Source organism: Bradyrhizobium oligotrophicum S58 (genome assembly GCF_000344805.1).
GTDB lineage: Bacteria > Pseudomonadota > Alphaproteobacteria > Rhizobiales > Xanthobacteraceae > Bradyrhizobium > Bradyrhizobium oligotrophicum.
On the sequence record NC_020453.1, the window covers coordinates 6,183,837 to 6,240,047 of the forward strand.

At 65.9% G+C, this 56,211-nt stretch carries 56 protein-coding genes, 1 tRNA gene and 2 pseudogenes (1 of these 59 cut by a window edge); 32 read left to right on the forward strand and 27 right to left on the reverse strand.

Annotation, left to right across the window (positions count from 1 at the left end):
* Window positions 1–92: 92 nt before the first annotated feature.
* Both S58_RS26655 and S58_RS26660 read right to left on the reverse strand, forming a co-directional pair.
* Complete coding sequence (locus tag S58_RS26655) at window positions 93–842, reverse strand: DUF899 domain-containing protein (RefSeq protein WP_015668506.1); 750 nt, start codon at window positions 840–842, stop codon at window positions 93–95.
* A gap of 103 nt (window positions 843–945) precedes the next feature.
* Window positions 946–1,644, reverse strand: coding sequence for a GntR family transcriptional regulator (locus S58_RS26660; RefSeq protein ID WP_015668507.1), 699 nt, complete (start codon window positions 1,642–1,644; stop codon window positions 946–948).
* 123 nt (window positions 1,645–1,767) lie between these two features.
* Here S58_RS26660 and S58_RS26665 point away from each other — a divergent pair.
* The 5 genes and pseudogenes from S58_RS26665 to S58_RS26685 form a co-directional block, all read left to right on the forward strand.
* Window positions 1,768–1,911, forward strand: a pseudogene (locus tag S58_RS26665) (TRAP transporter substrate-binding protein DctP); the annotation flags it as partial.
* Between the two features lie 47 nt (window positions 1,912–1,958).
* On the forward strand, window positions 1,959–2,516 hold the full coding sequence (locus S58_RS26670) for a TRAP transporter small permease (protein ID WP_015668509.1): 558 nt from the start codon (window positions 1,959–1,961) through the stop codon (window positions 2,514–2,516).
* Window positions 2,513–3,868: a TRAP transporter large permease gene (locus S58_RS26675; RefSeq protein WP_042340237.1), complete on the forward strand. Its 1,356-nt coding sequence runs from the start codon at window positions 2,513–2,515 to the stop codon at window positions 3,866–3,868. Before S58_RS26670 ends, S58_RS26675 begins: the two co-directional genes overlap by 4 nt.
* Window positions 3,869–3,886: 18 nt before the next feature.
* Window positions 3,887–5,296: a malonyl-CoA decarboxylase gene (locus S58_RS26680; protein ID WP_015668511.1), complete on the forward strand. Its 1,410-nt coding sequence runs from the start codon at window positions 3,887–3,889 to the stop codon at window positions 5,294–5,296.
* On the forward strand, window positions 5,293–6,813 hold the full coding sequence (locus S58_RS26685; protein ID WP_015668512.1) for a malonate--CoA ligase: 1,521 nt from the start codon (window positions 5,293–5,295) through the stop codon (window positions 6,811–6,813). The genes S58_RS26680 and S58_RS26685 overlap by 4 nt, the downstream gene beginning before the upstream one ends.
* 106 nt (window positions 6,814–6,919) lie before the next feature.
* Here the strand turns inward: S58_RS26685 and S58_RS26690 are convergent, their stop codons facing one another.
* The 4 genes from S58_RS26690 to S58_RS26705 all read right to left on the reverse strand — a co-directional run bounded on the left by S58_RS26690 (window position 6,920) and on the right by S58_RS26705 (window position 12,039).
* Window positions 6,920–7,390, reverse strand: a complete 471-nt coding sequence (locus S58_RS26690; protein WP_015668513.1) for a DoxX family protein — start codon at window positions 7,388–7,390, stop codon at window positions 6,920–6,922.
* A gap of 160 nt (window positions 7,391–7,550) precedes the next feature.
* Complete coding sequence (locus S58_RS26695; RefSeq protein ID WP_015668514.1) at window positions 7,551–9,248, reverse strand: response regulator; 1,698 nt, start codon at window positions 9,246–9,248, stop codon at window positions 7,551–7,553.
* A complete protein-coding gene (locus S58_RS26700; protein ID WP_015668515.1) occupies window positions 9,238–10,764 on the reverse strand; it encodes an ATPase domain-containing protein in 1,527 nt (508 codons plus the stop codon). Before S58_RS26700 ends, S58_RS26695 begins: the two co-directional genes overlap by 11 nt.
* Before the next feature lie 210 nt (window positions 10,765–10,974).
* Window positions 10,975–12,039, reverse strand: coding sequence for a YihY/virulence factor BrkB family protein (locus S58_RS26705; RefSeq protein WP_042340951.1), 1,065 nt, complete (start codon window positions 12,037–12,039; stop codon window positions 10,975–10,977).
* A gap of 355 nt (window positions 12,040–12,394) precedes the next feature.
* Here S58_RS26705 and S58_RS26710 point away from each other — a divergent pair, with 355 nt between their 5' ends.
* The 3 genes from S58_RS26710 (at window position 12,395) to S58_RS26720 (ending at window position 13,908) form a co-directional block, all read left to right on the forward strand.
* The gene (locus S58_RS26710) at window positions 12,395–12,640 is read left to right on the forward strand and encodes a DUF3551 domain-containing protein (RefSeq protein ID WP_015668517.1); all 246 of its coding nucleotides are present in this window, start codon (window positions 12,395–12,397) and stop codon (window positions 12,638–12,640) included.
* A 179-nt stretch (window positions 12,641–12,819) separates the two neighbouring features.
* Complete coding sequence (locus S58_RS37815; RefSeq protein ID WP_015668518.1) at window positions 12,820–13,008, forward strand: hypothetical protein; 189 nt, start codon at window positions 12,820–12,822, stop codon at window positions 13,006–13,008.
* 9 nt (window positions 13,009–13,017) lie between these two features.
* Complete coding sequence (locus S58_RS26720) at window positions 13,018–13,908, forward strand: hypothetical protein (RefSeq protein WP_015668519.1); 891 nt, start codon at window positions 13,018–13,020, stop codon at window positions 13,906–13,908.
* A 74-nt stretch (window positions 13,909–13,982) separates the two neighbouring features.
* Here the strand turns inward: S58_RS26720 and S58_RS26725 are convergent, their stop codons facing one another.
* The 3 genes and pseudogenes from S58_RS26725 to S58_RS39130 form a co-directional block, all read right to left on the reverse strand.
* Window positions 13,983–14,462, reverse strand: coding sequence for a GNAT family N-acetyltransferase (locus S58_RS26725; RefSeq protein WP_015668520.1), 480 nt, complete (start codon window positions 14,460–14,462; stop codon window positions 13,983–13,985).
* 83 nt (window positions 14,463–14,545) lie between these two features.
* A complete protein-coding gene (locus S58_RS26730) occupies window positions 14,546–14,818 on the reverse strand; it encodes a hypothetical protein (protein ID WP_042340952.1) in 273 nt (90 codons plus the stop codon).
* A 160-nt stretch (window positions 14,819–14,978) separates the two neighbouring features.
* Window positions 14,979–15,065: pseudogene (locus tag S58_RS39130) on the reverse strand (SDR family NAD(P)-dependent oxidoreductase); the annotation flags it as partial.
* Window positions 15,066–15,077: 12 nt separating this feature from the next.
* Between S58_RS39130 and S58_RS26735 the strand changes: the two are divergent.
* The 4 genes from S58_RS26735 to S58_RS39140 are packed head-to-tail and all read left to right on the forward strand — an operon-like array spanning window position 15,078 to window position 15,873.
* Entirely contained in the window at window positions 15,078–15,371 is a 294-nt protein-coding gene (locus tag S58_RS26735) for a glycosyltransferase family protein (RefSeq protein ID WP_244440644.1), read from the forward strand.
* Window positions 15,368–15,583 (forward strand): NAD-dependent epimerase/dehydratase family protein, encoded by a 216-nt coding sequence (locus S58_RS39135; RefSeq protein ID WP_244440645.1) that lies wholly within the window; start codon window positions 15,368–15,370, stop codon window positions 15,581–15,583. Before S58_RS26735 ends, S58_RS39135 begins: the two co-directional genes overlap by 4 nt.
* Complete coding sequence (locus S58_RS39380) at window positions 15,541–15,672, forward strand: putative sugar-nucleotide epimerase/dehydratase (protein ID WP_015668523.1); 132 nt, start codon at window positions 15,541–15,543, stop codon at window positions 15,670–15,672. The genes S58_RS39135 and S58_RS39380 overlap by 43 nt, the downstream gene beginning before the upstream one ends.
* Before the next feature lie 12 nt (window positions 15,673–15,684).
* A complete protein-coding gene (locus tag S58_RS39140; protein WP_015668524.1) occupies window positions 15,685–15,873 on the forward strand; it encodes a putative sugar-nucleotide epimerase/dehydratase in 189 nt (62 codons plus the stop codon).
* A gap of 55 nt (window positions 15,874–15,928) precedes the next feature.
* Here S58_RS39140 and S58_RS26745 read toward each other — a convergent pair whose 3' ends face one another.
* The 7 genes from S58_RS26745 to S58_RS26775 all read right to left on the reverse strand — a co-directional run bounded on the left by S58_RS26745 (window position 15,929) and on the right by S58_RS26775 (window position 23,700).
* Complete coding sequence (locus S58_RS26745; RefSeq protein ID WP_052351223.1) at window positions 15,929–16,459, reverse strand: DUF4142 domain-containing protein; 531 nt, start codon at window positions 16,457–16,459, stop codon at window positions 15,929–15,931.
* 160 nt (window positions 16,460–16,619) lie between these two features.
* On the reverse strand, window positions 16,620–18,353 hold the full coding sequence (locus tag S58_RS26750; protein ID WP_015668527.1) for a methyl-accepting chemotaxis protein: 1,734 nt from the start codon (window positions 18,351–18,353) through the stop codon (window positions 16,620–16,622).
* A gap of 184 nt (window positions 18,354–18,537) precedes the next feature.
* Window positions 18,538–19,935, reverse strand: a complete 1,398-nt coding sequence (locus S58_RS26755; RefSeq protein WP_015668528.1) for a serine hydrolase domain-containing protein — start codon at window positions 19,933–19,935, stop codon at window positions 18,538–18,540.
* A gap of 89 nt (window positions 19,936–20,024) precedes the next feature.
* Complete coding sequence (locus tag S58_RS26760) at window positions 20,025–21,149, reverse strand: AraC family transcriptional regulator (RefSeq protein WP_015668529.1); 1,125 nt, start codon at window positions 21,147–21,149, stop codon at window positions 20,025–20,027.
* A 152-nt stretch (window positions 21,150–21,301) separates the two neighbouring features.
* Window positions 21,302–22,972: an FAD-dependent oxidoreductase gene (locus S58_RS26765; RefSeq protein WP_015668530.1), complete on the reverse strand. Its 1,671-nt coding sequence runs from the start codon at window positions 22,970–22,972 to the stop codon at window positions 21,302–21,304.
* A 64-nt stretch (window positions 22,973–23,036) separates the two neighbouring features.
* A complete protein-coding gene (locus S58_RS26770; protein WP_042340239.1) occupies window positions 23,037–23,531 on the reverse strand; it encodes a MarR family winged helix-turn-helix transcriptional regulator in 495 nt (164 codons plus the stop codon).
* Window positions 23,532–23,623: 92 nt separating this feature from the next.
* Window positions 23,624–23,700, reverse strand: a tRNA-Pro gene (locus S58_RS26775).
* 230 nt (window positions 23,701–23,930) lie between these two features.
* Between S58_RS26775 and S58_RS26780 the strand changes: the two genes are divergently transcribed.
* From S58_RS26780 to S58_RS26795, 4 genes are read left to right on the forward strand one after another with little or no spacing between them, the layout of a single operon-like run.
* The gene (locus tag S58_RS26780; protein ID WP_015668533.1) at window positions 23,931–24,932 is read left to right on the forward strand and encodes an L-threonylcarbamoyladenylate synthase; all 1,002 of its coding nucleotides are present in this window, start codon (window positions 23,931–23,933) and stop codon (window positions 24,930–24,932) included.
* An 18-nt stretch (window positions 24,933–24,950) separates the two neighbouring features.
* The gene (locus S58_RS26785; RefSeq protein ID WP_015668534.1) at window positions 24,951–26,378 is read left to right on the forward strand and encodes an FAD-binding oxidoreductase; all 1,428 of its coding nucleotides are present in this window, start codon (window positions 24,951–24,953) and stop codon (window positions 26,376–26,378) included.
* Between the two features lie 15 nt (window positions 26,379–26,393).
* Window positions 26,394–26,849: a GNAT family acetyltransferase gene (locus S58_RS26790; RefSeq protein WP_015668535.1), complete on the forward strand. Its 456-nt coding sequence runs from the start codon at window positions 26,394–26,396 to the stop codon at window positions 26,847–26,849.
* A 9-nt stretch (window positions 26,850–26,858) separates the two neighbouring features.
* Complete coding sequence (locus S58_RS26795; RefSeq protein WP_015668536.1) at window positions 26,859–27,440, forward strand: NUDIX domain-containing protein; 582 nt, start codon at window positions 26,859–26,861, stop codon at window positions 27,438–27,440.
* Between the two features lie 160 nt (window positions 27,441–27,600).
* Here the strand turns inward: S58_RS26795 and S58_RS26800 are convergent, their stop codons facing one another.
* Window positions 27,601–28,368, reverse strand: a complete 768-nt coding sequence (locus tag S58_RS26800; RefSeq protein WP_015668537.1) for an SOS response-associated peptidase — start codon at window positions 28,366–28,368, stop codon at window positions 27,601–27,603.
* 86 nt (window positions 28,369–28,454) lie between these two features.
* On the opposite strand from S58_RS26800, the gene S58_RS26805 reads away from it, so the two are divergent.
* From S58_RS26805 to S58_RS26820, 4 genes are all read left to right on the forward strand, one after another.
* A complete protein-coding gene (locus S58_RS26805; RefSeq protein WP_083938832.1) occupies window positions 28,455–28,976 on the forward strand; it encodes a hypothetical protein in 522 nt (173 codons plus the stop codon).
* 73 nt (window positions 28,977–29,049) lie between these two features.
* Window positions 29,050–29,481: an NUDIX hydrolase gene (locus S58_RS26810; RefSeq protein WP_015668539.1), complete on the forward strand. Its 432-nt coding sequence runs from the start codon at window positions 29,050–29,052 to the stop codon at window positions 29,479–29,481.
* A gap of 51 nt (window positions 29,482–29,532) precedes the next feature.
* A complete protein-coding gene (locus S58_RS26815; protein WP_015668540.1) occupies window positions 29,533–29,913 on the forward strand; it encodes a TIGR02301 family protein in 381 nt (126 codons plus the stop codon).
* Between the two features lie 154 nt (window positions 29,914–30,067).
* On the forward strand, window positions 30,068–30,334 hold the full coding sequence (locus S58_RS26820) for a hypothetical protein (protein WP_015668541.1): 267 nt from the start codon (window positions 30,068–30,070) through the stop codon (window positions 30,332–30,334).
* 1,389 nt (window positions 30,335–31,723) lie between these two features.
* Here S58_RS26820 and S58_RS26825 read toward each other — a convergent pair.
* Window positions 31,724–32,854: a sterol desaturase family protein gene (locus S58_RS26825; RefSeq protein ID WP_015668542.1), complete on the reverse strand. Its 1,131-nt coding sequence runs from the start codon at window positions 32,852–32,854 to the stop codon at window positions 31,724–31,726.
* Window positions 32,855–33,020: 166 nt separating this feature from the next.
* Window positions 33,021–34,016 (reverse strand): AraC family transcriptional regulator, encoded by a 996-nt coding sequence (locus tag S58_RS26830; RefSeq protein WP_144058397.1) that lies wholly within the window; start codon window positions 34,014–34,016, stop codon window positions 33,021–33,023.
* A gap of 177 nt (window positions 34,017–34,193) precedes the next feature.
* Here S58_RS26830 and S58_RS26835 point away from each other — a divergent pair, with 177 nt between their 5' ends.
* Together S58_RS26835 and S58_RS26840 are read left to right on the forward strand one after the other, a co-directional pair.
* Entirely contained in the window at window positions 34,194–34,964 is a 771-nt protein-coding gene (locus tag S58_RS26835; protein ID WP_015668544.1) for an alpha/beta fold hydrolase, read from the forward strand.
* 135 nt (window positions 34,965–35,099) lie between these two features.
* Window positions 35,100–35,624: a hypothetical protein gene (locus tag S58_RS26840; RefSeq protein WP_015668545.1), complete on the forward strand. Its 525-nt coding sequence runs from the start codon at window positions 35,100–35,102 to the stop codon at window positions 35,622–35,624.
* Window positions 35,625–35,774: 150 nt separating this feature from the next.
* Here S58_RS26840 and S58_RS26845 read toward each other — a convergent pair whose 3' ends face one another.
* Window positions 35,775–36,218, reverse strand: coding sequence for a CBS domain-containing protein (locus tag S58_RS26845; RefSeq protein WP_015668546.1), 444 nt, complete (start codon window positions 36,216–36,218; stop codon window positions 35,775–35,777).
* Between the two features lie 415 nt (window positions 36,219–36,633).
* Window positions 36,634–37,968, reverse strand: a complete 1,335-nt coding sequence (locus tag S58_RS26850) for a dihydroorotase (protein WP_042340956.1) — start codon at window positions 37,966–37,968, stop codon at window positions 36,634–36,636.
* Between the two features lie 198 nt (window positions 37,969–38,166).
* Here S58_RS26850 and ygfZ point away from each other — a divergent pair, with 198 nt between their 5' ends.
* The 7 genes from ygfZ (at window position 38,167) to S58_RS26885 (ending at window position 44,269) form a co-directional block, all read left to right on the forward strand.
* The gene (gene ygfZ, locus S58_RS26855; protein ID WP_015668548.1) at window positions 38,167–39,051 is read left to right on the forward strand and encodes a CAF17-like 4Fe-4S cluster assembly/insertion protein YgfZ; all 885 of its coding nucleotides are present in this window, start codon (window positions 38,167–38,169) and stop codon (window positions 39,049–39,051) included.
* A gap of 10 nt (window positions 39,052–39,061) precedes the next feature.
* Window positions 39,062–39,688, forward strand: coding sequence for a DNA-3-methyladenine glycosylase I (locus S58_RS26860; RefSeq protein ID WP_015668549.1), 627 nt, complete (start codon window positions 39,062–39,064; stop codon window positions 39,686–39,688).
* The gene (locus tag S58_RS26865; RefSeq protein ID WP_015668550.1) at window positions 39,685–40,302 is read left to right on the forward strand and encodes a YfbR-like 5'-deoxynucleotidase; all 618 of its coding nucleotides are present in this window, start codon (window positions 39,685–39,687) and stop codon (window positions 40,300–40,302) included. The genes S58_RS26860 and S58_RS26865 overlap by 4 nt, the downstream gene beginning before the upstream one ends.
* Window position 40,303: 1 nt before the next feature.
* Entirely contained in the window at window positions 40,304–40,543 is a 240-nt protein-coding gene (locus S58_RS26870) for a hypothetical protein (protein WP_015668551.1), read from the forward strand.
* Window positions 40,540–40,764 carry a hypothetical protein gene (locus S58_RS26875; protein ID WP_015668552.1) on the forward strand — a complete coding sequence of 75 codons (225 nt, stop codon included), beginning with the start codon at window positions 40,540–40,542 and terminating at the stop codon, window positions 40,762–40,764. Before S58_RS26870 ends, S58_RS26875 begins: the two co-directional genes overlap by 4 nt.
* A 129-nt stretch (window positions 40,765–40,893) precedes the next feature.
* Window positions 40,894–41,400, forward strand: coding sequence for a tyrosine phosphatase family protein (locus S58_RS26880; protein ID WP_015668553.1), 507 nt, complete (start codon window positions 40,894–40,896; stop codon window positions 41,398–41,400).
* A 190-nt stretch (window positions 41,401–41,590) separates the two neighbouring features.
* Window positions 41,591–44,269, forward strand: coding sequence for a DUF2339 domain-containing protein (locus tag S58_RS26885; protein WP_015668554.1), 2,679 nt, complete (start codon window positions 41,591–41,593; stop codon window positions 44,267–44,269).
* A 3-nt stretch (window positions 44,270–44,272) separates the two neighbouring features.
* Here the strand turns inward: S58_RS26885 and S58_RS26890 are convergent, their stop codons facing one another.
* The 6 genes from S58_RS26890 to S58_RS26915 form a co-directional block, all read right to left on the reverse strand.
* A complete protein-coding gene (locus tag S58_RS26890; protein ID WP_015668555.1) occupies window positions 44,273–45,958 on the reverse strand; it encodes a methyl-accepting chemotaxis protein in 1,686 nt (561 codons plus the stop codon).
* Between the two features lie 202 nt (window positions 45,959–46,160).
* A complete protein-coding gene (locus S58_RS26895) occupies window positions 46,161–47,849 on the reverse strand; it encodes a methyl-accepting chemotaxis protein (RefSeq protein ID WP_015668556.1) in 1,689 nt (562 codons plus the stop codon).
* 596 nt (window positions 47,850–48,445) lie between these two features.
* On the reverse strand, window positions 48,446–48,679 hold the full coding sequence (locus S58_RS26900; RefSeq protein WP_015668557.1) for a DUF6894 family protein: 234 nt from the start codon (window positions 48,677–48,679) through the stop codon (window positions 48,446–48,448).
* Between the two features lie 176 nt (window positions 48,680–48,855).
* The gene (locus S58_RS26905) at window positions 48,856–49,485 is read right to left on the reverse strand and encodes a hypothetical protein (RefSeq protein ID WP_015668558.1); all 630 of its coding nucleotides are present in this window, start codon (window positions 49,483–49,485) and stop codon (window positions 48,856–48,858) included.
* 113 nt (window positions 49,486–49,598) lie between these two features.
* Window positions 49,599–50,585 (reverse strand): acrylyl-CoA reductase (NADPH), encoded by a 987-nt coding sequence (gene acuI, locus S58_RS26910; RefSeq protein ID WP_015668559.1) that lies wholly within the window; start codon window positions 50,583–50,585, stop codon window positions 49,599–49,601.
* Between the two features lie 64 nt (window positions 50,586–50,649).
* Entirely contained in the window at window positions 50,650–51,897 is a 1,248-nt protein-coding gene (locus S58_RS26915) for an MFS transporter (protein ID WP_015668560.1), read from the reverse strand.
* Window positions 51,898–52,250: 353 nt separating this feature from the next.
* On the opposite strand from S58_RS26915, the gene S58_RS26920 reads away from it, so the two are divergent.
* The 3 genes from S58_RS26920 to S58_RS26930 form a co-directional block, all read left to right on the forward strand.
* Window positions 52,251–53,849, forward strand: coding sequence for an L-aspartate oxidase (locus S58_RS26920; protein WP_015668561.1), 1,599 nt, complete (start codon window positions 52,251–52,253; stop codon window positions 53,847–53,849).
* A 737-nt stretch (window positions 53,850–54,586) separates the two neighbouring features.
* A complete protein-coding gene (locus tag S58_RS37830) occupies window positions 54,587–55,480 on the forward strand; it encodes an SEL1-like repeat protein (protein WP_144058398.1) in 894 nt (297 codons plus the stop codon).
* 150 nt (window positions 55,481–55,630) lie between these two features.
* Window positions 55,631–56,211, forward strand: the 5' portion of a protein-coding gene (locus tag S58_RS26930) for a fused ABC transporter substrate-binding protein/TRAP transporter substrate-binding protein (RefSeq protein WP_015668563.1). It continues 1,774 nt past the right edge of the window; the window shows 581 of its 2,355 coding nt (coding positions 1–581); its start codon is at window positions 55,631–55,633; its stop codon lies off the right edge, out of view.

The window sequence follows — 56,211 nt, forward strand, 5'->3', positions numbered from 1 at the left end:
CCGCCCGCGCACCGGCCGCGATGCCTGGAGATCGCACAGTCGGCGGCGGTCGGGCCCCGTGCGTCTACGGGCATGTCATGGCGCGGAGTTGGCTATGATCCGCAGTGACAGGCCGGCCCGTTGCCCCCCTCGTACTCATCATGCAGGCGAACCCAGTCGGAGAGATTGCCGCGTCCGGTCTCGTTGCGGCCCTTCGGCGTGAGGTCGAGATAATGATAGGCTCCGATCAGCGGATCGCCGCCGCGAGAGCGGACCTGAAACGTGCAGAAGATGTCGCCGGCGTCGTCCTTGTAGAACACGGTCAGGCCCGGCAACTCGGGCGACCTCCCGCGCAGGGGCGCGAAATTGTAGATGGCGTCGCCGCTGGCGATCTGCGCGTCGGAGAACGAGACCTGATAGTCGAAATTGAAGGCGCTGCCCTCGGACGAGACCCAGTCGAAGGTCCAGCCCATGCGCGCCTTGAACGGCGCGATCTCGGCCAGCGGCGCGCGTGACACCACGACCAGGGTGACGTCGTGCTGCCGGAGATGCTGGTTGGCGCCGTCGATGTGGTCGCACAGGAACGAGCAGCCGGGACAGCGATGCGGATCGCCCGGCGCCATCATGAAGTGATAGACGATCAGCTGACTGCGTCCGTGAAACAGGCCGCCGAGGCTCACGGGTCCCGTTGGTGACTGGAACAGATAATCCTTCTCGACCCTGACCCAAGGCAGGGCCCGCCGGGCTTCGGCCAGCGCGTCGCGCTGCCGCATGAACGCCTTTTCGCGGGCGAGATGGGCGCGATGCGCTTCGGTCCATTCGGACTTCGAGACGATCGTGGAGACGATGGTGCGGCTTGTCATGGCGAGGTCCTCCGATGTCTCCAAAGGACGATCGGAACGCCCCCCGCCCGACATCGGGCCCCACTGCTTTTTCGGGGGGTGCGCCGTCGCAGCACCGGCTCGCCTACTCGGCCGCGCGCGATTTCGCCGCGCCGGCACGGCCGGCCACCGCCGAGCGCTGCCGCTCGGCCAGGCCGAGCACCATGTCGGAGAAACGCTCACCCTGCGCCAGCACGTGGTCGTGCAGCCGCGTCGCGGCGAGCTGCTCGTCACCGGCGCGGATGGCGTCGAGCACACCGCCATGCTCCTGCAACGACTGCAGCAGCCGGTTGCGCGCGCGCAGCTGGATGCGGCGATAGGCGCTCAGGCGCTTGTGCAGGGCCAGCGCCTGGTCGGCGAGAAAGCCGTTGCAGCTCGCACGGTAGATCGCCTCGTGAAAAATCCGGTTATCGGCGTAGTACTGCTCGCTGTCGCCGGCACGCGCGGCCACCTCGCAGGCGCGATGAGCGGCCTCCATCGCCGCGTCGTTTTCCGGCGTGAGCCGGCGCGCCGCGAGCCGCCCGCAGGCGCTCTCGATCTCGGCCATGGTCTCGAACATCTCGAACAGCCGGGTCGGTGACGGCACGCTGACGATGGCGCCGCGGCGCGGCCTGACGTCGATGAAGCCTTCCGAGCCGAGCTGGAGCAACGCCTCCCGGATCGGCGTCCGCGACACACCGAATCGCTCCGCCAGCGAAACCTCGTCCAGCCGGTCGCCAGGCAGGAATTCCCCCGCGATCACAGCATCTTCGATCGCCTGCTTCAGTCGGAAGGCCTGGCTCATTGCATACACTCTCGGGCCAAATTCCATACCACACACTTGACAACGAATACAGCATGCAATCAATATATAAATTGTATGCAAGATTGTGAATTAAAAATGCAATGATCGAATGGGGGGTATGGAATGAGACTGTTTCGACGCCGGGCACTGGCGCTCGGCCTTGCGATGCCTGCTCTGCTGCGGGCCGGCCGCGCCACTGCCGCCACGGTGCTGAAGATCTCGCACCAGTTTCCCGGCGGAACCGCCACCGAGGGCGACTTCCGTGACAGCGAGAACTGCGTCCGCCTGATCAAGCTCGCCAGGGAGGTCGGCGCATGAGCGCGCATGGCGTCGATCTCGGGCACACCGCCGTCGTGACGACGGCGCGGCCCGGCTCTGTCACGGCGCGGATCGTCAGCGCCATGGCGCTGCTCAACCGGACCATCGTCATCTTCTGCTCGATCGCCCTGATCGCCGCGAGCGCGATCCTGAGCTACAGCGTCGCCTCCCGCTATTTCTTCAACGCCGCCACCTATTGGCAGGACGAGGCGGCGGTGTTCCTGCTGGTCGGCAGCACCTTCATGTCCACCGCCTTCGTGCAGTCGAACCGCGGCCACATCGGCATCGAGGCGCTGACCGGCTATCTCACGCGGCGCGGCAATGCGATGCGCATCTTCATCGTCGATCTGACGAGCCTGCTGTTCTGCAGCTTCTTCTCCTGGAAATCCTGGACGCTGCTTCACGAAGCGTGGGTCGACGGGCAGGTGTCCGGTTCGACCTGGGCGCCGCCGCTGTGGATTCCCTACAGCCTGATGGCCGTCGGCATGACCCTGATGACCCTGCAGATCGCGCTTCAGCTCGCATCGCAGATCGACGGATGGAGGAGCAAATGAGCACGCTTGCTGTCGGAATGATGTATGGCGGCGCGACGCTTGCCATCATGGCCTCGGGCATGCCGATCGCGCTCGCGCTCGGCACCGTCGCCGTCATCTTCATGTACTTCTTCATGCCCGGCGCATCGCTCGATACGGTGACGCAGAACGTCTATGAGGAAATGGCCTCGATCACGCTGCTCGCGATCCCGCTGTTCATCCTCAAGGGCGCGGCGATCGGCAAGTCGAAGGCGGGCCAGGATCTCTACAGCGCCATGCACGTCTGGATGGGCCGCATTCCCGGCGGTCTCGGCATCGCCAACGTGTTCGCCTGCGCGCTGTTCGCGGCGATGGCCGGCTCGTCGCCGGCGACCTGCTCCGCGATCGGCTCGGCCGGCATTCCCGAGATGCGCAAGCGCGGCTATTCCGGCGGCTTCGCGGCCGGCGTCATCGCCGCCGGCGGCACGCTTGGCATCCTGCTGCCGCCCTCGATCACGATGATCCTGTATGCGGTCGCGGCCGAGCAGTCGCTCGGGCGGCTGTTCCTGGCCGGCATCGGTCCGGGGCTGCTGCTGGTGGTGCTGTTCGCGGCCTATGCGGTGACGAAGTTCAAGGCCGAGTACCGCGCGGCGCAGCGCGCCTATGCCGCCGATCCCGCCGCGCATCCGATCCTGGCGAAGGAGCACTTCACGATGGCGATGCGGTTCGGCTCGCTGCCGCGGGTGATGCCGTTCATCGTGCTGCTCAGCGGCGTCATGATCGCGCTCTATGGCGGCTATGCCACGCCGTCGGAGACGGCCGGCCTCGGCGGCATCCTGGCGCTCGCTCTGATCGCACTGATCTACGGCGTCTGGCGCCCGGCCGATCTCGCGCCGATCCTGGAATCGACGCTGAAGGAATCCACCATGCTGATGCTGATCATCGGCATGTCCCTGCTCTACTCCTACGTGATGAGCTACCTGCACATCAGCCAGGGCGCGGCACAGGCCATCGTTGCCCTGCAGCTGTCGCGCTGGCTGCTGCTGGCGGCAATCCTCGTGATGGTGGTCGTGCTCGGCTTCTTCCTGCCGCCGGTCTCGATCATCCTGATGACCGCACCGATCATCCTGCCGCCGCTCAAGGCCGCCGGCTTCGACCTGATCTGGTTCGGTGTCGTCATGACCATCGTCATGGAGATGGGCCTGATCCATCCGCCGGTGGGCCTGAACATCTTCGTCATCCGGAACATCGCGCCCGACATCCCGTTGCGCGACGTGATCTGGGGCACGCTGCCATTCGTGCTGTTGATGGCGTTCGCGGTGGTCCTGCTGTGCCTGGTGCCGTCGATCTCCACCTGGTTGCCCAACCTGGTGATGGGCCTCCCTTCCCGCTAGCCGATGGAGCTTCAAACCATGCTGAACGAGACGCGATCCGGACGGATGTCGGCGCCGGAATTCCTGCAGGGGCTGATCGACACGCTGACCCAGCGCGGACGATCGGTGCTCGGCATCAAGCCGCCGCGCCACACCGGCGAGGATCCGGACCTCGAACTGCTCGGCGAGGCGCTGCTGTCGCGGCGCGGCGAGGCCTCGGGCGTCGCCATCGCGCAGTCGCTGCTCGCGGCGTTCGAGCGGGCGAAAGAACCGGAGCGGCTCAAATTCCTGTCCTCGCTGGCCGACCGGTTCGGGCCCGACCGCCGCGCGGTCGAGCTCGCGATCGCGGCCTACAAGAGCGAGGACGGCGGCGCGGGCAAGAAGATCGAGGCCCTGCACGCCGCGGCCGAGCCGCGGCGGCAGGAGCTGATCCGCCGGCTCAACCTGGCGCCCGGCGGCACCGCGTCGCTGGTGCGCATGCGCGAGGTGCTGCTGTCGCTGCTGTCGAAGCACCCGGAGCTGCAGGCGGTGGACGACGATTTCGTGCATCTGTTCTCGTCCTGGTTCAACCGCGGCTTCCTGGTGCTGCGGCCGATCGACTGGACGACATCGGCCAACATTCTCGAAAAGATCATCCGTTACGAGGCGGTCCACGCCATCCAGGACTGGGACGATCTGCGCAACCGCCTGCAGCCGGCCGACCGCCGCTGCTACGCCTTCTTCCATCCGCAATTGGTCGACGAGCCCCTGATCTTCGTCGAGGTCGCGCTGACCAAGCAGATTCCGGGCGCGATCGGCCCGCTGCTGGACAAGGAGCGCCAGGCCATCGACGCCCGCGAGGCGACCACGGCGGTGTTCTATTCGATCTCGAACACGCAGAAGGGCCTGGCCGGCGTCTCCTTTGGCAACTTCCTGATCAAGCAGGTGGTGCAGGATCTCATGCGCGAGCTGCCGAACCTGACGACCTTCGTGACGCTGTCGCCGGTGCCGAGCTTCGCCAACTGGGTCAAGCGCGAGCTGAAGGCGGAGGCATCGACCGCGATCGACGATGACACCCGGCGCGCGCTGGCGGCGATCGAGGCCGGCGGCGACATCGCCCACGCCAAGGAGCCGCTCACCGCGCTCGCCGCCTACTACTTCCTCAAGGCGAAGCTGCCCTCGGGCAAGCCCGTCGATCCCGTCGCCCGCTTTCATCTCGGCAATGGCGCGCGGCTGGAGCGGTTGAATTTCATGGGCGACGCCTCACCCAAGGGCCTCAAGCAATCTCATGGACTGATGGTCAACTATCTCTACGCGCTGGAGCACATCGAGGCGAACCACGAGGCCTTCGCGGAGGCCGGCACCGTCATCGCCTCGCAACAGGTCAAGAAGTCGCTGCGCGCCAAGCTGGCGTCGCAGGACCTGGTGCCCAGCCCGCAGACCAACTCGCAACGGAAGATCTCGTCATGACCTGGAACCTGTTCGACCGCCTGCTCGCCTCCGCCGCCTCGGATCAGTCGATCTGCATCGAAAATGACGACGGCACCGCGCTGAGCTACGCGGAGCTGGCAGCCCTCAGCGGCCGCTTCGCAAACCTTCTCGCCAAGCTCGGGGTCGGCCCCGGCCACCGCGTCGCCTGCAAGGTCGAGAAATCCGTCGAGGCGATCGCGCTCTATCTGGCGACATTGCGCGCAGGCGCCGTCTACCTGCCGCTCAACACCGCCTACACGCCGGCCGAATCCGAGTACTTCATTCGCGACGCCCAGCCGACGCTGATCGTATGCGATCCGAAGGAAAAGGCTGCGCTCGGCGCCATCACCGACAAGGCCGGCGGCCGCATCGAAACGCTGGACCAGGACGGCAAGGGCTCCGTGGTAGACGCGGCCGCCGCCTGCCCGAGCGAGTTCGAGACGGTCGCGCGCGCCAAGGACGATCTCGCCGCGATCCTCTACACGTCAGGCACGACCGGACGGTCGAAAGGCGCCATGCTGACGCACGGCAACCTGGTCTCCAATGCACTAACCCTGGTCGAGCAATGGCGCTACACAAGCGACGACGTGCTGATCCACGCGCTGCCGGTCTATCACATTCACGGGTTGTTCGTGGCCGGCAACGTCACCTTCGCGGCGCGCGCACGCATGATCTTCATGCAGAAATTCGATGCCGAGCGCATCTTGTCGGCGATGGCACGGGCCACCGTGCTGATGGGCGTGCCGACCTTCTATGTGCGCCTGCTGCAGAGCCCGAATCTGAGTCGCGCGTCCACCGCTCACATGCGGCTGTTCGTCGCCGGCTCCGCGCCGCTGCTGGCGGAAACCCATCGCGAGTGGCACGACCGCACCGGCCACGAGATCCTCGAACGCTACGGCATGACCGAGACCGGCATGATCACCTCCAACCCGTATGAAGGTCCGCGCATCCCGGGCTCGGTCGGCCGGCCGCTGCCGGGGGTCGAGGTGCGCATCGCCGATCCCGAGACGGGTACGCCACTTGGGGTCGACGAGGTCGGCATGATCGAGGTGAAGGGGCCGAACGTGTTTGCCGGCTATTGGCAGATGCCGGAGAAGACCGCGGCGGAATTCCGCGCCGACGGCTTCTTCATCACCGGCGACCTCGGCAAGATCGGCCGCGACAGCACCGTGCAGATCGTCGGCCGCGGCAAGGACCTCATCATCTCCGGCGGCTTCAACGTCTACCCGAAGGAGATCGAGACCGAGATCGATGCCATTCCAGGCGTCACGGAAAGCGCCGTCGTCGGCGTGCCGCATGCCGATTTCGGCGAAGGCGTCACCGCCGCCGTGGTTCGCACCCCCGGCGCATCGATCGATGAGCGCGCTATCCTCAACGCGTTGTCCGGACGGCTGGCGAAGTTCAAGCAGCCGAAGCGCGTGATCTTCGTCGATCAGCTGCCCCGCAACACCATGGGCAAGGTGCAGAAGAACCTGCTGCGCGAGCGCTTCGCCGATCTCTATGCGGTCAAGGCTTGAACGGAGCAGCCGTTCACGCGGCAGGCGGGAACGGTCGGCCCTGCTGAGATAAATGCGAAAGCCGCCCAAGAGGCGGCTTTCGTCTTCTCATCGGTATGGTTCAAAGTCAGGCCGTGGCGGTCGCCGGCACGGCCGCGACGCCCGGCTTGACCTGGCGCAGATGCACCTTCCAGGCCTCGATTGCCACCGCCAGCGAGGTGATCGCCCAGAATACGGGGTACTCATAGCCGCCGGTATTCCAGGTCCAGCCGAAGCCCTTCACGACCTGCAGCGCGTAGACGGCGAACAGCAGCAGCGCAGTGGCGCCGAGCGCGGCGAAGCGTGTGCAGATGCCGAGCACCAGGGCCACGCCGGCCGCGGATTCCGATACGGCAGCGATGACCACCCAGACCTCCGGCGGATGAAAGCCAGCCTTGGCGAAGAAGCCCGCGGTCGCGGCCGATACCGCGCCGGCTGCGAACTTTCCGGCGACATGAGGAAACAGAAACAAACCGCAAATGATGCGAAGAATGTTCAGACCATTCGACAAATCAAAATTTTCCGCCTTGATGCGGAAGTCGTCCTTGGTGAGCCACATGACTCAACTCCTTTCTGCTGGTCCCAGTGTTCCAGCGAAACGGGGCTCGGCCATTGCGGCAAATCAAACTCAATCGCTGAAATACGCAGGACTGACCTGCAGATCGTGAGGCAGGGCTCTTCGCGCGAGGGGTGGTTGATACGGAGTTAAACGGCAGCTCTCAGGAGCTGCGCGCTCGGGACCAGATGTTTTCTGACTTCACAGCATCGATCGCGGTGGCCAACTCGTCGATCCGGTAGGGCTTCGACAGAATCCGGACACCTGCGTCCTTGGCCGCATGCACGGCCGCTCCTGAATAGCCGCTGGTCAGGAGAATGGGCATGTCGACCCGCCGCCGCTGGATCTCGCGCGCGAGCTCGACCCCATTCATGCCGCCCGGCATCATGACGTCCGAGAATACGAGGTCGACCGCGCGTCCGTCGGCGAGCGCGCCGAGCGCCGCTGCCGCACTGGATGCGCGGGTCACCTCGTAGCCGAGCTGGCGCAGCATCTCGCTCACGAGCGCCGCCACCTCATCGTCGTCCTCGACCAGAAGAATGCGACCCTCATCGCGATGACGGGGACGCGGTCGATGGAGGTCGACGAGATGGTGCTGATGCCGCGATGCCGCGTGCTCGGACCTCGGAAGGTACAAGGCGATCGTGGTGCCTCTGCCGAGCTCCGACTCGATGGAGACGGTGCCGCGCGACTGCTTGACGAAGCCATAGACCTGAGCAAGCCCGAGGCCCGAGCCCTTGCCGACATCCTTGGTGGTGAAGAACGGCTCGAAAACGCGAAGGCGCACCTCGTCCGTCATTCCGGTGCCGCTGTCGATCACCGACAGGCGGACGTAGTCGCCAGCGACTTCGTCGTCCTTCCAATTCGGCAGGTTCTCACCGCGCACGACGATCGTGCCGCCGGTGAGCATCGCGTCGCGCGCGTTGACGGCGAGATTGAGCACCACCAGTTCGAGCTCGCCGGGATCGACCTCGACGGGCCAGAGTGCGTCGGGAAAATCGAACTGCACATGGACGTCGCCGCGCAGGCTCCGATCGAGCAGCTCGCGCATGCCGCCGATCTGGCGGGCGATATCGACCGGCTCGGGCCGCAGCTCCTGGCGACGGGAGAACGCAAGCAGCTGCCGGGTCAGGCTGGCACCACGCTGGGCGGCCTGGATCATTCCGTCCATCAGGCGCCGCCGCCGCGCCGGATCGGCCTGGCGATCCAGCATGTCGAGACCGCCGGAGATCACCATCAGCAGATTGTTGAAATCATGCGCGACGCCGCCGGTCAGCCGGCCGATCGCCTCGATCTTCTGGGCCTGGCGCAGCGTCTCCTCGACACGCGCGCGCTCGGCCATCTCGACACGCAGATGCTCGTTGGATTCGGCAAGCGCACGCGTGCGCTCCACCACCAGCCGTTCGAGCTCCTGCGCGGCCTGCTCGCGTGCCTCGATCAACGCGCGAATCTCGTATTGGCGGCGCCGCGCGCGCATCGCCGACTGCACGGCGCTGGTCAGCGTGATCGGCTGGATCGGGCGCTCGAGCAATGAGACGTTGCGAAGCGCGCGCACGAGATTGCGTCGCCACGCGACGACCGTGGGCTGCTCTCGGTGACTCGTCAGCACGATGAAAGGCAGGTCGGACCAGGCGGGCTGACGCTCGACCCATTGAGTGAGCTGAGCGGTATCCTTTGCGAACAGCCCCTCCTCGGTGAGGACGACCGCGCCGACACCTGCGCTCAACTCGCTGATCAGCTCCGTCAGACCGGAGCAGACCCACGTGTCGAGCTTGGCGCTTCGAAGCAGCTCCGCAGACGCAGGACCGTCGCGTCCGATCGGTGCGACGACGAGGACACGCTGGTCCCTCTCAGTTCCCATCTCTCGTGCCCGTGTCAGCAATGAGGGATCCGGTAAAGCGCGGGTTGCCCGAAAAAATCCCGCTGAATTCCGTCAGCGGCGGACCGAGGGTGATGCCGGCGCGGCTCAAACGAAACTCGCGAATCGTATGCTCGTGGTTTCCGCTGCGCTTCTTGACCACCGACAGAGCGCGGCGCACGGTCCCTGCCACCTCGAAATAGCGCAGCATCAACACCGCGTCGCTGAGATAGCTGATGTCCAGCGGCGTATCCATCGGTCCAACCAGGCCATGTTGCGCGAGGACGAGGATGGTCAGCACGCCTTGCTGGCCGAGATAGCTCAGGAGCTCGTGCATCTGCAGGATGAGAAAGCGCTCGTCCGGCATGGCATTGAGGTAGCCGTTGAGGCTGTCGATGATGATGATTTTGGCATTGTCGTGCTCGACGCTGCGACGCACGATGGCACCGAATTCGCCCGGTGACAGTTCCGCAGGATCGATCTGCTGAAGGTGAATGAGCCCGGAATTCATGTGTTGTTCGAGCGGCAGGCCGAGCGCTCGCGCCCGGGCCTCGACCGTGCCACGTCCCTCGTCGAACGCGAAGAAGACCGCGTGCTCGCCGCGCTCTGCCGCCGCAATCGCATAGCTCAACGCGAGGGACGACTTGCCGACGCCGGCCCCGCCAATCAAGAGCGCATTGGTGCCGCGCTCCAGCCCTCCGCCCAGCAACTGATCGAGCTCGGCGCTGCCGCTCGGGGTGAACTCGCCGAGGAAAGATTTGTGATGCTCGGAGGCGACCAGGCGCGGAAAGATATTCAAGCCACCCTCGGCGATGGTGAAATCATGAAAACCACCGCGAAACGAGATGCCGCGCATCTTGATCACGCGCAACCGGCGGCGCTCCGCTCCATAGTCGATCGCAAGCTGCTCCAGCATCACGACACCATGCGCAACCGAGTGAAGTTGCAGGTCGTCCTGCGACGACGACAGATCATCGAGCAGGATGACCGTGCAGTTGCGCTTGGCGAAGAAGTGCTTCAATGCGAGAACCTGACGGCGATAGCGCAACGGACTCTGCGCCAGCAACCGGAGCTCGGACAGGCTGTCGATCACGACCCGGGAGGGATCGAGGCGCTCGACCTCCTTGAACACGAGACCGGTCGTCTCGCTGAGCTCCACCTCGGCCGGGTGGAATACGGTGAGCTCCCGCTCCGGATCGAGCGTCGTCTCGGGAGGGACCAGTTCGAACACGTCGACGCCTTTGAGGGACCAGCCGTGCCGCTCGGCGACGACCTCCAGCTCCCGCTTGGTCTCGGACAGAGTGATGTAGAGCACCCGCTCGCCGAGGCTCGCGCCCTTGAGGAGAAACTGGAGCGCGATGGTGGTTTTTCCGGTCCCGGGCCGGCCCTCGTAGAGGTACAGCCTGTTGGGGTCGAGGCCACCGCCGAGGATGTCGTCGAGACCTTCGCTCCCGGTGGAAATGCGCGCGAGCCCCTTGGATCCGCCATGTTGCCTGCCGGCGATGACCTCCCCCGTCATTGAAACGCTCCGTCGTGATGAATTTAGGCGAATGGCAATCAGACACCGCCCGCCGGACAGCACAGCGAGCCCGCAAGGGGAACACAATCGAGGTGCTTCGGGTTCCCGAGGAACCCGGAGCCGGGGGCGATCAGGGTACAGGCGGTGCCAACGGAGTCGGGCCGGTTGCTGATTTGCAGCGCCCACCGGCGCCGACGTTCTCGCCCGTGGTCAGCTCGCGCGACCCACCGTGTCGGCCATGGTGGCGCCGCGCGCGCCCAGCGGCTGTTCGCGGCCGGTGGTCGTATCGCGGAGCGTCTGGTGCTCCAATTCGGCGTCGAGTTCGCCGCCGATCAGGATCACGATCGCCGAGATCCAGATCCAGGTCATGAAGCCGATCGCGGCGCCAAGCGACCCATAGGTGGCGTTGAAATTGCCGAAATTGGCCGCGTACCAGGAGAACAGCGCCGAGCCTCCGAGCCACAACGCAGCGGCAAGCGCGCTGCCCCAGCTGATCCAGCGCCATTTCGGCTCCTCGCGGTCCGGGCCATAGCGATAGATCAGCGCGAGGCCGAGCGAAACGCAGATGAAGATCGCCGGCCAGCGGCCGATGCGCAGCAGGAGGCCGGCGGCATCGGGCAGGCCCACATAGTTCAGCAACAGCGGAACGACGACGATCGCCGCGATGGCAAGCAACGCGAACAGGATCGCGCCGCCGGTGAACAGCAGCGAGATCGCGTTGAGCTTGATGAAGCCGCGCGTCTCGGGCTCGCGATAGACCACGTTGAGCGTATCGAACAGCGACTTCATCGCCGCATTTGCGCTCCAGAGCGAAATCGCGAGGCTGACCAGGAAGGTCACGCCCAGCGCCTGGCTGCCATTCGCGGAGACGCGCGTGAGCTGATCGCGCGCGATGTCGATCGCGCCGCCAGGCAGCAGGCCCTGGAGTTGCTCGAGGTGGGCGGTGATCCTGGCGGGATCCGAAAACAGGCCGTACACCGCGACCAGCGCCGCAAGCGCGGGAAAGATCGCCAGCAACGTGTAGAAGGTCATGCCCGCGGCGAGCGCGACGATCCTGTGCTCGGTGACGTTCTCATACACGCGATACAGCACATCCTTCCAGCCGCGCGCCGGGATCTCCGAGGGCGAATCGGCAAGCCGTCCTCGCCCGTCGTCACCGGAGGCGCTGCCGATACGCTGGCCGCTGGGCTCCTCCGGGGGCCGTTGCTCGAAATACTGGATCAGCAATGCGAGCCCGAGCAGTGCCAGCATGCCTCCGGTGCCGGGTCCGCGCATGCGCGGCTCGCCGAACAAGCCCGCCGTGTCCTGACGTGCAACATCCGGCTTCTTGGATCGACCGAACATGAGGGAGCATCCGCTGTTGTCGCGGAAAGAAACCGGAGGAGTCCGCGAATGTTCCGGACGCTTCCGACCGCGCCGCTGCCGTTGCCGCAGCGCCCGCAGGAGGGGCGCGGGACGCGGGCAAGCGCACCTCGATCCGGCAAATAATCTCATCGGACGATGAACGCGCGATCGCGACGGCGACACAACAGTTCGACACAAGAGTTAATGTGGCGCGCGAGGAACAGGCTTGTGCACCGCCGCGTTGCAACTTCACCTTCCAACCTCAGGGATACTCGAGGATAAACGCATGCGCCGCCTGCTCTTCGCTTCGCTTTCTGCCACGGCCCTCCTCGCGGGTTTTGCCGCGATTTCCCCGGCGTCCGCCGCCCAGGATCGCTTCTGCCTGCAGGGCCGTGCCTGGGGCTATCCGGGCAACTGCCAGTACTCGACCTATCGCCAGTGCCAAGCCGCGGCCTCCGGCACCGACGCCGGCTGCGGCATCAACCCGGCCTACGCTTACGCGCGTCAGCGCGGCGGTTACTCGCGCTATTGAGCCGGCGTCGATGAGCCCAGCTACCTGTATCTGACCATGAAGATCACGATCGATTAACGGCGGCGTTGCGGCCGCCGCGATACTTTGCGTTCCCACGAGCTGCTCCCTCTGCGTTGCGGTAAGAGCTCGGGCGGGAACAACTCAGTGAAATTGTTTTCCATCACCTCAAGGCAAGCGGCATGTGGATGCTGCATTGCCGCTCACATTCTCCTCCTCCGCCGCCGACAGGTGCGCGGAACATTGGACGTCGCCGTTGCTTATACGGCTGCGAAGTCAAACTGGAGGAGACCAACATGGACGGACTGATTTATCTGGTGGGCCTGATCGTGGTTGTCATGGCCATCCTGTCGTTCTTCGGCCTGCGCTGAGGCTGCGTGATGAACGTGGAAACTGTGCCGGTCGCGACCTCCCCCATGACGCGCGTCGCCGCCGACAGCTGGACCCTGCAATGGACGCCGGTCATTGCAGGGGCCCTCACCGCCGTAGCCGTCTCCTCGATCCTGGTCAGCTTCGCGACCACCGTCGGTCTCGGTGTCAGCTCCGCGGCGCCGACCTGGCGCGACGCGTCGGTGGCGCTGTGGCTGCTATCGGGTCTGTATCTGGTGCTGCAGGCGCTGGTGAGCTTCGGCGTTGGCGGCTACGTCGCCGGGCGTGTGCGTGCACCGTACGGCCTTGCCGAGAGTGACGAGACCGAGAAGCGGGACGGTCTGCACGGCGTCGGATCCTGGGCACTCGCGGTCGTGCTCGGCGCGGTGCTCGCAGCCATGGTCGCGTCCGCGGCCAACCGGCCGAATGCGCTGAGCTCGCCACCAGCCGCCACCGAGCCGTCAGTGCTGAGCTACGAGCTCGACCATCTGTTCCGCGCAGCGCGGCGGGCGCCGACCCCCGAGCTCGCACCGGCCCGCAGCGAGGCCGGTCGAATCCTGCTGACGGCATCGAGCCACAGCGGCGTCAGCAGCGATGACCGCAGCTATCTCGTGCAGCTCGTCAGCGGCACGACCGGGCTCGCCCCGGCCGATGCCGAACGCCGCGTCGACACGGTGATCGCCGATGCAAAGAGCGCACTGTCGCGGGCCCGCGCCAGCACGATCATCCTGGCCTTCTCGATTGCGACCGCGCTGCTGCTCGGCGCCGTGGCGGCCTGGATGGGCGCGGAAAGCGGCGGACGGCATCGCGACGGCAAGCCGGTGACGGGCTGGATGCTGCATGCCAACCGCTTCAGCCGGCGGAGCGACATGTGGCGGCGTCCCACATCGATGCCGGAATGAATGCTGTCGAGTAACAGCCGACGAGAACGCAAACGGCCCGGTCGACCATCGGGCCGTTTGCATGTCTGCAACGATCAGGCGAGATCGCGGATCATCAGGTTGGCGTCGTCGCCATAGCTTCCCGTGCAGCCGCCGGCGCCGGGCTCCCTCGCGACCGCAAAGCCCTGCTTCTCCCAGAATGCCGTGGAGGCGCTGACCGCAACCAGCGACAGCGACCGCACGCCGAGCTGGCGCGCATGCCGGATCAGCTCCGCCACGATGCGGCCCGCAGCGCCGCTGCCGCGGGCCGCAGGAAGCAAGGCGAGGTCATGGATGTAATAGGTCGAAGCCGGCACAGGCAGACGGCCGACGAGAACGTTCAACGCCGGCGGCTCTCCGAGATGCCAGGGATGGCTGATGACGTAGCCGGCGACCTCGCCACCCGATGTAGCAAGCACCCAGCAGCCATCCGGATGAAGACGCAGGCGCTCGGCGAACACCGTCCGATCCTCGGGATAGGCCGGGTGCACGCGGGCCGCGATCGCATCGACGGCGGCGAGGTCATCGATCGTCATCGCGCGCCAAGTCAGTCCCGTCGAGGCGGCCGGCGCGTGCCTCACTTCGAACGTCTCACTTGGAACGTCTCACTTGGAAAATCTCATTTGACGAGCGCCAGCCAGCGCTGGCTGGCCGACACCGCCGCCGGCCACAGCGCATCCGTCGGCTGTCCGCGGTGCAGCGCCTTGCCGACCTCGCAGATCGACATGAAGGCTGCGGATCGGGCCTCTTCCACCTCGAGCGGCTGTTCGGCGCTCGGGCTGCGCACCAGCCCCATCAGGCCGTTCAGCGTCTGCAATGCCGCATCCGGCGGGCTCGCTTCCGCCGATCTCAGCGCGGCCACGATCTGCTGCGCCTTTTCCGATTCCGTCAACGCCTCGGTCATCGTCTCATCGTTCGTCCGTGCCCCGTCGGCATGACGCTAGCAGCCGAACGGGAGCCGGGCAATGTCGGCCGTCCACGACGAAGATGCGCGCGGCCCGGCGCCGGACGACCGCTGGTCCCGTGCCGTGCCGGGCTCGGCCATCTTGGAGCGACTTGCTGGCGTTGTAGATCGCCTGGAAGCTGCCCGGCGTGAAGCCGGCGATCGATCCGGTGATCAGGATGCGCCCGGCGCCTGCGGCACGCCGGTGATGTCGGATCACTGGCCGGGCCTCGAAACCATCTTCGTGCCGAACGGCGAAACCCTCGTCGTATCCTCGCCACAGGACGTCACGGCGATCCTGCAGGAGATGCCGGAGGACACGCGCCGCACCATCGCCGATCGCGCCAGCCGCCGCGTTCGCCGCGACCACACCCCCGATCACCGCCCACGCCAGCTCGAAGATTATTACCGCGAGGCGCTCTCGCGGCGCTCGCGTCCGGCGCGCCAAGTCAAGAACACTGCCACCGAAGCGCCCGTCGAACTGAAACTGGGACTGTCATGACCATTCAGATCTCCATACCCACACGACGTTCACTCCGCACTCTCGTCGCCGGCGGCGCCGGCGGCGCCGGCTTCATCGGCTCGCACATTTGCGACACGCTGCTCCGGCGCGGCGACACGGTGATCTGCACCGACAATCTGCACACCGGCTCGCTGCGCACAGCCCGGACTTGGTCACGGGTCCCGTCAATCTCGGCAATCCGCAGGAGATGACGATCGAGGCGATCGCGCGCGAGGTGCCGACCTGCACGCAGTCGAGCTCGACGCTGGAGTTCAAGCCGCTGCCGGTCGACGACCCCTAGCGGCGCAAGCCGGTGATCTCCACGGCCGAGCGACTGCTGGGCTGGCGTCCGCAGATCTCGCTGCGCAAAGGGCTGGAGGCGACGATCGCCTATTTCGCGCTCGAAGTCGCGGGACGCGGCGGACCGTCCCATCCCGACAAGCGGCCGCCGGCATCGCGGCGCACGGGTCGCGCCCAACTCGCGCTGGCGCGCTCGCAGTAACCCGAACGTCGGTGCCCGGGGCTGGCCCGGGCACCGACGAACGACCGCTCTACGATCATTTGCTCAGAGACTTTGCCATCTCCAGATGCTTCTGCAGCGTCGGCAAGGTCTGCTGGGCAAAGTCCGACAGAGGCGAGCCCGCCGCAGCCTCCTTCTGATACTTCTTGATGTCCCCCTGATGGTCGCGCACCATCGCCTGGGCAAAGGCCCGGTCGAAGCGGTCGCCGGACAGGCCTTCGAGCTTGTTGTAGATGGCGAGCTGTTTCTTGTTCGGCTCCGACGGCACCGGCATCCCGTTCTGGCTCGCGAGCTGCTGCGCCTTCTGCAGGTGCTCGCCATGGTCCTGCTGCAGGGCCTGGCCGAACTGCTTGACCTGGTCGCTCTGCCCTTTCTGCTGCGCCAGCTTGCCCATGTTGACCTCGGACAGATCGCCTTCGATCGCCTCGGTCATGAAATGCCGGTCTTTGGCCGGCGACTGCCCCTTCGGCGCAGCGATGGCACCGCCGGCCACCAACAGGGTCATGCCGCAGGCCGCCATGGCCGTTTGTATCATTCGCGTCGAGGAAGCGCCGATCATCCTGGTCATCGTTCATCTCCGGGTTGGAAGCCTGATCGTTGCGACTGCAAGAGCCGCGGATCGCGATTGTTCCTATGCCCGTGACGCCAAGCACCTTGGCCCGCAGGACGGCCGAATGGTCCCCGCACGGCTTGCCGTGGCCGTCAGTGAAGACGACGCGAAAGGAGGCTCACGCCGTGCGCACCCGGGCCAGGAAGCTACCGACCTCCTGCTTCAGGCGCGTTCCATCCGCTGACAGCGACTGCGCGGCCGTCAGCACCTGCGAGGAGGCCGCGCCGGTGTCTGTCGCGCCTGACTGGACGTGGACGATCCCCGACGAGACCTGCGAGGAGCCGACCGCGGCCTGCTGTACGTTGCGGGAGATCTCCTTGGTCGCGTTGCCCTGCTGTTCGGCAGCGGCAGCAATGGCACCGGTGATTTCCGACATCCCTGAAATCGTCGACATGATCTCCTTGATCGCACCGACGGCCGCCGAGGCCGCCGACTGGATTTCGGCGATGTAGTTGGAGATATCCTTGGTCGCATCGGCAGTCTGCGCGGCGAGCTCCTTGACCTCGGAAGCGACGATGGCGAAGCCGCGTCCGGCCGATCCGGCGCGCGCCGCCTCGATCGTCGCATTGAGCGCCAGCAGATTGGTCTGCTGGGCGATCGCGGTGATCAGACCGACGATGCTGCCGACCTTGTCGGCCGCGGCCCCGAGCTTGGTCATCGACTCGTCGGTGCTCGTCGCCTGCGCCACCGCCTCCCGCGCGACGCGTGATGCGCCGTCGATCTGGCGGCCGATTTCGGCCGCCGTGGCCGCCATCTCTTCGGTCGCAGCGGCGACCGACTGGACGCTGGCAGAGGCCTGCTCCGAAGCCGAGGCCACCGTGGTCGACAGCTCACTGGTTGTGGACGCCGTGCTCGCCAAGGTCGATGCCGCCTGCTCCAGGCTGGTCGAGCTCGTCGATACGCGATCGACGATGCCGCCGATGGCGCTCTCGAAGGATGTCGTGAAATTCTCGATGTCCGTCTTGCGCTGCGCCTCCGCGCGCGCTTCGGCTTCGACTTGTTCAGCGCGCAGGCGTTGCGTCTCCAGCAGGTTTGCCTTGAACACTTCGGTCGCGCGCGCCATGTCGCCGACCTCGTCGCCACGCGACAGCCCGGAGATGGAGGCGGACAGCTCGCCGCCGGCCAGCGCCGTCATGCTGTGGACTATCAGGCCGATCGGCCGCGAGACCGCGAACACGCTCATCAACCCGGCCGCACCGAGAACCAGGATGGCGATGCTGCCGACGACGATGGAGGTCGTCTCGGATGTCGAGATGACGGCCCAGGCCGCGTTCTTCTCCGTCGCAGCCTTCGAGGAGGCGAAGGTCACGATACCATCCGCCAGATCGTCGATCGTCTTTGCGATCGGCAAGGTCACGTTGCGCGCGAGGTCGGCCGCCTCCGCTTCCAGCGGGGCGATCTCCGCGGACCGGCCTGCCGCGATATCCTCGGCAAGCCTGTGCCTGACGGCTGCGATACGCTTGGCTCCGGCCGCGTAGGCGTCGATCGATCGTTGCAGGCTTTCGATGCGGGCCTTGCCGTCAACCGAGACCGGCCTGCGATTCATCTCGACGCAAAGCTGATCGGCCGCGTGACGCCCTGCAGCCAGACGCTCTTCGGCGGCGCGAATATCGGCTTCAGTCTTGGCGAGACGAAGATCCCGCACCGCGACCTGCATCTGCCTGGCTTCGGACTTCGCAGCGATCGCGAGCCGCGCGATCTCCTGCTGATCGAGCGCGCTGCCGAGACCGCGCTCGATGATGGCGTTGCCCACGATTTGGCTTGCGATCATCACCGCGACGAAGAAGATACCACCGAGCGCCGCAGTGACGAGCTTGGTGGAGATACGAAAGCGACTGAGAACATCGAGCATGGTTGTTCCTGCGAACTGAGCTTGGCCAACAATGCTTCGCGTGAGCACAGCGATCGTTGCGTCAGGACAAGCAGACGCGGGAGATATCCGGCGGCACACCCATGCTTGGTTAATGTGACGTTCACGGCGACGCGTATCACTGCAGGGCAGAGGCTTTTCTGTCATCTCCGCGATAGGGCCGCACTCATCGCGCAGCCGGCGCTGTGGCATCTGCCGGCGTGCGCGCCGATAAGGCACCGTAGACCAGATGATTGATCCCGGACGGGAGCAGCGCCCTGCGCGCCTTGCTGCCCGGCGTGGCCTGGATCATCTGCACACCAATCAGTTGCTCCGCCGGATCGATCCAGAAATAGGTGCCCCAGTGGCCGGCCCAGGCGAACGTTCCGACTTTTCCGGGCAGCCAGCTCGACACCGGATCAGTACGGATGGCGAAGCCGAGCCCGAACGTCGTTCCCGCGCGAGCGCCGACCTCGTCGCCGCCGAAGATGCTGATGGTCTCGGGCAGTGCGTTGGTCGTCATCTCCTTCACCCCTCGCGGACTGAGCACGCGCGCGCCGTCGAGCTCGCCGCCATTCAAGAGCATCTGGCAGAAGCGCAGATAGTCGGGCGCCGTCGACACCAGGCCAGCGCCGCCGGCAAACAGCTTCGGAGGCGTCGTGACCTCCCAGATCGGCGGCCGTTCCGGCATCGGCGCGTCGACCAGACGATCGAGCTTCTGTTTCGGCACGAAGAAGCCGGTGTCGACCATGTGCAGCGGATCGAAGATGCGCGCTTGCATGAACTGATCGAGCGGCCGACCAGACACGACTTCGATGACCCGGCCGAGCACGTCGACGCTCCAGCCATATTCATGGACCTCACCGGGCTGATGGGCGAGCGGCAGGCCGGCGAGGCTCGCCACGAAATCCGCCAGGGTCCTATCGCGCCGGTACACGGCCTTCCAGCCATAGAGCATGTGGATCATCCGGATGCCCGCATCGGCACTCGGGTCGGCAAGGCCACCTGCCGGATAGGCGAAATCCAATTCGGGGTAGATGAGGCCCGAGGTGTGGCGCAGCAGGTCGCGCACGGTCATCGGCCGCTTCGGCGCCTCGAGCGCATAGTCCGTCCGGCCGGTGGCGGGGTCGATCCTGCGTACGCCGACCTGCATGCCGGCGAGCTCGGGCAGATAGCGGCCGACCGGCGCATCGAGGTCGAGCCGGCCGTCATCCACCAGGATCATCGCGGCGACGCTGGTGACGGGCTTGGACATCGAGGCGATCCAGAAGATGGAATCGATCTTCATCGGGATCGTCCTGGCGCGGTCCTGAAAACCGATCGCCTGCAGATAAGCAAGCTTGCCGGCCTTGGCGATGGCGACGACCGCACCGGGGACGAGACCCTCGGGCGGCGGGAAGGCCTCGAAGCGCGCCTGATACCACGGCGCGATCCGCCCCAGCCCTGCGGCCGAGAGACCCAGCGGCTGCGGATCGGTGACCCGCGCCAGATCATCGGACGCAGCCGGTCCGGCGAGGGACAACAGCAGGATCAGGATGGAGAACGGCCGCAGCAGATGCATGGACCGGGATGGGCGGGGGATCATCGATGTCTCCAGGGTCAGGCAGCGGAGGCTGCATCGTCTGAGACTGCATCGCGGTCGCTGTCCCCGGCTCGCCGAACTCCCGGTTTCGGCTAGCCGATTTTTCGGTCAGCCGGGCCGGACGCATCGGATGGCGGCACCTCGCGCGCCGTTCGACGGTATTCGGTCGGCGTCAGGCCTGTGTCGGCTTTGAAGGCGCGGTTGAACGGACCGAGCGACTGGAAGCCGGCATCCATCGCGATCGTCAGCACCGGCACGGCAAGCTGGCTCGGATCCGCCAGCGCCGCCTTGGCCTCGGCGAGCCGGTGGTGATTGATGTAGGCGTTGAAGTTGCGATAGCCGAGACCCTCATTGATGGCGCGCCGCAGCTGCTCCTCGGACACGGCAAGGCGGGCGGCCAGCGCGCCGACGGTGAGCCGCTCCTGCCGGAAGATGCGCTCCTGCGTCATCAGTTGCTCCAGGCGTTTCAGCAGCAACGGATTGGCATTCGGTGCAGGAGTTCGTGACACCGGCGCGGCGGCCGGTCCCTGTTCGCGCCGCGGCAGCATGGCCGCAGCTGCACCGACAGGCGCGACCTGCAGCAGGCTCCATGCCGCCATCGCCGCAAGCCCACACAGCCCGGCGGCGCGGATCGTATCGATTGCGGCCGGCGTGATCACGCGCGCACCGAGACCCGAGCCGTAGAGGGTATCGATCGCGATGAACAGCACGCTGCCGAGCAGCACCACGACACGCAGACGCGGCCGGCCCGCGACGAGATCGCCGCGCCATGTCGCCATCGATTGCGCGGCAGCCAGCACCGCAAGCCCAAGGCCCGCGATCTGCACGACTTTGTCGGCGAGGTCGCCGACCGGGTCCAGCGGTGACCATATGACGGGGCCGTAGGCGCTCAGCAGTTCGCTTGCAACGAATAGCACCCACAATGCCAGATGCCGGGCGCGCAGGATGAACTCATCGTCGAAGACCGCCCTCGCCCACAGCCAGAACACGACGGCGTTGCCGGCGGCCAGCGCCAGCACGGGCGCGCGCCAGACGATCCAGGCTTGCCCGAAGCCCGGCACCGAATTGACCGATGCTGCGGCGGCGCCGAGCAGCACCGCCGCCGTCAACTGTCCGATCCGGGTGCGGCTTCGGTCGCGCCAGGTCAGGCCAGCGGCCAGCAGGAATAATCCGCACGCCGCGCCGTGGGCGCCAAGCACGAGGGCCGGGAGAGACATGCTGTTCACGACACCGCGGCCTGCAGCGCGACCATGACGAGGCCTCATTGTTCGCACGTCGCATGCACCGCCTGCGACGAGGAGCCGGTCTCAATTACGCCAGCGCCGTGCCGGCGTCAAAGCTACGGCACCGGTCACAGCGTCGGCTCCGGCTACGCGCCCGCGCCGTGACCAAGGGCTTGCGCCAGCACGGGCCCGAGCATGCCGGCCTGCGATGCACTGCCGCGCCAGGTTACGATCTGATCGGGACGGATCAGCGCGAGATCGGCCTCGTAGAGATCGCGCAAGGCGCGCGGCAGCGTGACGATCTTCACGTCGGCGCGCAACGCCGCCGCGGCTTCACGCAGCTGATCATCATCGACGTCACCGCCCTCGAACCTCAGCAAGGTCCATTCAAAGCCAAAGAGGTCATAGAGCGATACGCCCTGCTCCAGCCAGGCATGCGGCGCGCGGCCGCCGGGACAGGCGCTCGGGACGTAGACATTAGCGGCGTCAGGCGGCGGCCGTGTCCCATCGGAGACAATGATCGGCGAACTATCATAGCGGCCGCCGAAGGTGATGCCGGGAATGTTGAACTCGGCGCGCCCATGCTGCTCGAGATAGGCGCCGGCGACGCGGCGCGCCTCGGCCCCCGCCTCCGTCGGATCCTCGATCTCGGGCACCGCGGCGAACAGGCCGAGCGAGTCGGCGAAGCGGCGGGCAAAATCGGTGTTGCGTAGCGCCACCGGGCGGCGCTCGGCCGCGTAGCTGTCGAGCAGCGCCACGGGACTGATGCCCTTGACGACGCTCGCGAGCTTCCAGCCCAGATTGACCGCGTCCTCGATCGCCGTGTTGTAGCCGAGGCCGCCGGTCGGCGTGAACAGATGCGCCGCATCGCCGCCGAGAAACACCCGGCCGCGCTGCATGATCTCGGCGACCAGCGCGTGACCGGCGGTCCAGGTGAGATGCGAGAGCACCTCGCACGGAATGGCTGTGCCACAGGCCCGCTGGAACGCCGCCTTGGCGTCGGCTGCCGTGATCGCGCTCTCGTCCTCGCCGGGCCGCAGCTGGGTGTGAAAGGCGAATTCGTCGCGCCCGTTCACCGAGGCCATGAAGGCGCGGCGGTCGCGGTTGAAGCAGACATACATCCAGGCCTGCGCATGCGGCACACTCGCATAGAACCCCGGCGAGCGGAGATAGACGGCGAGCATGCGGCCGCCCATGAAATCGCGTTGCACGCCGGTGGAGCCGCCATAGGCGATGCCGAGCGACTGACGAACGAGAGAGCGCGGACCATCGGCGCCGATCAGGAATGCGGCGCTGACGTTCATGCGCGCGCCGTCACTGACGCGTTCGACATCGGCCGTGACGCCGTCATCATCGACAACGTAACCCATCAATCGGTGGCCGTAATGCAGCTGGATGCCCGCAAGCTGTTCCGCATGCCGGCGCAGGATGGCCTCGACGAATTTCTGCGACACCCGATGCGGCAGCTCGGCTGCGCTCCAGGAGCCTGACAGGCCTTTCACCATTTCAACAGCGCGCGTTGCCGAGGGCAGCTGGAAGCGTGCCAGCTCGTAAGTCGTGTAGCGGGTGAAATAGGCGACGTCGGTCGGATAGTCGCCCGGCAGACCGGCGCGCCGGATCTCGTCGGCGAAGCCGAGCCTGCGGTAGTGCTCCATCGTCCGCGCCTGGGTCGCGTTGGCCTGCGGGTTGAAGGCGGTGCCCGGCTTCTCATCGATCAGGATCGCGGAGACGCCGCGACGGCCGAGTTCGTTGGCGAGCATCAGCCCGCAGGGCCCGCCGCCCACGATCAGGACGGAGGCGGTCAGAGGCGTGGTCACGGCGCGTCTCCCCAGAATGCGGGGACGATGCTACGGCGTCCGAGGAAATAGTCAAGCAACCTGACTATCTCGCATCCTCCAGCGTGTCGAACTGCGCGCCATAGACCGAAAGGCCCTGCACGATGGCCTCCATCGCGGCCTTGCCGAGCTGCTTGCGCATCTCGGCCTCGGCGACATCGACGGCATCGCCAAACGCTGCCAGCCATTTCAGGCCGGCCGGCGTAAAGCGCACGACGCGCGCGCGCCCATCGTGCGGATCGGCCTCGCGCGCGACCAGTCCGAGCTCCGCGCACTGATCGACCAGTTCGCCCATCGCCTGCTTGCTCATCGAGGCCCGGCGCGCAAGCTCAGTGAGGCGCGTGCCCTCGACGTCGAGGTTGCGAGTGAGGCTGACATGAGCGATGCGCGTCTCGCCGTGCCCGCTCGCCGCCATCAGCTCGAGGACGCGGGCCTCGAACCGGCGCACCGCATTGTTGAGCAGCCGGCCGATATTGGCATGACGCCATGCCGTACCGGCCTGTCCCGCGGGCGGCGCCTTACGTTGATATCGCGCTGTCATGTCGGGAGGCACCTCGCGTCGTCAGGCTACGCTGGGCCAGCGCAGCAAGCACGAGGTGAAATCGGGAAACGCGTGAGATGTCACGCGAAGAATGGTCGGAGCGGCAGGATTCGAACCTGCGACCCCTGCGTCCCGAACGCAGTGCTCTACCGGGCTGAGCCACGCTCCGACTAAGGAAGCCGGCTTATAGCGTTGGGTGTCCGTCTCCGCAAGGCACACAAGGAAGGAAATCGCATCGAAATGGACGATCGCAAGAGGATCGGTTAACTCGTTGAGGTCACGGCACTTTGCCCCGGGGCCATGGCGCACGCGCAGCTCAGCGATCGATTTGCGCGCTTCATTCGAACGGCTGCGCCCGCTATAGGCGAGCGTGAAAGCCAGCATCGTCCCGTACCATTCATGCCCGCAGCAGACAGCATCGCGATCGACACCCTGATCCTGCCGGCCGACGCGGCTGGAATCACGCAAGCCGCGGCGACGTTCGCGCGCGGCGGCCTGGTCGCGTTCCCGACCGAAACCGTGTATGGCCTCGGCGCCGATGCCGCCAATGCCGCCGCGATCGCGCGTCTCTACCAGGCCAAGGGCCGGCCGGCCTTCAATCCGCTGATCGCCCATGTCGCCGATCTCGCCGCTGCGCGGCGGATCGGCCGCTTCGATGCCACGGCCGAGCGCCTGGCCGCCGCGTTCTGGCCGGGGCCGCTGACGCTGGTGGTGCCGCAGGCCCCTGGCTGCCCGGTGGCCGATCTCGCCACTGCCGGGCTCGACACGGTGGCCATTCGCGTGCCCCTGCATCCGACGGCGCAGGCGCTGATCGCCGCGTTCGGCGGCGCCGTGGTGGCGCCCTCCGCCAACGTCTCCGGCCACGTGTCTCCGACCACGGCGGCGCATGTCGCGGCCGATCTCAGCGGGCGGATCGACCTGATCCTCGACGGCGGGCCGGTCGAGGTCGGGGTCGAATCGACCATCGTCGGCTGCTTCGATGCGCCGACGCTGCTGCGCCCCGGCGGCGTTCCGAGCGAGGCGATCGAGGCCGTGCTCGGCCGCTCCCTGGCGCGGCCCGCCGCCCCCGAGGCGCAGGACGCGGAGCAGCCGCTGGCGCCAGGCATGCTGGCCTCGCACTATGCGCCGCGCGCCAGCGTCCGCCTCGACGCCACGGAGGTCGCGCCCGGCGAGGCCCTGCTCGCCTTCGGACCCCTGACCTTGCCTGGCGCCAGCGAAGCCACCGCGATCCTGAACCTGTCGCCAACAGGCGATCCGGCAGAGGCGGCGACGCATCTTTTCGGCTATCTTCGCAGCCTCGATGGGAGTGGCGCGCGCAGCATCGCCGTGATGCCGATCCCGAGCGACGGACTGGGCGAGGCCATCAATGACCGGCTGCGCCGCGCCGCCGCGCCGAGATAACACTGGAAGTAGCCGACCATGAACATCAGCCAGCCTGCCTTTCCGCCGCTGCCGCCCGACCTGATCGCGCAATTCGCCGCCATCGTCGGCGAGCGCCAGGCGCTGACCGCGGAAACCGACGTTGCGCCTTACGTCACCGAGGAGCGCAATCTGTTCCACGGCCGCTCGCCGCTGGTGCTGCGCCCGGGCTCGACCGCTGAAGTGGCAGCGATCTGCAAGCTTGCCAGTCAGCACCGTATCGCGCTGGTGCCGCAGGGCGGCAACACCGGCCTCGTCGGCGGCCAGACCCCGCACAATGGCGAGGTGGTCGTCTCGCTGAAGCGCATGGACAGGATCCGCGAGGTCGACACCGCCTCCAACACCATGATCGCCGAGGCCGGCGTCGTGTTGCAGGTCGCGCAGCAGAAGGCCGCCGAGGTGGATCGGCTGTTCCCGCTGTCGCTCGGCGCCGAGGGGAGCTGCACCATCGGCGGCAATCTCTCGACCAATGCCGGCGGCACCGCCGCCCTCGCCTATGGCGTCGCGCGCGAGATGGCGCTCGGGGTCGAGGTGGTGCTGGCCGACGGGCGGGTGCTCAATGCGCTGTCGAAATTGAAGAAGGACAACACCGGCTACGACCTGCGCAACCTGTTCATCGGCGCCGAGGGCACGCTCGGCATCATCACCGCGGCGAGCCTGAAGCTGTTCCCGAAGCCGCGCGCGATCGAGACCGCGTTCGTCGGGCTGAAGTCGCCGGAGGACGCGCTGAAGCTCTTGGCAATCGCGCAACGCGAGGCCGCCGGCAGCCTGACCAGTTTCGAACTGATCGCCGCGATCGCGCTCGACTTCTCGATCCGCAACGCCGCCGGCAACCGCGCGCCGCTGTCGGGCGCGCATCCTTGGTTCGTGCTGATGGAGCTGTCGTCCTCGCGCGACGATGCGCGCGCCACGCTCGAGACGATCCTGGAACAGGGCCTCGAGGACGGCATCGTCGACGACGCCGCGATGGCCGACAGCCTCGCCCAGCGCATGGCGTTCTGGAAGCTGCGCGAGGACATCTCGGCGGCGCAGAAGCCGGAGGGCGGCTCGATCAAGCACGACATCTCCGTGCCGGTTGCCGCGGTGCCCGCCTTCATCGCAGAGGCCAACGCCGCCGTGGTGAAGCTGATGCCGGGTGCACGCCCGGTGCCGTTCGGCCATCTCGGCGACGGCAACATCCACTACAATGTCAGCCAGCCGATCGGCGCCGAGACTGCCGACTACCTCGCGCGCTGGCACGAGGTCAACGCGGTCGTGTTCGAGATCGTGCTGCGGATGGGCGGCTCGATCTCGGCCGAGCACGGCATCGGCGTGCTCAAGCGCGACGAACTGCCCGACGTGAAAGATCCGACCGCCATCGCGCTGATGCGCGCGATCAAGGCGCAGTTCGATCCGTTGGGGATCATGAATCCCGGCAAGGTGCTCTAGGCTTTCGACGCTCCCATGGACAGTGCCCCCGCTCTCGCGATCTCCGACATCACCGATGCCGACGTGCCCGCCATCATCGCGCTGTGGCAGCGCTGCGGCCTGACGCGGCCGTGGAACGATCCGGCCGCCGACATCGCCCTCGCCCGCCGCGGCGACAGCTCCACCATCCTGGTCGGCCGCGTGGGCGGCGCGATCGCGGCGTCCGCCATGGTCGGCCATGACGGCCATCGCGGCTGGGTCTACTACGTCAGCGTCGATCCCGATCATCGCGGCCGCGATCATGGCCGCGCCATCATGGCCGCCGCAGAAGACTGGCTGCGTGCGCGCGGCGTCCTCAAGCTGATGCTGATGGTGCGCGGCGACAACACCAAGGTGCAGGCGTTCTATCATCAGCTCGACTACGCCGTGCAGGACAGCGTCGTGTTCTCGAAATGGCTCGACGGTCGCGACCCTACGCCGGGCATGAAATAGAGGTCCACCATGAGCATCTCCGACCGCATCCGCGTGCACGAGAAGCGCGTGCTGTCCGACCATTACGGCACGTTGAGCTCGACCAAGTTCGAGTGGCGGCGCGACGACGGCACCTGGCAGATGCAGAGCCGCGACGTGTTCGACCGCGGCAACGCGGCGGCGATCCTGCCGTACAATCTCGCGCAGCGCAGCGTCATCCTGGTCAAACAGTTCCGTTATCCGGCTTTCCTCAACGGCCATGACGATCTTCTCATTGAGGCCGCGGCCGGGCTGCTCGATGATGCCTCGCCCGAGGAGCGGATCCGGCTCGAGGCCGAAGAGGAAACCGGGTTCCGGCTGCACGACGTCAAGTTCGTGTTCGAGGCGTTCATGAGCCCGGGCGTCGTCACCGAGAAGATCCACTTCTTCGTCGCGGCGTACGAGCCCGAGATGCGCGTCAGCGCCGGCGGCGGGCTGGCGCATGAGGGTGAGGAGATCGAGGTGCTGGAACTCTCGATCGACGACGCGTTGGCGATGATCGCCGACGGCCGCATCCAGGACGCCAAGACGATCATGCTGCTGCAGCACGCGGCACTGAGGATCTTCGTCTGAACCGAGCCAACGCATCGGCCGCCGATCTTGCTGCGCTGTCGTCCTCCGCGAAAGCGGGGACCCAGTATTCCAGAGACATCCGTTTCAAACCGAGAGGCCGCGGCGTACTGGATCCCCGCCTTCGCGGGGATGACGACCTGTTCTGTTGAAACATCCGGCCTCAAAATAAGCTACCCTGCCCGCCATCGACCGAAGTTGAAACTTTTCGGGATGCAACCTTCTTGGCCGGCTTGCGCTGCGCATCTTCGAGGGCGCGCATCTCTTCGGTCATCGGCAACAGCAGCTGATCATCGTCATTGGCCACCGCATTGACGCGTGTCGAGACCTCGTACCAGGCGAACTCACCTTCACGCGGCCCGACCAGCAGCCTCATGACCTCGTCGGCGTCATCGCTGCGGCAATCGAGCCAGAGCGAGAAATCATCCGGCCGGATCGTCACGGGAACACGGTGATGCAGTGTCGCGAGATCACCGCTCGCGGCCGCCGTGAGAAGCGCGACCGTATCGACCTCCTCGCCGTTCGGTCCCATCCAGGTCTCGGCGAGCGCGGCGAAACCGAGCGGCGCGCGATCGCTGCGATGGATGAAGAACGGACGCTTGCGGCCGTCGATCACCTGCCATTCGTAATACCCATCAGCGGGCACAAGAACGCGGCGGCGCCGAATCGCATTCTTGAACGCGGGCTTCTCGCGTACGGTCTCCGAACGTGCATTGATCAGCAGCGTGAAATTACGGGGATCCTTGACCCAGGCCGGCATGAAACCCCAGCGCATCAGGCGAAACCGGCGCTTCTCCTGGTCCAGGAGAATTACGGGAATCGGCTGTGTCGGAGCAATATTGTGGCGCGGCGGGAAGTTTGGCTGCTCTTCGTAGCCGAAGATCTGCCTGAGAGCCGCGGGTGGTGAAGTGATCACGAAGCGTCCACACATAATCTCACTCAAATCGTCGTGTGTTCAGCACCTTTTAACTTGGGTTGCCAACACTGCGGCGGATGACCGTAGCGGCGACCCAATCCGTGCCTTCCGATCGCACGACCCAACGACCGGCAGGCAGCGCTATCGATCCGGCGCGTGCCGCGATGCTGCGCGCTGCCAACATCAATCCGCGCACCGGCCTCGCCACCGACTACCTGAATCATTTCAACGAAGCCGTCATGCTGCTCGAAATGATTCCGGACATTCCGGAGTGCGCCGAGGACTTCCTGGCATGGTCGCCGCTGACCTATCCAGAACATTTCACGCACACCAACTTCAAGGCCCGCGATCTCGTCATCGATGCCTACGAGCAGGCCGAGCCGTCAATTCGCAATAAATTCGACCAGCTCACCAAGACCATGACCGAGATCCTGCTCGCGGTCGGCAGCGCGATGCGCGACGCCAAGCAGGACGCGACCAAAGCCAAGCTCGCCGAGCAGGCCGCCGCCTGGGTCAAGCCGCTGGTGGCGCAGGCCGGCGGCATCATCAACGGCGACATCGAGATCGATCCGGATCCGGTCGACGAGGTCGATACGGTCGACGCGATCATGGCGAGCTTCTGATCCGCATAACGGGGCTGCCACTGCGGCGATGTTCACGTTAGGGTGGGAACCCGCTCCCGGAGCTCCCCATCGAATGATCGATCCGACACCTCCGCGCCATCCCCAGCTCGCCGTCAGCGCCGCGATCTTCCGCGACGGCAAGCTCCTGCTGGTGCGCCGGGCGCGATCCCCGGCCAAGGGCGTCTATACCCTGCCGGGCGGCCGGGTCGAGTTCGGCGAAACCCTGCATGAGGCCGTCGCGCGCGAGGTCATGGAGGAGACGGCGCTGTCGATCGCCCTCATCGGGCTGGCCGGCTGGCGTGAGGTGCTGCCGGCCAGTCAGGGAGGCAAGGGAGGCGGCGGTCACTACGTGATTCTGCCGTTCGCCGCGCGCTGGCAGTCCGGCGAGGTCCGGCTCAACCCGGAACTGGACGATTTCCAGTGGCGCGTCCCCGATGCGCTGGACGGCCTGACGCTGACCGACGGGCTGCCGGAGATCATCGCTGCCGCCCGGGCGCTGCTGTAAGCGCGCCTTGCGTCGGCCTGCCGGCAAAGGCATATCAAGGGCGTGGTTCCGATGATTTCCAAACGCCTGCTGGCCCTCCTCATGCTCGTCACGGTCTGCGCCGCCGCCCCCGTGCGGGCGCAGGATGCGGCCGCGCCGTTCGATGGCGATCTGCAGCGGCTGGCCGAGATCCTCGGCACCCTGCATTACCTCCGCGGCATCTGCGGCAGCAATGAAGGCGCCAAATGGCGCAACCAGATGCAGGCGCTGGTCGATGCCGAGACACCGTCGGGCGAGCGCCGCGCCCGCATGATCGCCGGCTTCAACCGCGGCTATAACGGTTTTCAGCAGACCTACCGGACCTGCACGCCGGCCGCGATGGTGGCGATCCGCCGCTACATCGACGAGGGCTCCAAGATCTCGCGGGACCTCACGGCGCGCTATGCCAATTGAGGCCGCGGGAACGTTATCCCCGATTGCGTTAACCCTGTTAACCTTTCCTAAACAACTGGCCTAGGCGTCCGCGTCCTGCGTGGTAAACCTCACTCGTCCGGCGCGCCCGCGTTCGGAATTCAACGCGCCTCGCGGCCCCGCCAGACTGAATTCAATGAGCTTTCCCGTCACCTTCAGCGCCCTCCCCGCCGTCCTGCCCGACCATGAGCAGAAGCAGGCCGCGCTCAGCTACCTCAACGAAGCCTGGGCGGAAGCGCGCCATGACGGCGTCGACGGCGACTGCCTGGCGCAGGCCAGCCTGTTCGCGGCGCTGGCCGAGCTCGTCACCACCTATGGCGAGGACGCGGTCGCGACCTTCGTCGAGGGCATGCCCGAGCGCGTCCGCAACGGCGAGTTCTCGCTGATCCGGTCGACGCAGTAGTTTCCCAAGCTCCTCGAGCGTAGCCCGGATGAGCGAAAGCGATATCCGGGATCTCATCCGCTGCGTCGGTGCCCCCCGGATGTCGCTGTGCTCATCCGGGCTACGAGACTGCGAGACGCGCTGATGTGCCCGCGTAGGCTGACATCGCGCGACAACCTCGGTCGTCATGCCCGCGAAGTCGGGCATCCAGTACGCCGCGGCCTCTCGGTCGATCACGCTGCCGGTGAGTACTGGATCCCCGCCTTCGCGGGGATGACAGCGGTGAATGTCGCAAGGCCGGCGGACCACCGCAGCAGTGCAGGTCAATCGCAGCGCTGCCTTCGAGCCCAACGCTCACCTTCACATGTCAAATAGCGGGCACACCTCGTCGTCCTCGCGACGCTTAAGCGTCCGAGCGATGACCGGCGTTCGTCCCTCGCAAGATCGAGGGCGCAGGGAAGGCTGGGCGTCGGCTGACGCCCATGGCCCCCGTGCGAACAAGAAGCACGGGGCAGGAACCACAGGTGCAGCCGGATGAGCCCAGCCTTCCCTGCGCGATGGTTTTAACGCTTGCTTCGCGCTCTCCCTGGGGACCGGCTTGATTGCCCCCATCGCCTGCGCCGATGCTCTCGCATCGAGCGCCGGCTTGACCTCGGCATCGGGAGACCAGGACCACGCGACTTGACGTCCGCATCAAGATTGTTCGTCCGCGCTAGCCGAAGCCACGCTGCAACCCGACACGTCCACCGCCTCCCCGCCTCGCGTCTCGTGACGACCGCGCGTACGCCCCTCTCGTTGAGGCGGGATGGGTGGAGGAGTGACATGGATTCTGAAAAAAAGAAAGTGAATTCTTTCGCCCGAAAGGTGCTGCAAGCGCGATCACGTTGAGACATTGCGCAAAATTGCCGTTGCGGCGCATGCGTTTTGTGTAGTTGCCGTGCCCCAGAGCGTGGGCGTGACAAGCAAAATCGTGCACTGATTTGCCCGTCGGGTGGACCGGGGCAGCAACCGGTCAACTCACCCTACCGACGTAAAGATGGACTCCATCGCGCTGCCGCTTAGCTTTCGAAGGTGGACCTCAACGGGCTCACGACAATGTCCGGAAAGGGCCCAGGCTGTGTCACACAGCCTGGGCCGAAAGCAGACCTCAGCCGCAGCCTCAGCTGTGTCCGCTACGGACCTCGACTCGGACATGGACCGCGCGCAGCTTCCACCGGCTTTCCGTTCGGGGCTTCACTTTAGACTGACCAACAGAAGACTGCGGTCGGCATCTTTCGAAACTGGGCGGACAACTCCACTCCAGTCACCGAAATTGCCGGAGAGCACGCTTCACCAACATCCCCTCACCAGATTTTCCTCAGCGAGCAAACACGCAGCTGCTCTCATGCTGGCAACAGCAGAACACACCCGTCATGGGTTTCGATGTTCGAGGAATTCCTTCACCGGCCCGACGAAGGGGTGCACGAACTGGCCGAGCATGCCGCCGGGGATCGGCTTCACCGTACCGTAATTGACGGGCCAACGGTCTTTGGGCAGGTGCCAGGTTCCGCCCAGCATATCGAACAGCGGCGTGTGTGCCGCGTAGTTCTTGTCGAGGGCCTCGGCGTCCGAGGCGTGGTGCCAGTGATGGAATTGCGGCGTGACGATGATGTACCGCAGCCAGCCGACATCCATCTTGATGTTCGAATGGATCAGCACCGATTGCACCGAGATGAAAATGAGATAGGCGAAGATCGTGTCCTGCGGGAAGCCGAGCAGGACGATCGGCACGAGCACCAAAGCGCGCGTGGCCAATGGCTCGAAAAAATGCAGGCGCGATCCCGAGAGCCAGTCCATGTGCTCGGGCGAATGATGGACCGCATGGATCCGCCACAACCACGGCACCTCGTGATAGGTGCGGTGGGAGATATATTCGACGGCATCGGCCGCCAGGATCACCAGCACGAAGCGGACGATCGCGGGCAGGGCCACGACATGCGCCTGCAGCCACGGGCTGATCGCCCAGGCGAAGTAGTCATGGGCAAAATGGGTCGAGACCACCAGGAACACGCCGATCAGCAGGTGGTTGACGCCGAAATAAGCGAGATCGAGCCTCCAGCCGGGGCTGAGCGGCCCCTGCTCCGGCCGCACCCGTGGGAAGACCCATTCGAGCAACACGAAGGCTGCGCCGGTGAAGAAGAGATCGAGCACCAGCCAGTCGAGGCCGAGATAGAAGTGCGGCTGGAGAAAATCCGGTGTCGGCACGTAGGGCCCGCCAAGCAGCGTGGCGAGGAAAAGCGCGCTGAGGCCGATCGCAGCGCTCACCCGCGGACCGCCAAGCACGATCCCGAGGACGCCGAGCCAGGCACCGACGACCATGGCGATCGCAAGCGTGAGGCGGAGCAGCTCGACGTCGTAATGGACGCGCAGCTCCGGCGTCGTGAGAAAGGCGGGGTAGCGCAGGCATAGCACCGCAGCGGCGCTGAGCACGCCGATCGCGGCGCAGAGAGAACTACCGATGCGCCCCTCGCCGATGCGCGGCCTTGAACTGTCTTGAGCCATCGACCGTCTCCCAACAGAGATTCTCGGGCGCGTCAGCGCAGGCGCGCAAGCATTTTCTCAAATCCAACGGCTAAAGGTACGTATTTGGCCGACAAGAGTTAAAATTCCCGGAAGTCAAAGTCCGCTTTGAGCCACAATTGCAGCCATCGCGACGGCGTTGTCGAGGTCAATTGGATATTTGTAATTCCGAGTGGTCCAATTGCGAACGGCCTTCGCGCCGAGCGGCCCGGTAACGCCCCGGCGACTGACCGTTGTGCCGATGAAACAGCTTCGAGAATGCTGCCGCCGTCTCGTAGCCGACTTGGCTGGCAATCTGTGCGATGGACTCATGGCTGGTTTCCAGCAGAAACGCCGCTTCCGCCATACGGCGTTCAATCACATAGCGTTGCACGGACTGGCCGACGAGCCTGGTAAAACGTTCGGAAAATGCCGAGCGGCCAAGCCCGACGCGATGTCCAAGGCCGCTCAGAGTCCAGGGACGTTCCGGATTTTCGTGAATGAGCTTGAGCGCGGGTCCGATATGGGGGTCGGAAATGGCCCCGAGCCAGCCGCCTTGTCCAGGACTGAGAGATGAAATCCAGCTTCGGAGCACCTCGACAAAGAGCACTTCCGTCAGTCTTGAAAGCACGACGCGTTGGCCGGGGCGATCGAGCGCAGATTCGCTGACCATGCGGCGCAGGATAGCTTCGAGCCATTCACCGTCCGTCGTCCGCCTCAACAATAGGACTGGCGGTAGCAGCTCCAGCACGCTGCCAAATGTCGGCCGCGACACCGTGAAATTGCCGCAGATCATGGTCGAGTGCGGCTTCACGCGACTGCCGTGACGAATGATGCCAAACCGCGATGACGCCCGATCGATATCGATAATACGCAAAGGTTTGGCCCGGCGATCCGAATAAAACACATGAGGTTCGCCGCGTGTCATGACGACAAGATCGCCCTCGGTCATCTGAATTTCTTGTCCCTGCCCAACAGCGAGAGTCGCCGATCCTCGGCTGACATAATGAAACAACGCGTACGGGCGCGCCGGGAGCTCCAGATGCCAGGGATGGCCGAGCTCGAAGTGAAAAAGCAAGGTCCCGCCGAGACGAACGCGATCGAGCATTTGGGCGAGGATGTCCATTCTGTCCAGACTAACTCGGTGGACGATCGAACACAACATTCGGACGATTGATCTCTATCGTCCGGGTGGACTGCGGACTAGGTCATGTCGCGGCGGGGCCAACCTCACGTGCGGCGACCCTATCGCCCACGGCGGATGGAAAACCGCGAGCTTATTGGAAACGCCCTGTCCATTCCCCGGACGATGTTCCGTCCGACATGCCCATAGGATCATTCGATGCGAAATATCCTCCTGTCAGCTGCCACCGCATTTCTGGCCGGGTCGGCGTTGGTCGGCTCCGCCCATTCCGCCGAACCGCCGAAGGGAGCGGCTCAAAACATCGTTCTCGTGCACGGCGCCTTCGTGGACCAGACGAGCTGGCAGCCTGTCGCCGATATTCTCACCAAGAAAGGCTACAACGTCACGCTGGTCGAGAATCCGCTCACCTCACTTGCGGCGGATGTCGATGCCACCAGACAGGCGCTCGCAAAGCAGAACGGCAAGACCGTGTTGGTCGGCCATTCATGGGGCGGCGTCGTGATCACGCAGGCCGGCGACGATCCCAAGGTTTCAGCGCTGGTCTATGTTTCCGCCTTTGCGCCTGAGGTCGGCGAATCCCTGGCGTCGCTGGCAAAGGCCGGCCCGCCGACCGAAGGCGCCAAAGCGATCAAGCCCGACGCGAAGGGTGATCTGTACATCGATCCCAAGGTGTTTCCGTCAGCCGTCGCTGCGGATCTTCCTCCGGAAATCGGTGAGCACCTCGCGAAGTCACAGCTGCCGTTGAATCACGTTGCGTTCGAGGCCCCTGTCACCATTGCGGCCTGGCATGACAAGCCGAATTTCTACGTCATCAGCACGAAGGACAAGGTCATCGCGCCCGAGGCGCAGAAGTCGTTTGCAGCCAGGATCAAGGCTCAGACAACCGACGTCGCCGGCAGCCATGCCTCGCTCGTCGTCCATGCGAAAGAGGTGGCCGAGGTCATCGAAAAGGCCGCGCGCGCGAAGTGACGGTCCCACGCCCGGCGCTTTTCGCGCCGGGCGAATATGCGGGCCAATTCTCCCGGACGTCTTTGGCACAATGTAAGTCGGCGACTAACACGCGCTCTGGCGGCATGACCGAGCCAGATCAAGGGAACTCTTCGCATGAACAAGGTCCTTCTCAGCGCTGCCTGGGCTCTTTTCTCCGCGGCTGCCGTGTCTGCACACGCGACCGGTCGGGAGCCGCTCGACGCTGCCACGCTCGGCACGATCAAATCGAGATTCGCCAGGCTGATGGAATTGGCCAACAAACACGATTTCGGACGTTTGCATGAGATGTTTTGGCAATCGCCCTCGACGCTGTTAGTCGCCAAGAGCGCGATCCAGTCCGAAGGAAACTGGGCAGGCTATTGGGGCAACGAGGCGATTGACCAGAAGCTGCATGACATCGGCAGTTCCGGTCCAGTCGTGCTCGAGCCAGACTATTCGCGGCTCAAGGTCGTTGGGCTGACGCGCGATGTCGCCGAGTCCTATGTTCCGATGAACATCACCGTTTCCTATGCGGGACAGGACGGAACGGCCAAGCCCTTCCTGATGATTGTCAACTGGCTTCGCATCGGCAACGCTTGGAAGGTCGCTTCTGAAATCATCCTGCCGGTGCCGCCGGCACCGACCGCGAAACAACATTGAAGGAAGAGATGTTATGATGGGCAGACGGACTTGTTCCGCCGCGCTCCTGACCCTTGGTGCGGCTTCACTGATCTCCACACTTGGCACGGCTGCCACTTCCGCTCCGGCGAGCGCGACGACCGTCGTGCTCGTACACCCGCGGTTCGTCCGTCAGCCCCCGGGGCCGTCCTTCATGATGTAGCCCATCAGGTCGTCCACGTTGTGCTCCAGATCCCGGATGATGTTCTTGACGACGTCTCCGATCGAGATCACGCCCACGACCTTGCCCGCGTCCAGCACCGGCAGATGGCGAAAACTACGTTGAGACATCATCGCCATGCAACTGTCCAGCCGGTGGTCCGGCTTGACCGTCACCGGGTCGCCCGTCATCACCTGGCCCACCGGCGTCTGCTTCGCGTCGAGCCCGGGCAGCAGCACTTTGATGGCGCAGTCACCCTGCGTCACGATGCCGACCAGGACCCCGTCGTCGATGACCAGCACCGACCGGACCCGGTTGTCGCGCATCTGGCGCAAGGCTTCGACGACCATGTCGCCGGAACGAACATGGATCACGGCGCCAGTCTTCTGGGCCAGAGCGCTTCTGACTGTGCTCATCGATCTCCCCTCGTGGACCCTGTCCTGCCCCGCCTTGATGGTCCACCAAGAGGATAGTCGAAATATCCGGCCTCGTCAGCAATGCCGATACAGTGCGGCCTACCCGTGGACCCGAACGATGGCCGAGGGTCACAAGTGGCCTATCGATCCCCGGATTGCTGACTTCCGGTCGTGCCCGACAGCGGAACCATCGGGTGACGCAAAGTTGCATTGGCAGTGTGGGGCAGACGTCGTGAACGCGGAGGCCTTGTAGCCCGGATGAGCGGACGCCTGCGCCGACAGGCGTCGGCGGACGCGACATCCGGAGTCTCACGTGCCGTGGCGGTGAACCCGGATGTCGCTGCGCTCATCCGGGCTACGGAGTTCTGCGGGTTGACTGCGCTCGCAACGACGGAGCTAACAACGGCGACGAGCCTTACGGCCGCAGCGTCTCCATGAACCGCACCGGCTCGCCCGTGGCTGGCGCCAGCAGTTCGCCCTGCCACATGACGCGCTGACCACGGACGAAGGTGCCGACGGGCCAGCCGGTGACGCGCACGCCGTCATAGGGGGTCCAGCCGGCTTTGGAGGCGACCCATTTGTTGGTGATGGTTTCGCTGCGCTTGAGATCGACCACCGTCAAATCAGCGTCATAGCCGGCGGCGATGCGGCCCTTGCGGGCGATGTTGTAGATGCGGGCGGGGCCGGCGCTGGTGAGGTCGACGAAACGGGCGAGCGACAGCCGGCCGGCGTTGACGTGGTCGAGCATGATCGGCACCAGCGTCTGCACGCCGGTCATGCCGGAGGGCGAGGCGGGATAGGTCTTGGCCTTCTCCTCGGCGGTGTGCGGCGCGTGGTCGGAGCCGAGGATGTCGACGATGCCCTGGTGCACGCCCCACCAGATCACGTCGCGATGGTCGGCCGAGCGCACCGGCGGGTTCATCTGCGCGTAGGTGCCGAGCCGCTCGTAGCATTCGGGCGCGGCCAAGGTGAGATGATGCGGCGTCGCCTCGACGGTCGCGACGTCCTTGTGGTCGCGCAGATACACGATCTCCTCCTTGGTGGAGATGTGCAGCACGTGGATGCGCTTGCCGGTCTCGTGCGCGAGATTGACGAGACGTTGCGTGGCACGCAGCGCCGCCTCCTCATCGCGCCACACCGGGTGTGAGCGCGGATCGTTCTCGACGCGCAAATCCTTGCGCTCGTTGAGGCGGTATTCGTCCTCGGCGTGGAACGCGGCGCGGCGGCGGATCACCTGGAAGATGCGGCGCAGGCTGTCGTCGTCCTCGACCAGCAGCGAGCCGGTGGAGGAGCCGACGAACACCTTGACGCCGGCGCAGCCCTCGGCGCGCTCCAGCACCGGGAGCTGGTCGACGTTCTCGCGGGTGCCGCCGATGAAGAAGGCGAAGTCGCAATGCATGCGATGGCGGCCGGCCTCGACCTTGGCGGTGAACGCCTCCGCGGTGACCGTCAGCGGATTGGTGTTGGGCATCTCGAACACGGCGGTGACGCCGCCCATCACGGCGCTGCGCGAGCCGGTTTCGAGATCCTCCTTGTGGGTCAAACCGGGCTCGCGAAAATGCACCTGGGTGTCGATGACGCCGGGCAGCACATGCAGGCCCTTGCAGTCGATGATCTCGGCCGCGGAGGCCGCGCCGAGATCGCCGATCTCGACGATGCGCCCCTGGGAGATGCCGATGTCGCGGACGCCCTCGCCGTCCTGATTGACCACGGTGCCGGATTTCAGAATGACGTCGAACCGCGCGCTCATGAAGCCCTCATAGGATTTCATTCTCCTGATCACCCCAAGACGCATCGATCATGCTGCGCGCCTGCCCATTTGCTGGCCTGCAGGCCCGCGTGAACCTCGATCTTTAGAATGAAGCCACCGCGCCGCGGCGTTTCAGCCTTGTGGTTTATGCTAGCGCGGCTTACGTTTCGGTGCGGCCTGTCGCAAGAGGTTTTTCGAATGAAAGCGACGTTTCTCGACGACCGGGGCGTGGTCCAGGTCAGCGGCGACGATGCACGCAAGTTCCTCAACGGTCTCTTCACCACCGACGTCGGCAAGCTCCACCCTGGTGAAGCCCGGTTCGGCGCGCTGCTGACGCCACAGGGCAAGATCATCGTCGATTTCCTGGTGGCGCAACTGCCCTCGACCGAGGCCGGCGAGCGCTTCGTGCTCGACTGCCCGCGCGCGCTGGCGCAGGCGCTCACCGACAAGCTCAATCTGTACAAACTGCGCGCCAAGGTCGCGGTCGCCAATCTTTCCGACCAGCTCGGCGTGAGCGCATTGTGGGATGGTGCGGTCGGCACGGCGATCGAGGCCAGCTTCATCGATCCGCGCCACGAGAGCCTTGGCACGCGCGTCATCGCGCCGCAGGCCGCGCTTGCCGACATCGCCGCCCGGCTCGGCGCCGAGATCGTGGATTCCACCGTCTATGAGGCGCACCGCATCGAATGCAGCGTGCCGCGCGGCGGCCTCGACTTCATGTATGGCGACGCGTTTCCGCACGAAACCAACATGGACCGGCTGCACGGCGTCGACATCGGCAAGGGCTGCTATGTCGGCCAGGAGGTCGTGAGCCGCATGCATCATCGCGGCACCACGCGCACGCGCTCCGCACAGGTGCTGCTCGAGGGAGCCAGTCCCGAGCCGGGCACGCCGATCACGGCCGGCGACAAGACGATCGGCACCATGGGCTCGGCCGCGCAGCACAAGGGCATGGCGCTGCTGCGCATCGACCGCGCCGCCGAGGCGATCGAGGCGGGCACGCCGCTCACCGCCGGCGGACTCGTCTTGAGCATCGCCGATCCCGAGGCCCTGCAAGGCCCGCCGAAGCAGACGGTCGCCTGAGCGCATCAGCATGAGCCGCGCTGCCGTCGTCCATCCGGATGGTCTGACGCGCTGCCCCTGGCCGGGCAGTGATCCGCTTTATGTCGCCTATCACGACACCGAGTGGGGCGTGCCGGAATATGACGACCGCGCGCTGTATGAGAAGCTGATCCTCGACGGCTTCCAGGCCGGGCTGTCGTGGATCACGATCCTGCGCAAGCGCGAGAATTTCCGCCGCGCCTTCGATGATTTCCAGCCGGAGAAGATCGCGCGTTACACCGACAAGAAGATCCACGCGCTGATGAACGATGTCGGCATCGTCCGCAACCGCGCCAAGATCGAGGGCACGATTCTCAGCGCGAAATCCTGGCTGAAGATCCAGGAGGAAGGCGGCTTCTCGAAGCTGCTGTGGGACTTCATGGACGGCGCGCCGAAGGTCAATCAGTTCAAGACCACCGCGAGCGTGCCGGCCTCGACGCCGCTGTCGATCAAGGTCTCCAAGGAATTGTCCGCGCGCGGCTTCAAGTTCGTCGGCCCGACGATCGTCTACGCCTTCATGCAGGCGACCGGCATGGTCAATGACCATCTCGTCACCTGCTTCTGCCACGAGACCTGCAGCGGCAAGCGCCGCGCCCCGCGCCTCAAGCCTCCCAAATGACAACTGACAAGGCCCCGAGCGGGCACGACCGCGTCTGGCAGCGCATGCTGTCCGGCCGGCGGCTCAACCTGATCGATCCCTCGCCGCTCGATGTCGAGATCGCCGACATCGCCCATGGGCTCGCACGCGTGGCGCGCTGGAACGGCCAGACGTCAGGCGCGCACATCTTCTCGGTCGCGCAGCACACGCTGCTGGTCGAAACGGTGATGCGCGCGCGCAAACCCAACATCGACGTCAGGCTGCGGCTCGCGGCGCTGCTGCACGATGCGCCGGAATACGTCATCGGCGACATGATCTCGCCGTTCAAGGCGGTGCTCGGCGGCAGCTACAAGTCAGTCGAGAAGCGGCTGCTGGGCGCCATCCACATCCGCTTCGGCCTGCCCGCCGAGCTTGCGCCCAAGATCGAGCGCCAGATCAAGGCCGCCGATCGCGGCGCCGCTTTTCTCGAGGCGACCCGCCTCGCCGGCTTCTCCGAAAGCGAGGCGAAGAAGCTGTTCGGCCGCGATCCCGGCCTGCCGGACGCCACCGTCACCGACTACCTGACACCCTGGAGCGCGGCCAAGGCCGAGAAGCAGTTCCTGACCCGCTTCAACCTGGTGCTGAGGTCGTGCTGAGATGCCGCTGACGCCGGACGAGCGCCGCAACGAGCGCCTGAAGCTGCTGGCGAACTGGTTCAACACGCTGGGGACCGCCATCGTCACCGCAGGAACGTTCGTGCCGCTCGCCCAGTTCGTCTATGGCGTGCTGCCGCCGAGTACCCCGGCCGGCCTGATCTACGGCTCCGGCGTGGTTTGCATTGTCACGGGATTGCTCATACATTTGCTCGGTCAGTGGATCCTGGGAGGTCTTCGATGACCATGCACCAGCTCATCGCCCTGAGCTTTCCGCTCCTGACCGCTGCGGCCGTTGCCGTGGTGGCGCTGCTCGTGCGCCGTCCCTGGTCCGAAAAGCCGGTCGAGTTGCCCTCTCCGAGCCGTGAGCGTGTCCTCGACCACCTCGAGCGGCTGAACGCCGAGATCGAGGGCAAGGCGCATCTCGTCCGCCAGGAGCTGCGGCACCTCAAGAACACGCGCTGACGCCGGGTCAGCCTTGACGCGGCGCAACAGGCTTGCGTCGCACGCATGCGCCAGCCCGACAGCAGACCTCCGAAAGCCGCTTTTGCGCTTGCACGCGCGGTCGTATAATTGGGCTTTCAAAGGCCCCTCATGATCCATGTCTGCTCGCTTGCCGCCCTGCCCGAGACCGTGCGCCTGACCGGCGCCAGTCACGTCCTCACCATCATGGCCAATGTCGAGCAGGTGCAGCGGCCGCAGACGATCCTTCCCGAGAACCATCTGCGGGTCTCGGTCGACGACATCACCGAGCAGCTCCCGGGCTTCATGGCACCGAGCGAGGGCCACGTCACCCAGGTGCTGGAGTTCGTGCGCGGCTGGGACCGCGCCGCGCCGCTCGTGATCCACTGCTACGCCGGCATCAGCCGCTCCACCGCCAGCGCCTTCGCCGCGGCCTGCGCGCTCAACCCCAATCGCGACGAGCTCGACATCGCCTGGGCCATCCGCCAAGCCTCGCCGATCGCCTCGCCCAACCGCCTGATCGTCAGCCTCGCCGACAGGGCGCTGGGGCGCCAGGGCCGCATGGTGCGCGCACTGGACGCCATCGGGCCGGGCGCGATGATGGTCGACAGCCAGCCGTTCCGGATCGATCTGGAGTGAGTTGCGAGGCTGCGTAGCCGCGTACCGGCACGCTTTGAACTTATGTTCCGCGGTTTGACACAGAGGGAACGACGGCCATCGTGCGACCTGCCGTGGCCATCGGCCGATTCGCCGCGCCTACCCGAAAGCCGGCGCCATCCCTCCACCCGTGACGCCCGCCGGCGCCATTGTTTCAGGATTTCCCCGCGTGATGTTCGATTCGCACCTGGATTGGATCGCCCTGCTGGTCGCGTTCGCCCTATTCGCATACGCGCGTCAAATCTCCGATCGATTGGCCGAGCTGCAGGCCCGGCTGGACCGGCTCGAAGCCGCGCGTCCGGCGGCCATTGCGCCAGTGCCGGCAGCGCCGCCACTGAGTCCGCTGCAAGAGCCTGCGCCGATGCCGCCGCCGCTGCCGGAAGCGACCGAGCCCGCGCTGCAGCCTGCGACGATGGCGAGCGACGCGGCGGCTGATCAGCCGCCGCCGCTCGCGCCTCCGCCTCCCGTACCGCAACCGTCCGCCGGTTTCGAGGAGCGCATCGGCACCCGCTGGGTGGTGTGGATCGGCGGGCTGACCTTGGCGCTCGGCGGCTTCTTCATGGTGCGCTACTCGATCGAGGCCGGCCTCATCGGTCCCGAGGTGCGCGTCGCGCTCGGCGCGCTGTTCGCCGCCGCGCTGCTTGCGGCCGGCGAATGGACGCGGCGCAAGGAGAGCATCTCGCAGATCGCGGCGCTGCCGATCGCCAACATCCCGGCGATGCTGACCGCGGCCGGCACGGCGGTCGCCTTCGCGACCATTTACGCCGCCTACGCGCTCTATGAGTTCCTGCCGCCCGCGATCGCCTTCGTGCTGCTCGGCCTCGTCGCCTTGGGCACGCTGGCGGCGGCGCTGCTGCACGGCCCGGCGCTGGCCGGACTCGGCCTCGTCGCGGCCTTCACGACGCCGGTGCTGGTGTCGACCGGCCAGCCGAACTACTGGGCGCTCTACATCTATCTCGCCATCGTCACGGCGGCCGCGTTCGCGCTGGCGCGCGTGCGGCTGTGGCGCTGGCTGGCGATGACCACGATCGGGCTGTCGTTCCTGTGGACCCTGCCGGGCCTCGACATGGGCGTCGAGACGGTGGCGCCGCACGTCTTCCACGTCGCCGCGGGCTTTGCGCTGGCCGCGCTGATCGTGGTCTGCGGCTTCATGTTCGGGCCCGCTGCCGACAATGACGAGGTCGAGCCGATCTCGTCGGTGGGGCTCGCGGTCTATCTGCTCGGCGCCATGCTGGTGGTGCTCTCGAGCTTCCACGACGGCCTGGCGCTGATCGGCTTTACGCTGCTGGTCGCGGCCACGCTCGCCGTCGCCTGGCGCGCGCCGAGCGCGGTCGGCGCGGTCGCGGCCGCTGCTGCGACCGTGTTCCTGGTGTTCGCCGAATGGGCGCTGCGCGACAATCCGGACCTGCTGGTGCTGCCCGGCGGCGCGCTGCCGGGTATGGGACCGAACCCGCTCGGCGCATCGGTCACCTCGCATCTGGTCACGGCGGCGATCTTTGCGCTCGGCTTCGGCGGCGCCGGATTCCTGGCGCAGGGGCGCTCGCACAATGCGACCGTGCCGGTGGTGTGGTCGGCGGCCGGCGTGTTCACGCCGCTGGCGCTGCTGGTCGCGCTCTACGCGCGCATCGCCCATCTCGACCGCTCGATTCCGTTTGCGATCCTCGCCGTCGTGCTGGCGGCCGGCTTTGCCGCCGCGACCGAACCGCTGACCCGGCGCGAGGAGCGACCCGGCCTCAGCGCCTCGATCGCGCTGTTTGCGACCGGCACGCTGGCCGCGCTGGCGCTGGCGCTGACCTTCGCGCTGGAAAAAGGCTGGCTCACGATCGCGCTGGCGCTGATGTCGCTCGGCACTGCCTGGATCTACGAGAACCGGCCGATCCGGTTCCTGCGCACGCTCGCGGCCGTCTTTGCCGGGCTGGTCGCGTTCCGCATCGGCTACGATCCGCGCATCGTCGGCGCCGATGTCGGCACCACGCCGATCTTCAACTGGCTGCTATGGGGCTATGGCGTGCCGGCGGCGTCGTTCTGGGGCGCGAGCACTCTGATGCGCCGCCATGGCGACGATGCGCCGCTGCGCGCGGTCGAGGCCGCCGCCATCCTGTTCACGACGCTGCTTGCCTTCCTGGAGATCCGCCACGCCGTCAATGACGGCGACATGCTGGCAGTGCCGTCGCTCGCCGAAATCGGCCTCGACGTCTGCGTCGCGCTGGCGCTCGCGATCGGGTTGGAGCGACTACGCGAGCGCAGCGGCAGCATCGTGCACAACATCAGCGCGGTGATCCTGACCGGCTTTGCCGGCGGCGCCACCGTGCTCGGGCTGCTGCTGTTCGAGAACCCGATGATCTCGGATGTCGCGATCAAGGGCGGCCTGCTCAACATCCTGATCCTGGCCTACGCATTCCCGGCCGTGCTGATGCTGCTGCTGTCCTACGCGGTGGCGGGCCGCCGTCCGCCCGGCTACGGCAACACGCTGGCGGCCGGCGCGCTGATCCTGGCGCTGTCCTATGTCAGCCTCGAGATCCGCCGGATCTATCACGGCCCCGACCTGACGAGCGGCGTCACCAGCGCCGCCGAGCAGTACACCTACTCGATCGCCTGGCTCGGCTTCGGCGTGGTATTGCTCGGGATCGGAATCATCGTGCAGTCGCAGCGCGCGCGCTTGGCATCCGCGATCGTGATCGCGCTGACGATCCTGAAAGCCTTCCTGGTCGACATGTCGGCGCTGACCGGCGTCTGGCGCGCGCTGTCGTTCATCGGTCTCGGGCTGGTGCTGGTCGCGATCGGCTGGCTGTATCAAAAGGTGCTGTTCCGGCGGCAGCAGCAGGCGCCGCCTGCTGCACCGGCGGAGTGACGATCAGGCGGCCCTGACCGACTGCAGGAACGAGGCGACCTCGCGCTTCAGGCGGTCGCTGTCGGTCGCCAGCGACTTGGCGGCGCTCAGCACATGCGAGGACGCCGAGCCGGTCTCGGTGGCGCCGCGCTGCACGTCGACGACGTTGGACGACACCTGCTGCGTGCCATGCGCGGCCTGCTGGACGTTGCGCGAGATCTCCTGCGTCGCCGCGCCCTGCTCTTCGACGGCGGCCGCGATCGCCGAGGAAATTTCCGACAGCCGTTCGATGCTGCCGGAGATGTCGCGGATGGCGCCGACCGATTCCTGCGTCGCTGCCTGGATGCTGCCGATCTGCTGGCCGATCTCGCCGGTCGCCTTGGCGGTCTGCTCGGCCAGGGCCTTCACCTCGGAGGCGACCACCGCGAAGCCGCGGCCGGCCTCGCCGGCGCGGGCCGCCTCGATGGTGGCGTTCAAGGCGAGCAGGTTGGTCTGGCCGGCAATCGAGTTGATCAGCTCGACCACAGCGCCGATCCTGGCCGCCGCCTTCGACAATTCGCCGACGCGATCGTTGGTCTGACGTGCCTGGGTGACGGCGTCCGAGGCCATCCGCGCCGATTCCTGCACCTGGCGGCTGATCTCGGTGATCGAGGACGACAGCTCCTCGGTGGCTGAGGCGACCGACTGCACGTTGGTCGAGGCTTCTTCCGAGGCCGCCGCGACCTGGGTGGAGATTTCCTGCGAGCGGGTCGCGGTCGATGACAGCGCGCCGGCGGAGTGCTCGAGCTCGGTCGAGGCCGACGACACCGTCTGCACGATCTCGCCGATCGTCGTCTCGAACTGGCGGGTGATGTTGTCGACGCGGCGGCCGCGTTCGATCTTGGCCTCGGCGTCGACCGCGGCCCTCTCATCGGCCTCCTTCTTGGCGATCAGCGCCTCCTTGAACACCTGCAGGGTGTCGGCCATCGCGCCCATTTCGGTCGGCTCGCCACGGTGCGGCACCTCGGCCGAGAGATCGCCCTGCCCGAGCGCCTGCATCGGCCTGATGATGGAGGCGATGCCGGCCGAGACGTCCTGCACGAGATAGAAGCCGACGCCGATCGCGGCCACGACCACGGCGAGAATGATGCTCGTCATGATCCAGAAGGCGTTGCTGTAGCCGTCGGCGGCGTCGCGGGTGGCGGCTTCCGCGCCCTTGTCGTTGAAGTCGATGGCCTTCGCCAGCAGCTCTTCGGAGACCGCCGACGCGGCGCCCGGTCCCTTGAACAGGCCGTCGATATCATCGGGCAGACGCCCGACATTCTTGCGCGAGACGTCGAGCACCTTGTTCGACTCGGCGATGTAATTGGCCCAGGCACGCGTCCAGGCTTCATAGATCTTGCGCTCATCGGCATTCGCGATCAACGGCTCGTAGGCGCGGATGTCCTTCTGCACGATGTCGAGCATGTCGGCCATGCGCTTGTCGGCCGCGGCCTTGGCTTCGGCCGACAGCGCCATCACGTGAACGCGCAGCGTGAGGCGGTACATGTTGATGTCGGCGCGCAGCGCGCCGAGCATCCGGACGCTCGGCAGCCAGTTCTTCGAGATCTCGATCGTTTGGGCATTGATCCCGTGCATGCTGCGCAGCGCCAGCACGCCCATGCCGGACATCACCACCAGCATGAAGGCAATGACGACGATGATCTTGAGACGAATGGAGAGCTTGGACACGTCCTGATCCTCCGAGAGAAAGCATCTCGCAACCGGACATCTCAGCCCGGGCACGACACCATTGCGCGACCGGCGTACCGCTGCGAAACGAAAAAGCGGCCACTGCTGGGAAGCAGTGTGCCGCTTTGTCTGCAACGTTCCGTTAATGCTAAACGTCGTATTAGTACGGGACTCGAATTCTTTCGCCGCGCGGGGCGGGTGATCAGGCCGCCCGCACCGACTCCAGGAACGTCGCGACCTCGCGCTTGAGGCGGTCGCTGTCCGAGGCCAGCGACTGCGCCGCGGCCAGCACGTGCGTGGAGGCCGTTCCGGTCTCGGTCGCGCCACGCTGCACGTCGACGACGTTCGAGGACACCTGCTGCGTGCCTGCCGACGCCTGCTGGACGTTGCGCGAGATCTCCTGCGTGGCGGCCCCCTGCTCTTCCACGGCCGCAGCGATCGCCGACGAGATTTCCGACAGCCGCTCGATGGTGGTCGAGATCGCCCGGATGGCTCCGACCGACTCCTGCGTCGCCGCCTGGATGCCCGAGACCTGCTGGCCGATCTCATCGGTCGCCTTGGCCGTCTGCTCGGCCAGCGCCTTCACTTCGGAGGCAACGACCGCGAAACCGCGGCCGGCCTCGCCTGCGCGCGCCGCCTCGATGGTCGCATTCAGCGCCAGCAGGTTGGTCTGGCCCGCGATCGTATTGATCAGCTCGACCACATCGCCGATGCGCGCGGCCGCCTTGCTCAGCTCGCCGACACGATCATTGGTCATGCGCGCCTGGTCCACGGCTTCGGTAGCCATGCGGGCCGATTCCTGCACCTGGCGGCTGATCTCGGTGATCGATGAGGACAGCTCCTCCGTCGCGGACGCGACCGACTGCACGTTGGTCGAGGCCTCCTCCGAGGCGGCCGCAACCGCGGTCGAGATTTCCTGCGAACGCGTCGCGGTGGACGACAGCGCGCCCGCGGAGTGCTCGAGCTCGGTCGAGGCCGACGACACCGTCTGGACGATCTCGCCGATGGTCGCTTCGAACTGACGGGTGATGTTGTCGACGCGCCGGCCGCGTTCGATCTTGGCCTCGGCATCGTGTGCCGCGAGCTCGTCGGCCTCCTTCTTGGCGATCAGCGCTTCCTTGAACACCTGCAGCGTATCCGCCATGGCGCCGATCTCGGTGGGCTCGCCGCGTTGCGTGACTTCCGCGCTCAGATCGCCCTTGGCGAGCTCCTGCATCGGCTTGATGATGGAAGCGATGCCCTGCGAGACGGTCTGCACCAGGTAGAAGCCGACGACGATGCCGGCGACGATGGCGGCGGCGATGATCGAAACGACCAGCCAGATCGCACGCGAGAAGCTCTCCGACGCCTGCCGCGTCGCATTGTCGGCGCCCTTGTTGTTGAACTCGATGTCCTGGATGAAATACTTGTCCGCGTCACGTGCGATCGCAGCAGCCGACTTCTCCAGCAGCTCGGTGGCCTCCCGCGGAAGCCGGCCGACGCTCTTGTTCGACTCGTCCATCACCTGCTTGACGGCGACGACGTACTTCTCCCAGGCCTGCACCCAGCTGTTGTAGATCGCGCGCTCCTCGGCCGACGTGATCATCGGCTCGTAGGTCTTGCGGTCCTTGTTGATGGCTTCGAGGATGCCGTTCACCCGCTTCTCGCCGGCCTGCTTGGCCTCGGTGGTCTCGGCCATGACATGCGCCCGCAGCGCAATGCGCAGCAGGTTGATATCGGCGCGCAGCTCGCCGATCGCGCGCACGCTGGGCAGCCAGTTGTTGGCGATGTCGACCGTGTTCGCATTGATCGACTGCATGCTGGTCACGGCGAGCACGCCGAGCCCGGACATCGCCAGCAGCATGAAGGCGATGACCGAAATGATCTTGGTACGGATGGACAGTTTGGACACTGGTGACCCCGGATGGCTGTGCGGCTTGTGGCCGCTCCCTGCCAACGCTCACGACGGCAACTGATCCGTGTACGCGCGACGTTGCGCAGTCTTCGCTCAGGGTACGGACGTCTCGTTCCCCGAACGGAACCATTTGGGAAAAAACAAGCCAAACATAAGTTAAACTTGTAGACCGTACTAATACGGGAATGGCAGGCGTGCCCGGTGCCGGATCACCAGACGCCAAAGTCTCTTCAGGAGGCGTTCTGCTGCTTTCGATCGCGCGCGTTGGGTTGCCGGTCTCGGGCAGGAAGGACACACCTGTGAGCTTGGTGGTATGCCATGACCCTTTAATGGCGCGTTACTACCTGAGCCTGTAATTTAGTCAGGAGCACGTAGATGGAACTTGGTGAGAGTCGGCTGGGACGGGCTGGCGCCTGTAAACCGATTGGCGTTCACCGCCATGTCGAAAGCCGTAAGCCTGCTCGAAGCCGCGCTACGGACCCTGACGAGCAAGCTCGATCAGGGACCCACGATCTGCGAAGGGCGGTGTGAGATCAGGAGCGCGCGGCGGCCGGACGGATAGTCGCACGGCCGGTGGTGCAGGAATCAGCAGCTCAGCCGACGGCTTCCGAGACCAGGCGGATACGGAACACCGGCTGCTTGGCTTCGTCCAGCAGCTCCATCTGCCACTCTGCTCCCTGCTGCAGGCTCTTCGAGATCCCCCCGATCAGGTCCGAACAAACCGCAGTCAGCTCGTTCCAGGCGGTCTCCCGGTTGGCAAACTCGTAAGGCTGATCAGCAGCGCCCGAATAGCGGCCCTGGCTGATACGGAAGAAATAAAGCGACATAACGACCCTTTCTATTGGGCCACCCCCCGCGGCAAACTGCATTGTGAGTCGCTACCGAGGCATGAATTTAACTGTCCGTACGACTACGGCGCAATGACCGCTAGCGTGCGGTTCTCTCTCAAATATTGCTCTATGTTAATCAGACGCGTTTTTTTCAATGATCGGTGAACTAACAACTAATCAGTCGAGCGGCGAAGCTCCGGTGCAGCATCAGTCTTCGCGTTTTCGGACTTGCCGGCGTCGGCTTTCGCGGATTCCGCCTTCACCGATTCTGCTTTCGCGGGTTCCACTTTGCTGCGTTCCACCCGCGGTGTCTCTACCCGTGCTGCCACTTCGGTATGCGACGGATCCGCTCCGGTTGCAGCAGCGCGTGCCGCACGCGGGCGCGCCACGGCCCGCGCCATCAGCATGGTGGCACCGCCCTGGTGCTGGAAGTCGCAATAGGCAAAGGCGCCGAGCCCCGAGACCGAACCGCGGAAGCTGCGATCATCCTTCTTGTCGAGGTTGAAGCACGGTTCGAACGGCATGCCCTTGATGGCGGCGCATACGTTCTGGCCGCGAATCTGCAGCGTGTTGCCGGGCAGACGGATTTGCCGGACCGGACCGGAGCCCGAGAACTGCACGGCGCCGGCGGCCCCCATGTCGTCGAGAATGCGCCCAGCGCCGCGGGTTCCGTCGACACAGGTGAACGCGAACACCTTTCCGGCGACGAATTTACGCGCCTCGTCGGCCGTCATCGATCCCGCCACGGCAGGAGCGATTACGGCGCCGGCGGTCACGGTCCCCAGCAAAAAACGCGCGAGCATCTTCAAACTCCCACTTAACCCCACGCAGCGGGTAAGGCGGTATCTTTACCCCATGCTTACCATACCAACCATGGCGAGAATGGAGCAGCATGGTTTGAAAAGTCTGAAGATCCTCAGGATATTCTTACCACCGTGCGGCCGCGGACTTGGCCGGCGAGGATCTGCGGGCCCAGCGAGGCGACTTGGTCCAACTCGATTTCATGAGTGATTTCAGATAGTTTTCCGCGATCCAAATCGGCGGCGAGGCGCTGCCAGGCGGCCTTGCGGGCCGGCAGCGGACACATCACGGAATCGATGCCCAGAAGGCACACGCCGCGCAGAATGAAGGGCGCGACCGAGGACGGCAGGTCCATGCCGGCGGCAAGACCGCAGGCCGCGATTGCGCCGCCATATCTGGTCATCGCCAGCAGGTTGGCGAGCGTATGGGAGCCGACGCTGTCGATCCCGCCCGCCCAGCGCTCCTTGCCCAGCGGCTTGGCCGGCGCGGACAGCTCGTTGCGATCGATGATTTCGGCGGCCCCGAGCGACTTGAGATAGTCCCCTTCCGCCAGCCGCCCGGTCGAGGCGATCACGTGATAGCCGAGCCTGGCGAGCACCGCGATCGCGACCGAGCCGACGCCGCCGGCCGCTCCCGTCACCACCACCGGGCCGCTGGCCGGCGTCAGCCCATGCTTCTCCAGGGCCAGCACCGCGAGCATGGCCGTGAAGCCGGCGGTGCCGATCGCCATGGCGTCGCGCGCCGACAGGCCCTGCGGCAAGCCGACCAGCCAGTCGCCCTTGACCCGGGCCTTCTCGGCATAGGCGCCGAGATGAGTCTCGCCCATGCCCCAGCCGGTGCAGATCACGGCGTCGCCCGGCTTCCAGGCCGGATGGCTGGACTGCTCGACCGTGCCGGCGAAATCGATGCCGGCGATCATCGGAAAGCGGCGGACCACCGGCGCCTTCCCGGTCAGCGCCAGACCGTCCTTGTAGTTCAGCGCCGACCATTCGACCTTGACCGTGACGTCGCCGTCCATCAGTTCGGCTTCGTCGAACTGCGTCAGTGTGGCGGTCGTCCCCTTGTCGGCCTTGTCGATCCGGATCGCCTTGAACGTTCCCACAGCGGCACTCCCTGCGCTCTCTTCGTCTCAGGCCATGTTTAGCCGATCAGATTGGCGGCGCAACTCAGGTCGCGGGAACGGCGCGCGCCACCGGCTTCTCGACGATGGGCAGGTTGATCAGCGCCGAGAGCACGCCGAACAGGATCGAGAGCCACCAGATCGGCGTATACGAGCCGTAGCGCTCGAACACGATGCCGCCGAGCCAGACGCCGAGGAAGCCGCCGACTTGGTGGCTGACGAAGGCGAAGCCATACAGCGTGGCGAGCCAGCGCGTGCCGAACATGATCGCGACCAGCGACGAGGTCGGCGGCACGGTCGAGAGCCAGGCGAGACCGGAGACAGCCCCGAAGGCGATCGCGGTGGCCGGCGTCACCGGGAACGAGATGAAGGCGAGCGTCGCCAGCGCGCGGGTGAAATAGATGAAGGACAGGATGTAGCGCTTCGGCAGCCGGCTCTGCAGCCAGCCGACGCTGAGCGAGCCGATGATGTTGAACAGCCCGATCGCCGCGATCACCCAACCGCCGGTCTGGGCCGACAGGCCGCGGTCGACCAGGAACGCCGGCAGATGCACGGTGATGAAGGCGAGCTGGAAGCCACAGGTGAAGAAGCCGAGCACCAGCAGCACGTAGGAGCGGTGGCCGAACGCTTCCATCAGCGCCGTCGTGAACGACTGCTGCTCGGCCTCGGACGGCTTGGCCTCGGCGGCCGGCGGCGTCGCGACCGCTGATGACAACGGCACGATGAACAGCATCAAGGTCGCGAACACCATCAACGCGCTCTGCCAGCCGAACTGATCGATCAGCGCCACGCCGAAGGGCGCGAACAGGAACTGGCCGAGCGAGCCGGCCGCGGTGCCCGCACCGAGTGCAAGGCCGCGCCGCTCCGGCGGCAGCAGCTTGCTGAACGCCGACAAAATGAGGTTGAACGAGCAGCCGGAAAGGCCGAAGCCGACCAGCACGCCGGCGCCGACGTTCAGCGACAATGGCGTCGTCGAATAGCGCATCATCAGCAGGCCGCCGGCATAGAGCAGCGCGCCGACACAGATCACGCGCATCACGCCGAAACGATCAGCGATCGCACCGGCGAGCGGCTGACCGAGCCCCCACAGCAGGTTCTGCACTGCCACTGCGAGCGCGAACACATCGCGTCCCCAGGCGAATTCACGGCTCATCGGCTGCACGAAGAAGCCGAGGCTCGAGCGCGGACCGAAGCTCAGCAGCGCAATGGCGCAGCCGCACACGATGATGACCAGCGGCGTGCGCCAGCTCTGGGTCGGAGAGGCCGTGCCGAGATCGCCGGTCTGTATCGACATGAATTGTCCTCCCCCGTGATGCTGCCCGTGTCGCCGGCCGCTCGTCACGAATTAATGCATTTGCATTGAACTCCCAAGCTCAAAAGCGGGAACTCAGCCATGAAAAAATCGATGCCAAGGTCGAGCCATGAGCGCATGTCATCCATGATGAGTTCCATCGACGGAACTCGGGAAGCCATGTTCATCTGTCCTGTCACGCGAGTGATAGACAGCGATTCATCTTCTGCGAGAATGACTTGCAGAACGGCCGCGATTTGTCACCAAACACCGATAAACAGCGAGGAATGTCTCTGAAGAAGAACTAACAGGTACCGCGGTACATATGCTGACGGAATGTGGAATTTGGACAGCATATGGACCACGACCAGATCGAGACCTCAGGCCATGTCGTGATCGTCGGCGCCGGCATTGCGGGACTGTTCTGCGCACTGAAGCTCGCACCCCAGCCGGTCACCTTGATCTCCGCGACACCGCTCGGCGAGGATTGTTTCGGCGCGACGATGCAGGCCGACATCGCGGCAGCGGTCGCGTCCGGTGACAGTCCAGAATCCCATGCCGCCGACATGATCGCGGCGGGTGCCGGCCTTGTCGACGAGAGCGCGGCGCTCGGCCTTGCCCGTGATGCGGCGGCGCGGATCGAGGACCTGCTGCGCCTCGGCGTCGCGTTCGATCGCGATCACGGCGGCGGACTGGCGACCTCCCGCGCCGCTGCGCATTCAGCGCGGCGAATCCTGAGCGTTCGCGGCGATTTCACCGGACAGGCGATCGTCGCCGCCCTGACCGACGCCGTGCGTGCGACACCCTCGGTCCGCGTCGTCGAGGGCTATGTCGCCGACGCGCTGCTGACCGAGAACGGGGCCGTGCGCGGCCTGCAGCTGCGCCCGGCCGATGATGATGCGGGCGCGCCGGTGCTGATCGCCGCGCCAGCCGTCGTCCTGGCGACCGGCGGCATCGGGCATTTGTTCGCTGCGACCACCAACCCCGTTCATGCCAACGGCATCGGCCTTGCGATCGCCGCGCGAGCCGGCGCCGTCATCGCCGACCCCGAATTCGTGCAGTTCCATCCAACTGCGATGATGACGGGTCATGATCCGGCGGCCGTGGTCAGCGAGAGCCTGCGCGGCGCTGGCGCCATCCTGATCAACCGGCGCGGCCAGCGCTTCATGCTGCCGCGGCATCCGCTGGTCGATCTGGCGCCGCGTGATACCGTGGCCCGCGGCGTCATGGCCGAAATCATCGCCGGGCGCGGAGCCTTCGTCGACGCCCGCGACGTCCTCGACGAAGATGTCGCGGAGCGCTATCCGATGCTGCACCGGGCCTGCGTCGCCGCCGGACTCGATCCGACGCGGCAGCCGATTCCGGTGGCGCCGGCGGCGCATTTCCACATGGGCGGCATCGCAATCGATGCCTGCGGCCGCACCTCCATCGAGGGACTATGGGCGGCCGGCGAGGTGGCGGCGACCGCAACCGATGGCGCCAATCACATCGCGGGCAACGCGCTGCTCGCCGCTTTGGTGTTCGCCGCGCGGATTGCCGAGGACGTGTCGGGCAGGACGTTCGCCGAAGCCTCCACCCTGCAGCACGTTGCATTCGCCGCTTCGCCCGGCGGCTGCCCGGGCTTCGCGGAGAAGACGCTGCGTGAGATGATGACGGCGCAGCTTGGCGTCATCCGCGAGGAGGAGCGCGTGGCCGAAGCGATCGTCGCGATTGCCAGGATGGAGCGCGACGGCGGCAGTCCGAGGCTGCGCAACATGGCGAGTGCAGCGCTGCTGATCGCGACCGCGGCCTGGAGTCGGCGCGAGAGCCGCGGCGCGCATTGCCGCGCCGACTGCCCGGCGGAGAATCCGAGCTTCGCCCAGAGGACGATGACCACATTGGCCGCTGCGCGCGAGATCGCCGACGAGCTCGCGGCGCGGCCGACGGCACGGCAATCGCGGCCGCTGAGCGCGTAGCAAGATCTGATCCGACCGCGTCACGACGGAGTTCGGCAGTCGCGGTTTCACCATCTTTCGAAGCGGCCATCGTCGTCCAAGACAGATATTCCAACTCGTTGTTTTTGCCGCCTCGCCGGTATTTGGGGACAGGCGCGACCTGATTAGTACGTGCCGTGTCGGTCGTTTAAATCCATTGATCCCGCGGGCGCTCGACGAACAAATTAGCCATGCCGTTGCGCCGGCACTCGTCGTCATGGCGCGCATGAACTGAGCGGACCTCGCCACTGAGTTGGACGAGGCCTTTCGTCGAATTAGATCGCCGGCAGACGCGAACGCGGCGGCTCGCCGCACGGATCGAGCACATCCTTGACGCGCGCGACTAATTCGCATCGACCTGTAGGGATACGCCACGCGCATGCCCAGCGCCGGCGGCATTTACCAGCACGAACTAAATGGCTGGACAGGTTCGCCATGATTTCGGCAAAAGAGCCGCAGAACGTTTACAAATAAGAAAAAGAGATGGCTGGAATTTAGCGGTGCTCAAGTAGTCGCGCGAGTTTCTGTCCGTCCTGATGACGAGGAAATGGAAAGCCACGGCTGCCAGATCACCGATTGACCGCTTGGCATGATCACGGATGCGGTCGTCCGTCTCGCGGCCGGTGCGGAAGCCGAATCGCCGAACGGATACGGCGGCAAACGGTCCAGGGAGTGATGCGGAGCGACGCGATGGCGCGTGTCCGCAGGAGTAGTCGAGGATGAGTTCCGTAGTGCGGAGTAGCGGATCGCGGATCGCCGTGGGTGATGCGCAGAGCGAACGTTGGCGCCCGGCAAAGCCTGCCGCTTTGTCCAACAGCGTCGCGCATGCGACGTCCGCGCCTGATGAGGATACGGCCACCGCTCTCCCCCCGCCGTGGTGGCAAACCGCTTCGGCGGCCGATGATGCGCCGATGCCTTCGGCGCCTGTAGAGGCGGACCGATCCCGGCAGATCCCTTCACTCGATCCAGTCGTGATGCCCCCGCCTCCGCCCCAACCGCTCGAATTCGATTCCGTTTTCCGATTCAGTGCCGCAGTGACCGTGCTTGCGGGCCTCGCGTTCTTTGCGGTGCGCGTCATGCAGGCTCCGAATATTGAAACAGCTGCAAAGTCGGAAACGACCGCTTCATCGTCTCCCCGAAACTTCGGGGCAGCGGGGAAATCGACATTCGAGGACGGCCAAGCATCGGTGGACGCCGTGGCGCACGCAGTCGGGCGGACCGATTCGATCGCGGCGTCGGTCCCGGCCGTCAAGCCGGCTCCGGACGGAGGCGAGACCCCGCAATTAGTTCTGCCGAAGGCTTCGCGGGCGATCGCGACCAGGAGCCCTGCACCGGCGGCCGCGTCTGCGCTGACCAGGAACGAGATCAGCGAAATGCTGAAGCGCGGACGCGATCTCATCGGCACCGGCGACGTTGCGACGGCCCGTCTGATCCTGGCGCATGTCGCGGAAGGAGACGCCGAAGCATCATTGATGCTGGCCAGTACCTATGACGTCGCGGTCTTGTCCAAGTTGAAAGCCGTCGGCGTCGCGCCCGATCCGGCCAAGGCCCGCGCCTGGTACGCGAGAGCGGCCGAACTCGGGTCCCTCGAGGCCCGGCGGCGCCTCGAGTGAGCCGAGCTTCGAGACTGGGTGATGAGGCGCGATCTCACGCCGGTCGCTGCGCAGGAATGGCGGCGGGGCGCCGCTGGATCCTGGTCGATGACGTCGTGCGGGCGACGCGCGTCGCCGCAAAGTGTTGTGTGTTGCGTGATGAGGTCCATGATGGGAATGTTCGAACGTCTGCTGCAGCCGGCCTGGTCGTCGGCGCCCCGTGGTCCGCGGCTGCTTTGCGCGCCGAGTTCTCCGACCGTGGCGTTGCTGCTCGCGCTTGCCACCGTGCCAGGCTCGGCGCGTGCTGCCGAGGGCGAGATCCGGATCGGCAATACGACCCCCTACAGCGGGCCGGCGGCCGCCTATGGCAGCGTGGGCAAGGTCATCTCGGCCTATTTCCAGAAGGTGAATGACGAGGGCGGGATCAGGGGCCGCAAGATCACCTACATCTCCTATGACGACGGCTATAATCCGCAGAAGACGGTGGAACTGACACGACGGCTCGTGGAGGAAGACAAGGTTGACGTCATCTTTGCGAGCGTTGGAACAGCGACCAGCGCGGCGGTGCGGCCTTATCTCAACGCGAACAAGATACCGCAATTGTTCGTCGGCTCCGGCGCCTCGATCTGGGATCAGCCTCGCGACTATCCCTGGACCATGGGAGCGCAACCCAGCTACCAGATCGAAGCTCATATCCACGCGCAATATCTGCTCGAACAACATGCCGGTGGCACGCGCATCGGTGTGCTGTA

Coding starts and splice junctions, on each gene's coding strand:
- S58_RS26655 (WP_015668506.1), bottom strand. CDS start 842: ATGACAAGCCGCACCATCGTCTCCACGATCGTCTCGAAGTCCGAATGG.
- S58_RS26660 (WP_015668507.1), bottom strand. CDS start 1,644: ATGAGCCAGGCCTTCCGACTGAAGCAGGCGATCGAAGATGCTGTGATC.
- S58_RS26670 (WP_015668509.1), top strand. CDS start 1,959: ATGAGCGCGCATGGCGTCGATCTCGGGCACACCGCCGTCGTGACGACG.
- S58_RS26675 (WP_042340237.1), top strand. CDS start 2,513: ATGAGCACGCTTGCTGTCGGAATGATGTATGGCGGCGCGACGCTTGCC.
- S58_RS26680 (WP_015668511.1), top strand. CDS start 3,887: ATGCTGAACGAGACGCGATCCGGACGGATGTCGGCGCCGGAATTCCTG.
- S58_RS26685 (WP_015668512.1), top strand. CDS start 5,293: ATGACCTGGAACCTGTTCGACCGCCTGCTCGCCTCCGCCGCCTCGGAT.
- S58_RS26690 (WP_015668513.1), bottom strand. CDS start 7,390: ATGTGGCTCACCAAGGACGACTTCCGCATCAAGGCGGAAAATTTTGAT.
- S58_RS26695 (WP_015668514.1), bottom strand. CDS start 9,248: ATGGGAACTGAGAGGGACCAGCGTGTCCTCGTCGTCGCACCGATCGGA.
- S58_RS26700 (WP_015668515.1), bottom strand. CDS start 10,764: ATGACGGGGGAGGTCATCGCCGGCAGGCAACATGGCGGATCCAAGGGG.
- S58_RS26705 (WP_042340951.1), bottom strand. CDS start 12,039: ATGCGCGGACCCGGCACCGGAGGCATGCTGGCACTGCTCGGGCTCGCA.
- S58_RS26710 (WP_015668517.1), top strand. CDS start 12,395: ATGCGCCGCCTGCTCTTCGCTTCGCTTTCTGCCACGGCCCTCCTCGCG.
- S58_RS37815 (WP_015668518.1), top strand. CDS start 12,820: ATGTGGATGCTGCATTGCCGCTCACATTCTCCTCCTCCGCCGCCGACA.
- S58_RS26720 (WP_015668519.1), top strand. CDS start 13,018: ATGAACGTGGAAACTGTGCCGGTCGCGACCTCCCCCATGACGCGCGTC.
- S58_RS26725 (WP_015668520.1), bottom strand. CDS start 14,462: ATGACGATCGATGACCTCGCCGCCGTCGATGCGATCGCGGCCCGCGTG.
- S58_RS26735 (WP_244440644.1), top strand. CDS start 15,078: ATGTCGGATCACTGGCCGGGCCTCGAAACCATCTTCGTGCCGAACGGC.
- S58_RS39135 (WP_244440645.1), top strand. CDS start 15,368: ATGACCATTCAGATCTCCATACCCACACGACGTTCACTCCGCACTCTC.
- S58_RS26745 (WP_052351223.1), bottom strand. CDS start 16,459: ATGACCAGGATGATCGGCGCTTCCTCGACGCGAATGATACAAACGGCC.
- S58_RS26750 (WP_015668527.1), bottom strand. CDS start 18,353: ATGCTCGATGTTCTCAGTCGCTTTCGTATCTCCACCAAGCTCGTCACT.
- S58_RS26755 (WP_015668528.1), bottom strand. CDS start 19,935: ATGATCCCCCGCCCATCCCGGTCCATGCATCTGCTGCGGCCGTTCTCC.
- S58_RS26760 (WP_015668529.1), bottom strand. CDS start 21,149: ATGTCTCTCCCGGCCCTCGTGCTTGGCGCCCACGGCGCGGCGTGCGGA.
- S58_RS26770 (WP_042340239.1), bottom strand. CDS start 23,531: ATGACAGCGCGATATCAACGTAAGGCGCCGCCCGCGGGACAGGCCGGT.
- S58_RS26780 (WP_015668533.1), top strand. CDS start 23,931: ATGCCCGCAGCAGACAGCATCGCGATCGACACCCTGATCCTGCCGGCC.
- S58_RS26785 (WP_015668534.1), top strand. CDS start 24,951: ATGAACATCAGCCAGCCTGCCTTTCCGCCGCTGCCGCCCGACCTGATC.
- S58_RS26790 (WP_015668535.1), top strand. CDS start 26,394: ATGGACAGTGCCCCCGCTCTCGCGATCTCCGACATCACCGATGCCGAC.
- S58_RS26795 (WP_015668536.1), top strand. CDS start 26,859: ATGAGCATCTCCGACCGCATCCGCGTGCACGAGAAGCGCGTGCTGTCC.
- S58_RS26800 (WP_015668537.1), bottom strand. CDS start 28,368: ATGTGTGGACGCTTCGTGATCACTTCACCACCCGCGGCTCTCAGGCAG.
- S58_RS26810 (WP_015668539.1), top strand. CDS start 29,050: ATGATCGATCCGACACCTCCGCGCCATCCCCAGCTCGCCGTCAGCGCC.
- S58_RS26815 (WP_015668540.1), top strand. CDS start 29,533: ATGATTTCCAAACGCCTGCTGGCCCTCCTCATGCTCGTCACGGTCTGC.
- S58_RS26820 (WP_015668541.1), top strand. CDS start 30,068: ATGAGCTTTCCCGTCACCTTCAGCGCCCTCCCCGCCGTCCTGCCCGAC.
- S58_RS26825 (WP_015668542.1), bottom strand. CDS start 32,854: ATGGCTCAAGACAGTTCAAGGCCGCGCATCGGCGAGGGGCGCATCGGT.
- S58_RS26830 (WP_144058397.1), bottom strand. CDS start 34,016: ATGTTGTGTTCGATCGTCCACCGAGTTAGTCTGGACAGAATGGACATC.
- S58_RS26835 (WP_015668544.1), top strand. CDS start 34,194: ATGCGAAATATCCTCCTGTCAGCTGCCACCGCATTTCTGGCCGGGTCG.
- S58_RS26840 (WP_015668545.1), top strand. CDS start 35,100: ATGAACAAGGTCCTTCTCAGCGCTGCCTGGGCTCTTTTCTCCGCGGCT.
- S58_RS26845 (WP_015668546.1), bottom strand. CDS start 36,218: ATGAGCACAGTCAGAAGCGCTCTGGCCCAGAAGACTGGCGCCGTGATC.
- S58_RS26850 (WP_042340956.1), bottom strand. CDS start 37,968: ATGAGCGCGCGGTTCGACGTCATTCTGAAATCCGGCACCGTGGTCAAT.
- ygfZ (WP_015668548.1), top strand. CDS start 38,167: ATGAAAGCGACGTTTCTCGACGACCGGGGCGTGGTCCAGGTCAGCGGC.
- S58_RS26860 (WP_015668549.1), top strand. CDS start 39,062: ATGAGCCGCGCTGCCGTCGTCCATCCGGATGGTCTGACGCGCTGCCCC.
- S58_RS26865 (WP_015668550.1), top strand. CDS start 39,685: ATGACAACTGACAAGGCCCCGAGCGGGCACGACCGCGTCTGGCAGCGC.
- S58_RS26870 (WP_015668551.1), top strand. CDS start 40,304: ATGCCGCTGACGCCGGACGAGCGCCGCAACGAGCGCCTGAAGCTGCTG.
- S58_RS26875 (WP_015668552.1), top strand. CDS start 40,540: ATGACCATGCACCAGCTCATCGCCCTGAGCTTTCCGCTCCTGACCGCT.
- S58_RS26880 (WP_015668553.1), top strand. CDS start 40,894: ATGATCCATGTCTGCTCGCTTGCCGCCCTGCCCGAGACCGTGCGCCTG.
- S58_RS26885 (WP_015668554.1), top strand. CDS start 41,591: ATGTTCGATTCGCACCTGGATTGGATCGCCCTGCTGGTCGCGTTCGCC.
- S58_RS26900 (WP_015668557.1), bottom strand. CDS start 48,679: ATGTCGCTTTATTTCTTCCGTATCAGCCAGGGCCGCTATTCGGGCGCT.
- S58_RS26905 (WP_015668558.1), bottom strand. CDS start 49,485: ATGCTCGCGCGTTTTTTGCTGGGGACCGTGACCGCCGGCGCCGTAATC.
- S58_RS26915 (WP_015668560.1), bottom strand. CDS start 51,897: ATGTCGATACAGACCGGCGATCTCGGCACGGCCTCTCCGACCCAGAGC.
- S58_RS26920 (WP_015668561.1), top strand. CDS start 52,251: ATGGACCACGACCAGATCGAGACCTCAGGCCATGTCGTGATCGTCGGC.
- S58_RS37830 (WP_144058398.1), top strand. CDS start 54,587: ATGAGTTCCGTAGTGCGGAGTAGCGGATCGCGGATCGCCGTGGGTGAT.